Source organism: Streptococcus infantis, from assembly GCF_047460685.1.
Lineage (GTDB): Bacteria > Bacillota > Bacilli > Lactobacillales > Streptococcaceae > Streptococcus > Streptococcus infantis_AD.
Map to the genome: position 1 here is coordinate 57,672 of NZ_JASHFS010000006.1, position 57,671 is coordinate 115,342.

The following is a 57,671-nucleotide window of genomic DNA, read 5'->3' on the forward strand; positions in this document are numbered from 1 at the left end:
TATACGACGGATGATGGCTATGTTTTTAATGCAAGTGATATTATAGAGGATACGGGTGATGCATACATCGTTCCCCATGGCAATCATTTCCACTATATTCCAAAGAGTGACTTATCGGCTAGTGAACTTGCTGCTGCCCAGGCCTTTTTAGCTGGAAAAGGTGGCCAAACAAGCTCAGTTGGGTATCGTCCGTCACCAAATTCTTCTAGCAGCTCATCAGAGGCATCGAATAGTAGTTCTTATGGACAAACAAATCATAGTAATGTTGAGACAAATATTAGAAGATGGGCTCCAACTGTTAGCCCACAAGTGGATAATAGCTATCAAGCAAGTCCAAATGAAGATGTATCTAGTCTTTTGAAACAACTTTATGCCTTGCCACTCAGCCAACGACATGTGGAATCAGATGGGCTTGTCTTTGATCCAGCGCAAATTACAAGAAAAACTGCGAATGGTGTTGCAGTGCCACACGGAGATCATTACCACTTTATCCCTTATTCTCAAATGTCTGATTTAGAGCAGAAGATTGCGAGAATGATTTCTGAAAATTATCAAGGAAATCATACAACTGCAGGTGGTAAAGAATTAAAACCAATTCCGACTCCAAGTCTTCCAAATCCAATCCCTGTTCCAGAGCCTACCCCAATACCAAGTCCACAACCTGTACCAAATCCACAACCAGCTCCAAGCAATCCAATTGATGGAAAATTGGTAAAACAGGCGATTCGAAAGGTGGTTGATGGTTATGTCTTCGAAGAGAATGGAATTTCGCGTTATATTTCTGCCAAGGAACTTTCAGCAGAAACTGTTGCAGCCATTGATAATAAACTTGCCAAACAAGAAAGTTTGTCTCATGAGTTAGGAGCTAAGAAAACCAATCTTGCATCTGGTTATCAAAAATTTTACAACAAAGTTTATGATTTACTAGCAACAGTTCATCAAGATTTGATTTCCAATAAAGGGCGCCAAGCTGATTTTGACGCTTTGGATAGACTATTGGAACGTCTCAACGATGAGTCAAGTGATAAAGTCAAGTTAGTTGATGATATCCTTGCTTTTCTAGCGCCGATTCGTCATCCAGAACGTTTAGGAAAACCAAATGCACAAATAACTTACACAGATGATGAGATTCAAGTAGCCAAGTTGGCAGGCAAGTATACAACAGAAGATGGCTATATCTTTGATCCCCGTGATATCACCAGTGATGAGGGGGATGCCTATGTAACTCCGCATATGAGCCACAGTCATTGGATTAAGAAAGATAGTTTGTCTGAAGCTGAAAGAGCAGCAGGTCAAGCTTATGCTAAAGAGAAAGGTTTGACACCTCCTTCAACAAATCATCAAAGTTCAGGAAATACTGAGGCTAAGGGAGCAGAAGCGATTTACAATCGAGTAAAAGCAGCTAAGAAGGTACCACTTGACCGTATGCCTTACAATCTCCAACATACTGTGGAAGTTAAAAATGGAAGTTTGATTATACCTCATTATGACCATTACCATAACATCAAATTTGAGTGGTTTGACGAAGGACTTTATGAGGCACCTAAGGGGTATACTTTAGAAGAGCTATTTGAAACTGTGAAGTATTATGTCGAACATCCAAACGAACGTCCGCATTCAGATAGTGGTTGGGGTAATGCGAGCGACCATGTTCAAAGAAACCACAATAGTCAAGCTGCTAACAATCAAACAGAGAAACCAACAGAGGAGAAACCTCAGACAGAAAAAATTGAGGAGGAAAAACCTCGCGAAGAAAAACCGAAAAATGAGAAAGCAGAATCTCCAAAACTAAAAGAACCAGAGGAATCAGAAGAAGAATCACCATCGGAACCAGAGGAACCTCAGGTTGAAACTGAAAAGGTTGAAGAAAAACTGAGAGAGGCGGAAGAGTTACTTAAAAAGATTCAGGATCCAATTCTTAAGTCCAATGCTAACGAAACTCTCACAGGATTAAAAAATAACCTGTCATTTGGTTCTCAGGACAACAATACTATTATGGCAGAAGCTGAAAAGCTATTAGTCTTGCTAAAGGAGAGTAAGTAACTATACAACTATTATAGAAGATAAAAAGGGAGCAGAATATGGATTCTGTTCTCTTTTTTATGAAATTGTGTAAAAATTCTTGACATATTTTCTAAATAAAGATAAACTATTTACTAGTTAATTAAATGGTTAAATACTAGTTAAGGAGTTGTTATGAAAAAAAGAAGTATCCTATGGCTCATGATTGCCTTCTTTGCTCTTGTTTTAGGAGCTTGTGGACAAAAAGCCAGTCAAGATAATAGCCATGAAACTAAAGGAATGAAGATTGTGACCAGTTTTTATCCTATCTATGCCATGGTCAAGGAAGTATCTGGTGACTTGAATGATGTTCGGATGATTCAGTCTAGTTCTGGTATCCATTCCTTCGAACCTTCTGCAAATGACATTGCGGCCATTTATGATGCTGATGTCTTCGTCTATCATTCTCATACTTTAGAGTCATGGGCGGGAAGTTTGGATCCAAGCCTACAAAAGTCCAAGGTAAAGGTGTTGGAAGCATCTGAAGGTATGACCTTGGAGCGCGTGCCTGGGTTAGAAGATATGCAGGCTGGAGATGGGATTGATGAGAAGACCTTGTACGATCCTCACACATGGTTAGATCCTGAAAAGGTTGCAGAAGAAGCACAGATTATTGCTGATAAGTTATCCGAACTGGACAGTGCCAACAAGGATACCTATCAGAAAAATGCACAGAACCTTAGTGCCAAGGCTCATGACTTAACTAAGAAATACCAACCCATCTTTGAAAAAGCAAATCAAAAGACATTTGTGACCCAACACACAGCTTTTTCATATTTGGCAAAACGATTTGGACTCAATCAGCTTGGGATTGCAGGAATCTCTCCTGACCAAGAACCAAGCCCAAGACAATTGACTGAAATCCAGGAATTTGTAAAGACTTATAAGGTCAAAACCATCTTTACAGAGAGTAACGCTTCATCAAAGGTAGCTGATACACTTGTCAAATCAACAGGAGTGAGTCTGAAAACCCTCAATCCTTTAGAGGCAGACCCACAAAATGACAAGTCCTACTTAGAAAACCTAGAAGAAAATATGGCTATCTTAGCTGAAGAATTGAAATGAGGAGATTATGAAGATTAATAAAAAATATCTAGCAGGATCTGCAGTGGTCCTTGCCTTAAGTGTCTGTGCTTATGCTTTAAATCAACATCAGGCACCTGAGAAAAAAAATGACAAACGTGTATCCTACGTTGACGGGGAAAAATCTGAAGCCAAAAAGAATGAAACTCTGACACCTGACCAAGTTAACAAGAAGGAAGGAATAGAGGCTGAACAGATTGTTACCAAGATCACAGATCAAGGATATGTGACTTCCCACGGTGACCATTTCCATTACTATAATGGTAAAGTACCTTATGATGCTATCTTTAGTGAAGAACTGGTCATGAAAGATCCGAGCTATCAGTTGCGTGATCAGGATATTGTTAATGAGATTAAAGGTGGCTATATCATCAAAGTGGACGGCAAATACTATGTCTATCTAAAGGATGCTAGCCATGCAGATAATATTCGTACCAAAGACCAAATTGAGCGTCAGAAACAGGAAGGCACATCAGATAGAGGAAATGAAACTAAGGAAGTCCTCGCTGCACGAGCACAAGGCCGATATACAACGGATGATGGTTATGTCTTTAATGCTGCAGATATCATAGAAGATACTGGTGATGCCTATATCGTTCCTCACGGTGGGCATTATCACTACGTTCCAAAGAGCGCTCTATCCTCAAGTGAATTAGCAGCAGCTCAAGCCTATCTAGCTGGAAGAGGAAGTCAGCCAAGTTTGACGAACTATAAACCAAATCCAAGTGTTATACCAAGTTCTCAAGCAGAGAAACCAGCTACAAACAAACCAGTAGCTCAAGCGGACGACCTCCAAAGTCTTCTTGCTCAGTTATATGCTTTACCAGTTAGTCAACGCTATCAAGAATCTGATGGTTTGGTATTTGACCCAGCTAAAATCACCAGTCGTACGGAAACTGGGGTAGCCATTCCACACGGCAATCACTACCATTTCATTCCTTATAGTAGTCTATCTGCTTTGGAGCAAAAGATTGCTCGTTTGATGCCACTTTCAGGTCTTGTAAGTCCGTCAAATCCTGTAGAACATCCAAACAAACCAAGTGAAGACCATGAACACCACCATGACCATGAAGATGCTAATCATGACCATCATAATGATGGAGAAGAACATGATCATGGATTTGCAGCTGAGCGAGTGATTAGTGAGGATGAGCAAGGTTTTGTGGTTTCACATGGAGATCATGCCCACTATTTCTTTAAAAAAGATTTGTCAGCAGAGCAGATAAAGGCAGCGCAAGAACATTTACATGGTCACCATCAGGCAGAGCCTGTAAAACCTCTTGCCAAGACTGTAGAAAGTTTCTCTCGAGATGCCAGCGATGAAGAAAAGATAGCTTATATCTCTAAAACCTATGGTGTTCCGCTTGAAGCTATCCGAATTTCAAATGGATTCTTTGTATTTGGAAATCCAGACCAGGCTTATGACCCAACTCACATTCACCCTTATGCAGTTCGAAAAGAACACGTTCGTATTCCGCTTCAAACAGGCGATGCAGAGCTTGATTTCCTAAACGAACTCTATACAACTGCACTTCGGGATGGTGTCTCTCCATATAGTTTGCAGGTGGAAAATGGCAGCTTCGTCATTCCTCACGGAGACCATAATCACTACATTAAAGTACAGACTAAAGGTTATGAAGTGGCTTTAAAACATAAGATTCCTGCCTTGCAATCCAACTACCAACCAGGTGCCTTTGATGAAGCTACTGTTCAGAATAAAATTGATCAACTTTTAGCAGAAAGTCGCGAAGTTTACAAGGATAAACCAATTTTACAAAGACAAATTGAGCTTGCCTTGGGACAATTCTCTGAAAATATGAAGAAGCTCTCAACAAACTCTACAGCTGGTTATCTGGCTGCTTTAGATCTCTTTGACAAGCAGTATATCCATGTTGATGCTAGCGTAAAACCAACAGAAATCAGTCCTTTAGATAAGAAATATCAAGCTTTAGTAGATAAGATTAATATCTTGGATACGGATGCTTATGGACTTCCTAAGAAGGATCTCTTGGCTCAGCTCCAAGAAAATAAATTGGCTCAAGATGAGGCTGGATTAGATGCAGTAGAAGCAAAACTAGAAGCCTTACAGGACTTTAATGATCGAACTGGAGTTACAACAGTCGAGTACATTAAGTATTTCTATCAACATCTGTCAGATGGTCGTTTAAATGATACTCTTAGAAATAAGGTTGCCAACTTAACTTGGACCCTTTATCAGTCACAATCCTTCCTTAAGGCGACTGACTTAAACAAACTCTTCCCTGAAATCTATCAAACAAAATTAGAGGTAGAAGAAGCAGTGAAGAATGAATCTGTTGCTCATAAACCTTCTGAAACAATTTTAGATACTGAAAAAGTGGATGGTCACAGTGCTAAAACGGCAGTCTATGAATTTTTGAAAGGTTTGTATGATGATATTAAACCTGAGGAACAAAGTAATCATGTTCGAAAAGGTCAAGTAGTAGAACTCTTAACGAAAGCTGAAGAGTTAGTGGCTCAAGTCAAAGAAGAGGGAGTCAAAGCTTCCCTTGCTGACGAAGTGAAAAATCTGAAAGCTGCTCTAGAAAAAGACGATGCAGACCTTGATGAACTAAACACACAAGTTCAAGATCTTCTAAAACGAATTTCACAAACCATTCAGACTGAACGTGAGAATGCCAACCAAGACCCAGAGGTTTTAGTTCTTTATCAAAAACTATACAACGGAGTTATTGCCCTTCATACTTATTTAGAAATGAATAATGGTTCTGATGCTGACTTTGAAAAAGTAGATGCCTTGTTTGATAAATTGTCAGCTGCAAGCAAAGACAAGCAAGCTCTTCTAGCTCTTGCTCAAGAAATTGTCTCATTAAACCAGGAATTTCAATCTAAAGTCAAGCCAGCTGAAGTTAACACCGAAACAGCCAATAAAGAAACAAACGATAAACAAGCTGAGTCAACCTTAACTCCTGCAACTACATCTTCAGAAACAAGAGAAAAAGTAGCAGAATAACAAAAAGTTCAGTCAACTACCGTGTCAAAAGTAGATGCTGATAAAAAAAGAGGTCGGGAATTTTTTCCCGATCTCTTTAGTCTTTATAAGCTACAATTCCAATGATAGTATCAACTGCACGCTCCATGGTTTGAAGACTAACATATTCAAAACGACCGTGCATATTTTCACCACCGGCGAAGATATTTGGCGTAGGAATTCCCATAAAGGAAATCTTAGACCCATCTGTTCCACCACGGATAGGCTCAATAATTGGAGTAATATCAAGACTTTCCATTACTGATTTAGCGATGGTGATTGGAGTCATATCCTTTTCAATGACTTCCTTCATGTTGTAATATTGGTCTGTCAAAGTCAAGGTTACACGATCGCTACCAAGTTCTTGGTTCATCTTATCAGCAATAGCTTGCATGGCAGCTTTACGCGCTTCGAAGCTTTCTTTTTCAAAGTCGCGAATGATGTAGCTAGCACGCGCTTCCTCAACAGTACCAGTTATATCCATGAGATGGAAGAAACCTTGGTAACCCTCAGTCAACTCAGGTCGGTCACCAGCTGGAAGTTGATTGTGGAAGTTGATGGCTAACTGGAGAGCATTGACCATTTGTCCTTTAGCTGTTCCTGGGTGAACATTACGGCCTTGGAAGTGAAGTTCAGCTCCTGCAGCAGAGAAGGTTTCATACTGCAATTCTCCAAGAGGTCCGCCGTCAACTGTATAAGCAAAGTCAACATTGAAGTCCTCTGCATCAAATTTGTTGGCACCAACGCCGATTTCTTCATCGGGACCAAAGCCGACACGGATTTCACAGTGCTTTATTTCAGGATGAGCGTTCAAGTATTCGATAGCTGTCATGATTTCAGCGATACCAGATTTGTCATCAGCGCCGAGAAGAGTAGTTCCATCTGTAGTAATTAAAGTTTGGCCATGGTATTTCTCTAAGCTCTTAAAATCTGCTGGATCAAGTTTGAAACCAGAATTCCCAAGCTCTATAACACCACCGTCGTAGTTTTCAATAACTTGCGGGTTAACACCTTCAGCATTAAAATCAGCTGTATCCATGTGGGAGATAAAACCAATCTTACGAGTCAAACTTGGGTCGTTGGCTGGTAAGGTTCCGATAGCAAAACCGTTTGGTAGATAGTAGACATTTTGCAAACCGACACGTTTCATCTCAGGGATGAGGACATTGGTTGCGAAGTCTACTTGACTTTGGGTACTTGGTGTAGTGGTTGAATGTTCGTCAGAACGAGTATTGACTTTGACATAAGTCAAAAAACGCTCCAACAATGTTGGATATTTCATCGTAACTCCTTTTTCCTTCTTTTAAAACCATTGTATCATAGAAAGAAGAGAAAAACAAAAGTCAGAAGGGAGGTAACATTCTTATGTTAGCGTTTACTTATGGCTGTTTTAGTGATACAATAAAAAAGATAAAAATATCACAAGGATGCAAATATGAAAAAAGCGATTTTAATGATGACATTTGGTTCCCCAGAAGAGATTACCTTTGAAGGAGTAGCCGATTTTTTTACCAACATTCGTCGTGGAGTTCGACCTCAAGATCACGAGATTCAAACACTTTATGATAATTATGTTCGAATTGGAGGAACTCCACTACAAAAAATTACCCGTGAAGAAGTTGCCTTAGTAGATGCTAGATTGGGAAATGAATATAGTGTCTATTTTGCCAATAAATTTTCAACCCCTTTTATTCCAGATGTGATTCGGCAAATGGAAGCAGATGGAATTGAAAAGTGTATTTGCTTGATTTTGGAACCACACTATTCCTTTTACTCTGTCATGGGGTACGAAAAGTTTCTGGAAAGCAAACAAATTCAGTTTTTAGTTATTAAGGACTGGTATCAAGAAGAAGCCCTCTTAAACTATTGGACAGATGAAATTGCTAGGATTTTAAAAGAAAAGGTGAAACAGGATAGCTTTAAAGTCATCTTTTCTGCCCACAGTGTGCCCATTTTTGCCTTAGATTTTGGTGATCCCTATATCGACCAGATTTTCGAAAATAGCAAGTTAATTGCTGAAAAATTAGGCTTGAAACCAGAGCAATATACCAACACTTGGCAGAGCGAAAGTGATATTGGTATTCCTTGGATTAAACCAGATGTCCTGGAATATCTTAGAGAGCAGAAAGAACATCCAGAGCATTATATTTTTGTACCCATTAGTTTTATTAGTGAGCACATTGAAGTCTTGTTTGACAACGATGTGGAATGTTATGACTTGTGTCAGGAATTGGAGGTGAACTACCATCGGCCACCAATGCCAAATACAGATTCTCGTTTGATTGATGCCTTGGTCAATATTGTCCGAGCTAACGAACATAAAGAATTTAGAGAATTCCTCCCAGAAGAAGAGACCTTTGATGAATTAGTCCCTTCGGATGAAACTAAGAATATTTTAGATGAATCACAAGACTTACAAATGCCAGAATTTGTTAAAAAATTAATAGAGAAAAAAGGTCGTGAAAATGTCAAGATGCCTTATTTAATCAAAAAAATGCTTGAAAAAGCTGGCAAATTACCTAAAGACTAAGTGAAAATAGAAAAGAACTGGTAATACTCTTCGAAAATCAAATTCAAACTGCGTCAACGTCGCCTTGCCGTACTCAAGTACAGCCTGCGGCTAGTTTCCTAGTTTGTTCTTTGATTTTCATTGAGTATAAGGTTTGTTTCAGATTTCTGCTAAGGCAGGATATAACTTAGAAGGTGAAAGAAAAGGCGGTGGGACAGACAGCCATGACGACATAGCCGTCACCCACAGAAACACGAAAATAAAGACAAGAGCCCTCATTTAGAAGTATAATCTAAGTGAGGGCTTTGTGGTTGATAATTTCTTGAATATCACTTTCGCGGGACAAACTAATCCACTCTACCGACGAGTACCCCAAAATATCGCCTTGAGCATGAGTATAAAAATACGACAACGTTATCGGTAGACAAGCTCTCTGACTTTATAAATGGAGGGAATCACAATGGATGTTCTCTATCAATCTTGTGCAGGTATTGATGTCCATCAAGCTACTGTTGTGGTTTGTATTCTACATGGGCCGCTCACTTCTACTCGTCCAAAGCGTGAAATGGCTCAGTTTGATACAACGACAAAAGGATTAAAAGCCTATCATGATTTTCTCACTCAATTTCATGTAGAAGCCGTCGGCATGGAAAGCACAGGAGTTTACTGGAGACCTGTCTGGCATGAACTCTGTGATGACTTTGAACTCATCCTAGCACAGCCTGCTCATATGAAAGCTATTCCAGGTCAAAAAACAGATAAGAAAGATGCTCACTGGATTGCCCAATTAACACGAATCGGCCTGCTCCCTCGCAGTTTCGTTCCTGATGAAACCATTCAAGAATTGAGAGAGCTAACACGACAACGGAAACACTATGTAGAGAGCCGTAATCGTGAGACCAATCGGATCCATAAAATCCTCCAATCAGGAGGTATTAAGCTGACAACCTACATAGAAGATATCATGGGTGCTTCTGGTCGAAACTTACTGCAGCTGCTTATTGATGAGACGCCCCTTACCCCAAGAATGATCCATCAATCTGTTTATACCAGTTTGAAAAGAAAAGTTCCCCAACTCCTTGAGGCACTTGATGGGTACTTTTCGGCTCATCATCGTTTTATGTTAGGTCAGTCCTTAGAGATTTACGATTTTTATCAAAAACAAATCGATTGTTTGGAAGAGCGTATAAACGGCTATCTAAATCTCTATGAGAGACCAGTGGAAATCCTAGATTCTATTCCTGGTATGGATCTTATTACAGCCTCTGTGATCATAGCGGAAATTGGGGTAGACATGAGCCAGTTTCCAACAGCTGGACATCTCGCTTCCTGGGCTGGTTTGTGTCCTGGAAATAATGAAAGTGCCGGTAAAAAGAGGAGCACAAAAATCAGACATGGCAATTCCTATTTAAAAAGGTGTCTCTGTCAAGCAGTTTTTGCGGCAAAAAGACAAAAAGGAAGTCCACTAGCAGAGCGTTATTACCAAATTCAAAGTAGGAGAGGACCGCAAAAAGCAACTATTGCACTCGCACATCAACTTCTTAAAATAGCTTATATCCTTTTGAAAGAAAATCTCACTTATCAGGAGTTTGTGCTACAAAAAAGGCTACTAGAGACGAGCCAGTAGCCTAATACAATTTTTTCACCTTCATTATATCACAAGGGGAGTCTTTTTGCGCTCTTTTGAGTTTTCGTATAAGAAATCGGTAATTCGTTAGAATTCGATTTCGTCGTCCCAGCCCCGCGAGGATGATTAGGAGCTTTTTGGAGTCTAAAAGACGAACAAAAAGTTCAATCAGCTACCGCGTCAAAGTTTGATTGCTAATAAAAAGTGAGGTCGGGATCTTTTGTCCCAACCTCTTTTTAGGTGACTAGCATTTTTTTGACCTAGTTTTTTCTTATTTACCCAAACAAAACTGGCTAAATAACTGTGTAATGAGTTCATCTGGAGCAGCATCACCAGTGATTTCTCCGAGGATTTCCCAAGTACGGGTCAAGTCAACTTGAAGCAAGTCAACTGGCATACCTAGTTCCAGCCCTTCATTAACAGCTTGTAGGCTTTCAACAGCCTTTTCAATCAAGGAAATGTGACGGGCGTTTGACAAGTAAGTAGCATCTTGTTCGACCAAGCTAGCATTTTCAAAGAAGAGGCTGTTAATCCGTTCTTCAATCTTATCAATGTTTTGATTTTTGAGGACTGAAATACGGATGACATCTTCAGGAAGTTCCTGAGTTTCAATAGCCTCAGGTAGGTCAGTTTTGTTCAGTAGGATGATACGGTTGGTATCTTGACTGATTTCAAGAAGTTGTCGGTCTTGGGCAGTTAGAGGTTCGCTGGCGTTTAAGACAAGTAAAACCAAATCAGCTTCCTTGAGAGCTTTTTTGGAGCGCTCGACACCGATTTGCTCGACGATATCATCTGTTTCACGTATACCAGCAGTATCAATCAATTTCAGTGGCACACCGTTGATATTGACGTATTCTTCGATGACGTCTCGGGTAGTACCTGCAATATCCGTTACAATGGCTTTATCTTCGCGCAGGAGGTTATTAAGTAGACTTGACTTCCCAACGTTGGGACGACCAATGATGGCCGTTGAAATTCCTTCGCGGAGGATTTTCCCACGACGTGCAGTTTTTAGGAGATTGGTCAAGAGTTGTTCAAATTCCAAAGTTTTTTCACGGACAACAGCAGTAGTGGCTTCTTCAACATCGTCGTACTCAGGATAGTCGATATTCACCTCGACTTGTGCTAGTGTATTGAGAATTTCCTGACGAGTATTGTTAATGAGGTCAGATAAAGAACCGTCTAGTTGTTTGACTGCAATATTCATGGCCTTGTCTGTCTTGGCACGGATGATATCCATAACAGCCTCGGCCTGAGTCAAGTCCACACGACCGTTAAGGAAGGCACGCTTAGTAAACTCACCAGGCTCTGCCATACGAGCACCTTCACGGATAACTAACTGGAGAATTTCATTGGTTACGGCGATTCCACCGTGGGTATTGATCTCGATAATGTCTTCACGAGTGAAGGTCTTTGGAGACTTCATAGCTCCCACCATAACCTCATCCATGACCTTACCAGTTTGAGGGTCAACGATATGACCGTAGTTAAGAGTGTGGCTAGCAACCTTGCTCAAGTCCTTGCCTTTAAAGATTTTCTGGGCGATAGCAAAGCTATCTGTTCCGCTTAAACGAACAATCCCAATAGCCCCTTCACCTAGTGGAGTGGAGATTGCTGCAATGGTATCAAATTCCCGTGTAATCATTTCAATTCCTTTATAGTTTATTTGTTTGTATTGACTAATATCTCTTAAAATTGTAACAAAATATAGTGTTTTATTCAACGAATGGCACTTATAAAGAAAAGCCTAAGCAGATTGCTTAAGCTTTACTTAGTGCGCATTTCACCTTGTGGGAAATAGGTTCCTTCAGGCATATCGTTGATAATGACATGAACAGCAGACTGAGGTGCACCAGTGTTGCGAACCACAGCCTCCGTTACTTCCTTGGCTAGGGCTTTCTTTTGCTCTAACGTGCGTCCTTCAAATAAATCGATGCGTACAAATGGCATAATTGCGTCCTCCACTAGTTATTTGATTTCTTCTATTTTACCACATTTTGCCATTTAAAGCTTTGAGAAAATATGGTATACTAGAATGTAGCAAAAATTTAGAAATGGACGTGAAATAGAAGCATGGCACAGTTGTATTATCGTTATGGGACCATGAACTCAGGCAAGACGATCGAGATTCTCAAGGTAGCCTATAACTATGAAGAGCAAGGAAAGGGAGTTGTGATTATGACTTCGGCTCTGGATACGCGTGACGGTGTTGGCTATGTTTCAAGTCGAATTGGGATGAAAAGACCAGCAGTTGCTATTGAGGAAACAACGGATATCTTTGGTTTTATCCGAGATTTACCTGAAAAGCCATACTGTGTACTTGTCGATGAAGCCCAGTTTTTAAAGCGTCACCATGTTTACGACCTAGCTCGTGTTGTGGATGAGTTAGATATACCTGTTATGGCATTTGGTTTAAAAAATGACTTTCGTAATGAACTATTCGAAGGTTCAAAATATCTTCTGCTCTTAGCAGATAAGATTGACGAAATCAAGACCATTTGCCAGTATTGCAAGAAAAAAGCGACCATGGTCTTGCGTACGCAGGACGGATTGCCAGTCTATGATGGTGAGCAGATCCAGATAGGTGGCAATGAAACCTATATCTCGGTTTGCCGTAAACATTATTTTGCACCACTGATAACATCTAAAAAGGAACAAGACTATGACCATTGAACTTAGAGATGTTACAATTGAAAATTATTTTGATGTTCTGCATTTGGATGTTAAGGAATATCAAAAACAATTTATTGCTACTAACGCAATTAGTTTAGCTGAAGCATATGTCTACACAAAAAATGGAGATTTTGTAGCTCCATTGGCAGTTTACGATAATGATGCAATCATAGGTTTTGTGATGTTAGCTTATGATAAAAAAATCGGAATTAGTAATGGAAATTATTTACTTTTTCGTTTCATGATTGATAAGCATTTTCAAGATCAAGGATATTTTAAACCAATTATGGATAAGGTGCTAGACTATGTTCGGACAGCGCCAGCAGGTTTATCCAATAAACTTTGGTTGTCTTATGAACCAGAAAATGAACATGCAAGATCTTGTTACCTCAGTTATGGATTTAAAGAAACTGGGGAAATATTTGAGAACGAAGTAGTAGCAATCTATGATTTAACAATTGAGAAATAAGGAGAAAAAATGAGCATCTATGATCAACTACAAGCTGTAGAAGACCGTTATGAAGAATTGGGAGAATTGCTCAGTGACCCGGATGTGGTCTCTGATACCAAGCGTTTTATGGAGCTTTCAAAAGAGGAAGCTTCTACTCGCGATACTGTAACTGCCTACCGCGAATACAAACAAGTCCTTCAAAATATCATTGATGCCGAAGAGATGATTAAAGAATCAGGCGGAGATGCTGACTTGGAAGAAATGGCCAAGCAAGAATTGAAAGATGCTAAGGCTGAAAAAGAAGAATACGAAGAAAAACTGAAAATCTTGCTTCTTCCAAAAGATCCAAACGATGATAAGAACATTATCCTAGAAATCCGTGGAGCTGCTGGTGGAGATGAAGCCGCCCTCTTTGCTGGTGATTTGCTAACCATGTATCAAAAGTATGCTGAAGCCCAAGGTTGGCGCTTTGAAGTCATGGAAGCATCTATGAATGGTGTTGGTGGTTTTAAAGAAGTGGTTGCCATGGTTTCTGGTCAGTCAGTTTACTCTAAACTCAAGTATGAGTCTGGAGCCCACCGTGTACAGCGTGTCCCTGTGACAGAAAGCCAAGGGCGTGTTCATACCTCTACAGCAACAGTTCTTGTTATGCCTGAAGTGGAAGAAGTAGAGTACGATATTGATCCAAAAGACCTTCGTGTGGATATCTACCACGCGTCAGGTGCTGGTGGACAGAACGTCAACAAAGTTGCGACAGCCGTCCGTATCGTTCACTTGCCAACCAATATCAAGGTTGAAATGCAGGAAGAACGTACCCAGCAAAAGAACCGTGAGAAGGCTATGAAGATTATTCGTGCGCGTGTTGCTGACCACTTTGCTCAAATTGCTCAAGACGAGCAGGACGCAGAGCGTAAGTCTACTATCGGTACTGGTGACCGTTCAGAACGTATCCGTACTTATAACTTCCCACAAAACCGTGTGACAGACCACCGTATCGGCTTGACTCTTCAAAAACTTGATACTATCTTGTCTGGTAAACTCGATGAAGTTGTGGATGCCTTGGTTCTTTACGACCAAACTCAAAAATTAGAAGAATTAAACAAATAATGAAATTAGCTCAAATTTTTAAGGATTTTGAGGAAAAGTTGATAGCACAAGGAGAGGAAGCTGAAAGCCTCTCCTTTGTATATCGTGGCCTGAAAAATCTATCTTTTACAGACTTTGTCTTTGCTCTTCAGCAAGAAATTTCAGAGAAAGAAAGACAGTTTGTAGAGGACATTTATAGGAAATTGGCAAATCATATACCTGCCCAGTATATTATCGGTCATGCTGAATTCTTTGGAATGCAGTTAAAAGTAGATGAGCGGGTCTTGATTCCCCGTCCAGAGACAGAAGAACTAGTGGAGCTCACCCTGGCTGAGAATCCAAAGGAAAATCTTAAAGTTCTGGATATTGGAACAGGGAGTGGTGCTATCGCTCTTGCCTTAGCTAAAAATAGACCTGATTGGACAATCACAGCTGCCGATATTTCTCAAGATGCTTTGGATTTGGCGATGGAAAACGCTAATAATCAAGGTCTAACATTATCCTTTATTAAATCTGACTGTTTTTCCGAAATTTCTTCAAAATATGATATAATTGTATCCAATCCACCTTACATATCTCGAGTAGATGAGGCAGAAGTAGGTTTGAATGTTCTCCATTCAGAGCCACATTTAGCCCTCTTTGCAGATGAGGATGGTCTAGCGATCTATCGCAGAATTGCGGAAGAATCAAAGGACTTTCTAAATGATGGTGGTAAGATTTATCTTGAAATTGGCTACAAACAAGGAAAAAGTGTGCCCGCTCTCTTTATGGAAAATCTTCCAGAGAAACGAGTTCGTACTCTGAAAGACCAATTTGGCCAAGATAGGATGGTTGTTGTTGATGATGGAGAAAATTAAGAAAGAGCTTGAAAATGGTGGAGCTGTAGTTTTGCCGACAGAAACAGTTTATGGTCTCTTTGCAAAAGCTTTGGATAAAAAGGCAGTTGACCATGTTTACCAGCTCAAACGTCGTCCTAGAGACAAGGCGCTCAATCTCAATGTCGCAAGTTTAGACGATATCTTGAACTTTTCTAAGAATCAGCCACCTTATCTCAATAAACTGGTTGAAAGTTTTTTGCCAGGCCCTTTGACCATTATCTTAGAAGCTAATGACAAGGTTCCTTACTGGGTCAATTCAGACTTGACGACAGTTGGATTTCGCATGCCGAGTCATCCTGTAACTCTGGACTTGATTCGTGAATTTGGCCCCTTAATCGGACCTTCTGCCAATATCTCAGGTCAATCAAGTGGAGTTACTTTTCGAAAGATCCTTCATGATTTTGACCAAGAGGTCTTGGGACTTGAAGACGATGCATTTTTAACAGGTCAGGATTCGACTATTTTAGACCTATCTGGTGACAAGGTAAAGATTCTACGTCAAGGAGCGATTACTCGAGAAGATATCCTTGCCAAGATACCAACAATTCCTTTTGAGGAGGTATGATATGCTACGTGATTTGAAAACAAGAGATGTTGCAGCTATTTGTGAGATTAACAAAGAAGCTTTAGACTATTCGTTTAGTTTAGAGGAAACGTCTAGTCAACTAGATAAGTTATCTCAAGACTCTCATCACTACCTACTGGGGTTTGAGGAACCAACCAGCCATGACTTAGTTGGTTATGTTCATGCTGAGGTTTATGAATCCCTTTATTCAAAACCAGGTTTTAATATCCTAGCTTTAGCTGTTTTGCCTCAAACACAGGGTCAGGGTATCGGAAAAACTTTGCTCCAAGGATTGGAACAAGAAGCAAAAAAACGAGGCTATAACTTTATTCGCTTAAATTCTGCAGACCATCGTTTAGGTGCGCATGCTTTCTATGAAAAAGTTGGTTATACCTGTGATAAAGTGCAGAAACGGTTTATTCGCATTTTTTAGTTTGGATTTTATATTCTTGTTGTAGAAACAAACTAAAGACCTGTCACACTATAAAGGAGAAGACCTATGATTTTTGACAAAGATGATTTTAAAGCTTATGATGCAGATCTTTGGAATGCTATTGCCAAAGAAGAAGAACGCCAACAAAACAACATCGAGTTAATTGCCTCTGAAAATGTTGTTTCTAAGGCTGTTATGGCAGCTCAAGGGTCTATCTTGACCAATAAATACGCCGAAGGTTACCCAGGACGTCGTTATTACGGTGGTACTGATGTAGTAGATATCGTTGAAAGTCTAGCTATTGAACGTGCAAAAGAAATCTTTGGTGCCAAGTTTGCCAATGTCCAACCTCACTCAGGAAGTCAAGCCAACTGTGCAGCTTACATGGCTTTGATTGAGCCAGGTGATACGGTCATGGGGATGGATTTAGCAGCAGGTGGTCACTTGACCCACGGAGCTCCTGTAAGCTTCTCTGGTCAAACCTACAATTTTGTTTCTTATAATGTTGATCCTGAGACTGAACTCTTGGACTTTGATGCTATCTTGAAACAAGCACAAGAAGTGAAACCCAAATTAATCGTAGCAGGAGCTTCAGCTTATTCTCAAATTATTGATTTTTCAAAATTCCGTGAAATTGCAGATGCTGTTGGTGCTAAACTTATGGTCGATATGGCGCACATTGCTGGCTTGGTTGCTGCAGGTCTTCATCCAAGTCCAGTCCCTTATGCACATATTACAACAACAACGACCCACAAAACCCTTCGTGGACCACGTGGTGGTTTGATTTTAACTAATGACGAAGATCTTGCCAAGAAGATTAATTCTGCTATTTTCCCAGGTATCCAAGGTGGGCCATTAGAGCATGTTGTTGCTGCTAAGGCTGTTGCCTTCAAAGAGGTATTGGACCCAGCATTCAAGGAATATGCAGCAAATGTTATTAAGAACAGCAAGGCTATGGCAGAAGTCTTCTTGCAAGACCCTGATTTCCGTATTATCTCTGGTGGTACTGAAAATCACCTCTTTCTAGTTGATGTAACTAAGGTTGTAGAAAACGGAAAAGTTGCTCAAAACTTGCTAGATGAGGTCAATATTACCCTAAATAAAAACTCAATTCCATACGAAACTTTGTCACCATTTAAGACAAGTGGTATTCGTATCGGTGCAGCAGCAACAACTGCACGTGGTTTTGGTGAAGAAGAAAGTCGTAAAGTGGCTGAACTTATCATTAAAACTCTTAAGAATGCAGAAAATGAAACTATTTTAGATGAAGTAAGAAGCGAAGTCAAAACCTTGACAGATGCCTTCCCATTATACGAGGACTAAAATTTTTATGGACATTTATATTAAGAAAGCTATTATCCATCAGTTCAGCCCGGATGACACAGAGTTGTTTCTAGTGGATAAATTTCTCAATATCACTCCAAAAATCGAAGAATACTTACGTAAGAAAATCGAACGTGTGTATTCAGATGAAGCCAAGACTGGGATTTTCGAAGAAGAAAATCCCTTCTTCAATCATATTACAGATGATTTGTTGGAGACATCGGTGACACTGGCAAATCTCTGGAAAGAGGAGTTCAGTATTTCTGAAAATCTCAAGACCAATGACTTGATTTTTGTTCAGTTTTCTAAAGAAGGAGTAGAGCATTTTGCATTTCTACGTATTGCCTTGCGTGAGACCTTGACCCACCTTGGTGGAGAGGTTGATAATCCAATCAAGCTGACTCAAAACAATCTTCCAGGATTTGGTACAGGCGCAGATGAGGCCTTGGTGGTCAATCTTCAAAGCCGAAAATATCACCTGATTGAAAAACGAATCAAGTATAACGGGACTTTTTTGAACTATTTTTCTGAGAATTTGATTCAGGCTCAGCCAAAGATTTCACCTAAAAAGTCAATCAAGGAATTGGAAAAAACGGCTCAGAGAATTGCTGAAACATTTAATACAGATGATTTTCAATTTCAATCTAAGGTCAAGTCTGCTATTTTTAACAATCTTGAAGAAAGCAATGAATTGTCTCCTGAAAAATTGGCTAATGACCTTTTTGACAACAATCTCACTGCACGTCTTAGCTTTATTGACCAAGTCAAGGAAGCAGTGCCAGAGCCAGTTCAATTTGATGAAATCGATGCTAGTCGTCAATTAAAGAAATTTGAAAACCAAAAGCTTTCTCTGTCAAATGGGATTGAGTTAATCGTACCTAATAATATTTACCAAGATGCTGAGTCGGTCGAATTTATCCAAAATGACAATGGTACCTACTCTATCTTAATCAAAAACATCGAGGATATACAAAGCAAATAATGTTTAAATTTATAAGAAGGGTCTTGGTGCTTGTTCTTATCTTATTTACTGGTTATAAACTTTTTCATATGTATCGGGATGTGAAGCAGGTCATGACTTATCAATCCTTGGTACGAGAAGTTTTAAGTGAGCAAGATACGCCAGCAAATGAAGAACTAGTCTTGGCCATGATTTATACCGAAACCAAAGGTAAAGAAAGTGACGTGATGCAGTCTAGTGAGTCTGCCAGCGGTACTACAAATACGATTTCTGACAATAGGAGCAGTATTCGTCAGGGAATTCAAACCTTGACAGAGAATCTTTATTTAGCACAAGAAAAGGGTGTAGATGCTTGGACTGCTGTACAGGCCTATAACTTTGGGCCTGCATATATTGATTTTATCGCCCAAAATGGGAAAGAAAATACCCTTGCCCTAGCTAAACAATACTCAAGAGATACCGTTGCTCCGATTTTAGGAAATACAACTGGAAAAACCTATCGATATGTCAATCCAATTTCCATCTTTCAAGGTGGAGAACTTTATGTAGATGGAGGGAACTATTATTACTCTAGACAGGTTCAACTAAATCTCTATATTATTAAATTTTTTAATCTATTTTAAGCACTTAGAAAATTCTAGGTGTTTTTATAAGCTTTCTTTAAGGCTAATAGACTATCCTAGATAGGAAAAGGAGGAACGTCTCATGCGAAAGAAATTCTTTCTGACTAGTGCTGCAGTTCTTTTAGCAGTTGCAACTTTGCAAAGCGCTCAAGCAGCCACTGATGTTCAAAAAGTAATTGATGAAACTTATGTTCAACCTGAGTACGTCTTGGGTTCTTCTCTCACTGAAGATCAAAAAAATCAAACATTAAAAAAACTCGGCTATAACGCCTCTACAGATACCAAAGAACTGAAGACTATGACACCAGATGTCTACTCAAAGATTATGAACGTTGCCAATGACTCTAGTCTCCAGCTCTATTCGTCTGCCAAAATTCAAAAATTAGGTGAAAAATCTCCACTTGAAGTGAAGATTGAAACCCCTGAAAATATCACTAAAGTGACCCAAGACATGTACCGTAATGCGGCAGTTACCTTGGGTGTGGAACATGCTCGTATCACCGTTGCTGCACCAATCCCTGTAACAGGTGAAAGTGCCCTAGCAGGTATTTACTATTCACTAGAAGCTAATGGTGTTCAACTTCCTCAAGAAAACAAAGACCTAGCTCAGGAAGAACTAAAAGCCTTGTCAGACATCAACGATGAAAACAAGGACAAATCAGGCTATGATGCCAATAAACTCAATGTAGCCCTTGCCGATATCAAATCTGCTATCGCTAAAGCAAAAGAGTCTAAGGGTGAGCTTACTGAAGATGATGTTCGTAAGATTGTTGAAGATACATTGAAAAATTATAAGCTGGATCAGGTTATAACAGGGAATCAGATCAATGTCATCATCAACTTTGCCTTTAATCTTTCAAAGAGTGACATTCTCAACAACGAAGATTTCACAAAGACTTTAAAAGATTTGAAACAAAGTATCGTGGCGCAAGCAGGAGATAGTTTCAGTAATATCGACCTAAACTTTGATGCCAATAAAGCTATTCAAGACGGTGGAAATATCCTAAGCTCTATTTGGCAAGCAATTGTAAACTTTTTCAAGAGTTTTGGTGCTTAGGTTAATTCATGGTATAATAGATGGTAACAGAACAGTTGCCGTCTTTTTTTCGGCACATAGAAAGTGAAAAATATGTTAAAGAAAAATGATATTGTAGAAGTTGAGATTGTCGATTTGACCCATGAAGGAGCAGGTGTTGCCAAGGTCGATGGCTTGGTCTTTTTTGTAGAGAATGCTCTTCCGACTGAAAAAATCCTTATGCGTGTCCTTAAAGTCAACAAGAAGATTGGCTTTGGTAAGGTAGAGGAATATCTTACACAATCTCCACATCGTAATCAAGACTTAGATTTGGATTACCTACGTTCAGGCATTGCTGACTTGGGGCATCTAGCTTATCCAGAGCAACTCAAGTTTAAAACCAAGCAAGTAAAAGACAGCCTATATAAGATTGCTGGAATCATGGATATAGAGGTCGCAGATACTCTTGGCATGGAAAATCCGATAAAGTATCGTAACAAGGCTCAGGTTCCTGTTCGTCGTGTCAATGGTGTTCTGGAGACTGGTTTCTTCCGTAAGAATTCTCATGACCTGATGCCGTTGGAAGATTTTTACATCCAGGATCCAATCATTGACCAAGTTATTGTGGCTTTACGTGATTTGCTTCGTCGTTATGACTTAAACCCCTATGATGAAAAGGAACAGTCTGGTCTGATTCGAAACCTTGTTGTACGTCGTGGCCATCATTCAGGTCAAATCATGGTTATTTTGGTGACAACTCGTCCTAAAATTTTCCGAGTAGAACAGTTGATCGAACAATTGATTAAGCAGTTCCCAGAAATCGTATCAGTTATGCAAAATATCAATGACCAAAATACCAATGCCATTTTCGGGAAAGAATGGCGTACGCTTTATGGTCAAGACTACATTACCGACCAAATGTTGGGCAATGATTTCCAAATCTCTGGACCATCCTTTTACCAGGTCAATACAGAAATGGCAGAGAAGCTTTATCAAATAGCCATTGACTTTGCAGAGTTAAGAGAAGATGATGTGGTGATTGACGCCTACTCAGGAATTGGGACTATTGGCTTATCTGTCGCTAAGCATGTCAAGGAAGTTTACGGCGTAGAGGTTATCTCAGAAGCAGTAGAGAATAGCCAGAAGAATGCTGCTCTAAACAATATCATCAATGCCCACTATGTCTGCGATACAGCTGAAAATGCCATGAAGAATTGGCTTAAGGAAGGCATCCAACCAACTGCTATCTTAGTCGACCCACCACGCAAGGGGTTGACCGATAGCTTTATTAAGGCAAGCGCACAAACAGGAGCTGACCGGATCGCCTATATCTCATGCAATGTGGCTACTATGGCGCGTGATATCAAACTCTACCAAGAGTTGGGCTATGAATTGAAGAAAGTCCAGCCGGTTGATCTTTTCCCGCAAACGCACCATGTTGAGGCAGTATCACTGCTTGTACGAGCTGAGGCATCAGCGAAGTAGAAGCAGATGTTCTGCCCATGGGATAGCTGTCGTAGAGTAAGGAGTTTACGACGAAACGATACGGCAACAGCGAACCGCTGAATGTTTAAGCTTGTTTGTGAAATATGGATAATCGTTCAAAAATCAGAAGGACTAGAGTTGTATTTGTTGGAATTGTATCAAAATCCGTCTTATAAAGATCTAGTCGCATTTGGGTCCTTAAAAGAAGGAAAAGAATTTGTATCTAAAATAACTGGATATACTCTAGAAAATGAAAATGATTTTGTTCAAGGTAATAAAGTAGAAATAACCAACATTTAGATGAAAGGTTTAGAGTAAACATGAGTCTCTTATTTGAAGAATTTAAAACCATTTGTTTCCATTTAAATCGAGTCGGAATTACACCGACACTGATGGGTTCTTTGGGATTGGAGTTTAGAACGAAAGAAAATTGGGGGCCGTCTGACATTGACATTCATGTGCCTGGTGACCCTAGAGGTTGGGAAGCACCTGATCATCTCAGAATTTATGACTGGGACAAGATAATGAAAGTGATGAAAGACTTAGGCTACGTCTTAATAGATATTCATGAGCATGAATTCCAAAAGGATCGAGTGAGTGTTGAATTTGGAAGTATCGATTCCTTACTTGATTTTGCAGGAGTTTCGGAGTCGGATATAGAGCTTATTCACATTGAAGGCATCACTTTTCGTCTTCCAAGTCTGGAGCAGTATCTAAGTATTTACAAAGCTTCTTCTCAAGACTCATATCGAAATGATCACAATAACAATAAGGATTTTAAAAAGATCGAGTGGCTGGAAAGACATTTGTAAATTATCATATGAAAAGTAGTAAGTTGTAAGACTGGCTGCTATGTTATTTTTATCATCATTTTTATTGGTCATTTAATTTATACTATATTGGCTAGTAATAGAATTAGTAAAGAAAAGGATTTTAAATTTTAGATCAGCTTATCCATTATTGAAAGTAACGATTTTATAATTAGATGATTAATGTTAGAGAATTATCAATTGTAATTCTAAGTGGAGTTATGGATGTCGTTTCTTTTGGAAGTGATGATAATCTTTCCGTTCCACAGTATCATTTTAAAATGATTTTCATTGCCTTTTGTTTATTAGTATAAAAGCAGAATATTACCACATGTTGAGTGTGTGAGTTTGTTAGTGAAACGGAGTTAATCCTCAAAAGGTTCACCCAAACCTTTTGAGTCCCACAAACGCATCACGTTGAGTGTGTGGCACTTTTGTCCAAACTCGACGTCGATAAGCATATAGATGGTGAAATTAAGCTTAATAAGCTCGATTTGACAAGTGCTGAAAGTAAAACAATCAAGGAATATATATATTGAAAAAGTTTGATTTAAAGGTTTCGACACATTTTATTGCACAGATTAAAAAGAAATTTGGTATTGTACTGAGGGAGCATTATAATAAATTGGAAAAAGAGAAATAGTTTATTCCACAATGCATACCGGAAAACGAGGAAACTATCATCGATGCTTTAAGGTATTTTAAGATGATTTAATAGAAAAGGTGCTAATTCAAGTTAAAAATTATATGAAAAAGGAGAGCGAATATATGGAAAGTATTAATATTGAATGTCAAGTGTTTACTCCTCACAATATTGTCGTTGAGATATTAAATCAAGTTGGGTATATAGAAAAGCTATATGGGAAAAAGGTTCTAGAAAATTCTTGTGGTGATGGAGCTTTTCTTGTTGAAATTGTTGATAGATATATTATTGACTGCTTGAAACAAAATTTTTCTAAAGATAGGATAATCTATGGATTGGAAAATGATATATACGGAAATGAAATAGATGAGAAGCACAAAGTGAATTGTATAGATAATTTAAATAGGGTTGCGAAAAAATATAATATTGATTGTGTTAAATGGAATATTGCACAGAATGACTTTTTAAAAAGTTCTATTATCGAAAAATTCGATTTTATTATAGGAAACCCTCCGTATATAACATATTCAGATTTAAATAAAACTACAAGATCTTTCATTAAAAAGAATTTTATAGTGTGTTCAGATGGGAAACCAGATTATTATTATGCTTTTATTGAAATGTCTATAAAGCTATTAGCTGATGATGGTAAATTAGCTTATCTGATACCTAACAACATTTTTAAAAATAGATTTGCAGATAGATTACGTATCTTTATGTTACCTCATTTGTCAGTAATAATTGATTATACAACAGAAAAACTCTTTGAAAATAAATTAATTTCTTCTGCTATTATTATTTGTAATGGCACACAGAACAATAACGATATTCAATATGTAAATAAGGTAAAAAACCGAGAAATAACATTGCATAAAAATAGTTTAACAAATAAGTGGATTTTTAGAAAAAAAGAAGTAGTTAAAAAAAAGGCAAAAAGAAAATTTGGTGATGATTTTAATGCAATGTGTTCGATTGCTACGTTATTAAATGAAGTATTTATAATAAAAAAATATGAAGAATATAATGAACATATATTGGTTAATGGGTATAAAATTGAAAAATCGGTATTAAGAGAAGCCGTTAGTCCAAGATCATTGCAGTATGCCCGAAAAGAATTTTTGATTTTTCCATACTCATATGGAGAAAATAATAGTATATTGCGCTTTGAAGAATCAGAGTTTATACAACAATTTCCAGGAGTGTACAACTATTTAAAATCCTTTAGTGAAAGATTAAATAAGCGTGATAAAGATAAAAATGCACAATGGTTCGAGTTTGGAAGATCACAAGCATTAAACCATCTTAATCAAGAAAAATTATTGTTATCTACTTTGATAACAGAAAAAGTTAAAATACATCACATTACTAAAAATCAAGTACCTTATTCAGGGATATGTATATATCAAAAAGGAGATTTGTCATTAGAAATTGCAGAAAAGATTTTGAAAAGTGATGAATTTTTAAATTATGTTTATGATATAGGGATTAATGCTAGTGGAACAACAATGAGGATTACAGCAAGAGATGTTATGAATTTTGAATATACTTTGGATTAGGAAGAGAAATTACCATGGAGAAGATATCATTCAATGTAGATGCTTATACAGCTCGTTTAATAGGACGGGAAAATGTATCAAAATTAAACGGTGCTATAATTGAATTAGTTAAAAACACATATGATGCGGATGCTACGATTTGTGTCTTATATTATGAAAAAACAACTAATTCGCTATATATCGCAGACAATGGTTGTGGTATGACAAAGGATGTCATTATAAAACACTGGATGACTATTGGAAGATCGACAAAAAAGGATAGATTTATTAGCAAATCAGGTCGAATACAAACTGGAGCAAAAGGAATTGGAAGGTTTGCTTTAGATAGGATATCTGATACATGTGAAATGTTTACTGTTTCTGTGGAAGGAAAGTTAATTTGGAAGGTTGATTGGGAGGATTTTTCAAAGAGTGATAATATTACAGATGTAACAGCAGATTTGTATGAACCAACTGTATCAATAGATGGGTTTCTTGATGAAGTTATTAATTACGAAGTGAAAAATATAATATTAAATAATTTAAAAAACACGGGAACTATTTTTAAGTTAACTTCTTTAAGAGACTCATGGAATGATAATGTTATAAAAAAAATCAAGGACGATTTAATAACATTAATACCATATGAAATGAAAAGTGAATTTCAAGTATATTTCTTTGATGAACAAAACTCAAGTGAAGATGCTGATGTATTAGATGTTGAGAATGCTTTTTCTTATGATTATAAAATTAAATTTAATGTTCTGAAAGATGGAAAAACTTATATTGAGATACATAGAAATGAATTTGACTTTGGTGATAGATTTGATGAAATAATTACACAAGCTGAATTTACTTCAGAAGATGAACAGTATTTTAAAGGCAAATATATTTGTATAGAAACAAACTTTGCACATATGCTACCAAAACGTGGGGAGCAGTTTAAAAATACAATAGGTGAATTTTCCGGAGTTTTGTATTTTGAAAAAGTGACTTCTTCAAAAACAGATGCTGAAAAATATTTCTATAAATTGTCGAATAATCGTAATAATAAGAGGGATATTTTTGGGGGAATAAAAATATATAGAGATAGTTTTAGAGTGAGACCTTATGGAGAACCCAAAACATCTGATTATGACTGGCTGTTATTAGCTGGTAGAAAAAACAAATCTCCTGCTGCACCTTCACATCAAACAGGTGCGTGGAGGGTTAATACTGATCAAATAATTGGATCAATTTTTATTTCTCGCATGAATATTACATTACCAGACCAATCTAATAGAGAAGGTATTGTAGAAACAAAGGAATTTGTATTATTAAAAGAATTTTTAATTAATGTGATTCAGGAATTTGAAAAAGATAGGCAATATGTCTTTCGTAAGTTAGATGCTCGCTATGATAAAATAATGGAAGCTGCAAGGATACAAGCTGAAATTAATAAGAAAGCAGAAGAAGCAAAGGCTGCTAGAGAAGATAAGAAATTTTTAGATGATAGCAGTGAACTCAATCAAAAATCAGAATCTGCTAAAAGTTTTATAGATCCAGAAGAAGCTAAAACCGTTTTAGATCATAAAGATACAGTTATTAAAAACTTAGAAGATGAGAATAGATTGCTAAGAACATTAGCTACAACTGGTATAGTTACTAACACTTATGTCCATGAAATTAAAGATATAACTCATAAGCTAAGCAGAAAGATTGTTATGGCTAAAGAAGCTTTGGAATTAGATAGAAACTTACAAGATGGGTTAAAATATGTAAATGAAGCTAATGTAATGAGAGATTCATTAAATTCATGGTTCAAGGTAACAATAGGTTCTGTAACACGTGATAAAAGAACTATGAAAAAAACAGATTTAATCTTTCTGATATCACAAACGGTAAAGTCATGGGAAGAAACACTTAAAAACGTTTCAATAGATTTAGAATTTCAAGGTTCAGAAATACAATTAAAATGTTTTCCTTATGATATTGAAAGCATTTTTAGTAATCTGATTGCTAATAGTGTAAGTTCTTTTGAATCCTGTTTTTCAGATAATAAGAGTATAAAAATCGTAGTATCTGACTTAGAACAAGAAATTATTATCAAATACAGCGATTCTGGACGAGGGTTATCTCGTGCCTATAAAGATAATCCAAGAAAAATATTAGAACCTATGGAAAGTGATAGAAGAAATGAAATGGGAGAAACTATTGGCACTGGTATGGGTATGTGGATTATAAATAGAACGGTTGCTGACTATAATGGAAGTATAGATTTATCCGATAATATGAAATATACTTCTGGATTCTATGCCACTATAAAATTAATAAAGAAATAGAAGTGGAGGACTGACATGTATAGAATAGGATTTATTGATGATGATCGAGATTCATATGAGGATTATCAAGTACGTTTAGCAAGAAAAAATATTGAATTACTATATCCAGACGGCATTACTGAAATGCCAGAAATAATAGAATGGCTTTTATCTAACGGTATTAAATGTTTTATTATAGATTATAAACTTAATAATAAATTTAAGTTTTTGGGGACGGAATTAATTACTTATATAAATTTGAAAGTCCCTGATTTACCATGCTTAATATTAACTAATTACCCTGAAGAATCAATAAATGAAAATTTAGTAATTATAAATTTGATTGAAGATAGAAATGTTTTAGCTGCAAATGATATAGAAGAGTTTGTAAGAAAGATCAAACAGGCTGTTGATGTTTTTGAAACTAGGTTACATAAATATCATATCGACTATGAGAATCTTCTCAAAGCAAAGAAAAATGGTTCTATATCAGCAATAGAAGAAGAACAGTTTATAGATTTATATAAATTATTACGTGCATATGGTGAAGTAGATGACTTGCCAATTCAGCTTTTAAGTAGCGAGGTTAATCAGAAAATTGATGAAATACTTGGAAGAGTAAATGTTTTGGTAGAGGAAATCGAAAACAGGTAAAAGTTATGCGAATACATGGAGAAAATGAAATTAGTAGAAGTATTGATGTGAATCAAGAAAATGACTATAAAAAATATGTTCCTCATTTGAGAGAAGACTTTAAACATATATGCGGTTATTGTGGAAAACCTGAAGAGGTTACAACAAAAGGTTTTGAACCAGATCATTTCGTTCCTGACAGAATAGATTCAAGTAGAAAACTTGATTATTCCAATTTAGTATATTCTTGTTTCACATGCAATAGAAAAAAACTCGGCAAATGGCCAACGGAAAATAAAGATAAACCCAATGATGGAGAGGTTGGATTTGTAGATCCTGTATTAAAAGAATATGATACTCATTTAGGCAGAGATAAAGAAGGTAGTATTGAATTCTATACAAATATTGGTGAATACATGTATAAAAATGCATTTAGGTTTGATATACGGCCGATGAAGGAAATATGGAAAATTAGTCAATTTATTAATGCAAAGAAAAATTTACTTGAAATTAAGGATAAGCTCACATCAGAGGAATTGATGAAATATTTAGAATTAGATAAGGCTATAGAGGAGTTGAAGAAAATATTATTCGAAAAAAAAGAGTAATCAGATATTATTGCGGTTTTGACTAGATATTAAATCTATAAAATGATGTATCATGATATAAATTTATATAAAAACAAATGCTGATATATATAGTTCATATACGATATTCTGAAGCGGTAAGTTTATTAGAGAAGTGTAACTAATCCTCAAAAGTTCACTGAACCTTTTGAGTAAGTCCATGCGACAAATTGAGACAGAAGGTCGAGAAGGTTCCCTGGGGAATAGCTGTCGTAGAGTAAGGAGTTTACGACGAAATCATACGAAAACAGCAAACCTCTGAGTGCGTATGCTTGCTGGTAAAAAAGTATAGTTAATTGAAATAAGATATGAACAAAGAGGTTAGGAAAGTCAAAACAATGTCTAATAAATGTTTTAGAATCCAAGGCGTACTACTCTAAGTTCACTCCACTATAAAAACTTTCATCTGAAGTGATTTAATAAACAGTTGGAATTTAAGGAGAAAAAATGATTTTAGAAACGGAAAGAATGATTCTTCGCCCATGGGAAGAAAGAGATGCCACTGATTTATTTCAATATGCCAGTGATCCCGAGGTGGGTCCGATTGCAGGTTGGCCTGTACATATTAGCGTTGAAAATAGCAGGGAGATTATAAAAAGTTATTTTTCCGCGCCTGAGACATACGCTATTGTTTTAAAAGAAAGTGGGGAGCATAGGATTGATGATTGGCTCTGCAAATGATAAAGGCATTCCTGATACTGAGGCTGAGATTGGCTACTGGATTGGAGTTCCGTATTGGGGTAAGGGTCTGATACCAGAAGCAGTTCGTGAGATAATGAGACATGGATTTGATGACTTGAATCTGGAGAAATTGTGGTGCGGTTATTTTGACGGCAATACAAAGTCAAAGAGAGTTCAGGAAAAATGTGGGTTCCGTTATCATCATACAAAAGAGAACGTTCCATGTGCTTTGGAAAGTGTTCTTCGCACAGAACATATAACCTGTCTATCAAAGTCAGAGTGGATTTCATTTAAGTAAGGCATAGCTGTCGTAGAGCGATGCATAAACGACGAAACGATACGGTAAGTTCGAACCGCTAAGTGAGTTTCTCTGCTCTTAAAAGTGAACGAAAGGAATAATGAAGAGCGTGAAGGTAGCTTCTCTAATCGAATAGAGGATAAGAATCAGAGTAATAGTTCAAGTTGGGCTTCTGGATACTATAGTCTGACATGATATCAATCTATTTCAGAAGCTGGACAAATTGTAATAACTTTCCTTGAAGGAATTGAGATAGATTTATAAGAGACTGCGACTGTGAAGTTTCAGTCTTTTTCGGGTTTTAATGATATAATGAGATTATAAATGTGGATATTATTTTAATTCTCTGGAGGATGCGTAATGTTGAATTTAGTAAAAGGTCACCGAGTTATCTTGGTAGAAAACCTGTTTGAATCATTTACAAAGTTAACTGAACATTATTTGATGGCGAATGTACACGCAGAAAAAATATTAGAGGTTTTTCAACACTTTATTGCGATTCATGACGAGCCCTTGTTTTTCATTTTGGAATTGCCTGTCAGTATTGATAGAGAAAAAGTGATAGCAAAGAATATTATCAAGGAATCCCATAAGGATGTTTATTATATTGATGCTTGTTCAAGAGAGGAATGCCTAGCACTGTTGATTAGATACGGTGATTTACTTGTTAATGATGGATTAAGTAAGTTTGGATTTGGTGGGCATAAAAGTCATGATGAGATCATGCTTGATAGCTATAATGTTGTGACAATTTATAGTAAAGAACTATCGAAATTTAATGACTTTTTTGAACCTCATAATATTCAATTTGTAGAAGAACTAGTGACTGCTTGGAAAACTTTTTCTAAGACCTCACCAGGAATCTCTGAAATCTATGAAAGTAATGGAAAAACTGTTTATGACTTGCCTGAAGAATTAGCTGAATGGGGAATATATTTAGCTGAAACTCGAACAGAATAGGTATATCTATAGGATTAGAAAGAGAATATTTCAATTCCTCTAATACCCCAAATTTAACTTTAATGAATTTATAGGAGTAAAAGCTAGATGCAAACACACGTTGAGGCGGTATCATTCTTTGTACGATCTAAAAAAAGTAGAGTAGATTTTTAGTATATTTATAGATGTGACATTGGACATTAGGAGGAATCTTATGCTTGGAGCAATTGTTGGAGACATTGTAGGTTCTGTTTATGAATGGGACAATATTAAAACGAAAGATTTTCCATTATTTCGTGATGATTGTTTTTTCACAGACGATACGGTTATGACCTGTGCTGTTGCAGAAGCCATTATGAATGGCGGTCAGAAGGATAACTTTATTGACGCCATGAAGAAATATGGTAGGATGTATCTAGACGCAGGTTACGGTGCAAGATTTAGTAATTGGGTTGATGGCGACGATCGAGAACCATATAATAGTTTTGGAAATGGTTCTGCCATGCGTGTTTCTCCTTGTGCTTGGGTCATGGATTGTAGTTTCTGTGCCAGAACAGGAGCCTGGCCGTCTAGGAGAGCTCTTGCACGACTTTCTGCCGAGGTGACTCATAACCATCCAGAGGGTGTCAAGGGAGCTATGGCGACATCTGATGCTATCTTTATGTGTCGTTATTACTTTGGAGGCTATAGTGGCGACTATGAGCAACCAATCAACGATAATCCTACAGAATGTAAGAGACTCATCAAGGAGCACATAGAGGAAGAGTATGGCTATGACCTATCGAAAACTCTGGATGAAATTCGTCCTCATTATCGATTTAATGAAACTTGCCAGAATACGGTCCCTCAGGCCATCATTGCCTTTCTAGAAAGTACAGACTTCGAAGATGCTATCAGAAATGCGATTTCACTCGGTGGAGATAGTGATACTCTTGCTGCCATCACAGGAAGTATGGCAGAGGCAGCTTATGGAATTCCTGATTGGATTAAGGAAAAGGCCTATACATATCTAGATGAGCCTTTAAAAGATGTACTCAGACGATGGGAGAAAGAAGTTTCAATATCATAATGGAGACTAGCCAGTCAGTATCCTGTGGTGAAAAAATAATGTACGGACAGTTTAGAAAGGATTATCAATGGTTATATTGGAATTGTACCAAAATGATTTTTCTAAAGATTTAGTCGTGTTTGACTCTTTAGAAGATGGAAAAGCCTTTGTAGCTCAAATTCCTGGATATACTTTAGAAACAGAAGATGGGTTTCAAGTGGAGTATGTGAACCCCAAACACTTGCCGGATTATATGGAAATTGTCTTTAACGGAAATATTGTCCCTTTATCTAGATTTTCGTTTAATTTTGAGGAAAATGTGGACATTATTTGGAAAGAAATTTCGAATCTATCCGAACCAAACGATAAAGTGATTGAAGGAGCTACAAAAGTCGATGCTTATGTCATTAACAACGATGAAGTGAAAGCCTATGTAGAAGTCAGAGAAGCAAATTATCACAAGGTAAAAGATTTCTTAGAGCGCAATGGGTATGAAGTTGACAGAAGCTTTTTCGGAAGTGAAGACGGCGAAGCGATTGTCTATAGAAAAAAAGGCGCCGAAGATTGGCACTTCTTGTGTCACTTAGACCCATCGTTTGTAGAGATTGAAGATGTAGAAGGATATGTGAAAGAAGCCATGGAAGATATGCAATAGTTACTCAAAGTTCGTTTTAAGTTTGTAGGATTGCTAGTTAAAGCAATTTGATATAGTGTTCAAAATAATCAATAAAAAAATGTAGTATTTTAGCAAATATAATATGGAGGTTTAAGATGCCAACTACAATAGAAGTTAATAAACAGAGTGTTGAGGCACTACTTGGTAGTGGAAGAACAAAACCATTTGTTATTCCAGAATATCAGCGTCCTTATGCTTGGACGGATGAACAGGTTGAAACACTGTTTGAAGATTTATGGGAATTTACCGTCAGTAATGGTGGTACTGAACGCGAAGGTTCGTATTTTCTTGGAAGTATCGTTTCGTATGAAAATGATAATGGTGAACAGGAAATTATTGATGGTCAGCAACGTATTACCTCTCTGTTTTTATTGTTAAGAGCGATTTACACAAAGCTATTTAATTCTCCATTATCAGAACGAACTCCAGAAGCAAACAATTTTATTGGTAAGATTGAACCTTCAATCTGGCGAACTAATAAACTGACTGGAACAGTTGATTATAAGACTACTCTTCTAACATCACGTGTTGTTAATAATGAAGGTAATGAAATTCTTCGTAAAATTCTCGAAACTGGAAGAGCAAATAAAGATTCTAAAGATAATTATTCTAGAAATTATATTCATTTTCAGGAGTTACTTGATAAACATTCAAGTGAGAATCCCTTAATGATTTATCAGTTCATTTATTCCCTATTAAATCAAGCTATTCTTTTACCAATAACTGCCGATACCCAAGATACAGCATTGACTATTTTCTCTACTTTAAATGACAGAGGTTTACCGCTATCTGATGCTGATATATTTAAAGCTAAGATTTATAACCATCTTGAGGGAAAAGATAAGGAAACATTTATTGAACGCTGGAAAGAGCTTGATGAACAAGCTACAGCAGCTAACGAAAGTATCCAACAATTATTTTATTACTATATGTTCTATCTTAGGGCTTTGGAAAAAGATACTAAAAGTACTACACCTGGTGTCAGAAAATACTATTCGAGTAACAAATTTGAACGCCTTTATCAATCTGAATTATTAGATAATTTATTCGTAATGATCGAATTATGGAAAGTAATTAATAAAGGTGAAGTGCTGGAAGATGAGAGTTGGTCATCAAATATAAAGATAAAACAAACATTAGATACACTTACTTCATATCCTAATGAGTTCTGGAAATATCCGGTGATTATATATTATATTTGTTATCGTAAGGATAAAAACTTTGAGGATAAATTTGCAAGATTCTTAAATAAATTACTCGCTGAACTAATGACAAAATACATTCTTATTCCAACTATCAATGCTGTTAAGGGTGATATTTTGAAATTAAATTCAGCAATTGTTGTATCAGATATTCCTAAATTTGATTTCAAAGAACTAGACCAAGCTCAACTTGAAGCAGGAATCCAAAATCCTCACCGTAATGTGGTGAGAATGTTGCTTAAAACACTTGCTTATAAACATCAGGATTCATTATTACCAAGTAAATGGGAAATCGAGCATATCTTCCCTCAAAAATGGCAAACTAACTATTTTATCGATGAATCAGATCATAAAATCCGAGAGAAAATCGAGCATATAGGCAATAAATTACCATTTGAAAAGAAGTTAAATATTATAGCAGGAAATGGTTACTTTGCTAAAAAGAAAAAAGAATATGCAGCTTCAAAAATCGAAATCACAAAAGTTATGGGACTTTCTGAAATTCAAGAGTGGAATTTAGAGTCAATTTCGAAAAGAGATATCAGGATTTCAGATTCTATTATTGCAATTCTTAAAAAATGGAACAAAGAGTATTCGGTTATTACAAAAGAAATTGTTTCCAATAAACCTTCAGATGAGGATTTAGCTCGTATTGCTGAATTTAAGGAAAAAGGATGGATTTAACGGTAAATCAATAACAAGTAGCTGTGCGTTTTTTAAACTACTTTAGATTTTTATAGAGAGAAAGCGTATGAGATGATTGAAAATAGTGGAGGGAAAGATTTTATGCTAGACTGGAAATCTGTACCAGAGGATGAATATGAAGCTAGTGCAGCTTTTAGCGAAAATAGTCATTACGAGATTTCTACGATGACTTTGAAGGGAAAGAAACATCTGATTCGATTGAAATTTCCCTTCTGTCATTTTTACCAAATTACAGATAGAAACTTATATGATGTTCTTCATCAGATTCCTAGTTCGTCAGAGCTTGAATACTCTATTTATAAGCTAGAAACTAGTAGCTTAATTACAGAAGTGATTCATAGGGCGGGTGGAGTTTTGGCTGAAGAAGACTTGGTTCATTTTCGTATTTGTGCAAAGAATCTAGTTTTTGACTTAGTTCTCTATAAAAATCAAGAGAGTGATATAAGGATAGAAGAGGTTGGTTAAAAATGAAGTGGGTTCATATTGGTGAGGAAATAGAGTATGATTGGTATGAATTACGGTATCAACTTTCTCAAGAAAATCATCTGCAAATTTTTCTTGAGAGCTTAAAGAATCAAAAGTTAAAATACTGTATTGATTTTGGTAAGATTCTTTTCTGCAGATCTATTGATGAGGGGTGGAACCTGAATTTACTAGAAGAAGATTTACTTAGTGGACCAGAAATTCCCTATTTATCAGATGGGATTTTACTTGAAATGAAAGACACTCACCTTAAAAACAGAGTTCAAAAGTTTTATCCTGACCCCATCTATCACTACCAAGTACAGGGAATTAATTTTGGGATAGACGTTCTTACAGAGGCTTTTCCGATTATCAAAAAGATCTAGACTGAAACCAAGGTAAAAGCAAACCTTTTTCAACAATAAAATTGGCTCCATAATATCTTTAGGGAATTTATCCACTAGAAATATTATGGAGCCTGAATCCTTACAGCTTTATCTACAGATTTTGGTAAGTTCTTTATAAAATATCCACCCTGAGGGAATCGAACCCCCATCTCAAGAACCGGAATCTTACGTGATATCCATTACACTAAGGGTGGAAACTTTAATTATTATATCAAAAAAGAGCGCTGAACTCAAGTTTTTTCTAAGCTCAGTAAAAGGAGAATAAAAAAGGATTCAGTATTGAACCGAATCCTCTATATGATTATTTTTTTTCAAGAAGAGCTTTAATTTCTTGAAGAACTTCCAATTCAGTTGGTCCAGCTGGAGCTTCCTCAGCAGGTTCTTCTTTTTTAGTAAGGCTTTGAGCTTTTTCCATAGCTTTAATAACGAAGAAGAGAACAGTACCTACAACAAGGAAGTTGATAATAGCACTCAAGAATTTACCATATGTAACACCATTCCATGCAAGTTCAGCGATGTTTTGTACTTTCGCAGCTTCCAAGGCTGGGTTCAATAGGAGTGGAGTGATGATATCATTAACAAATGAAGTAACGATAGCACCAAAAGCAGAAGCGATGATCACACCGACAGCAAGGTCTACAACATTACCGCGGAGCAAAAATTCTTTAAGATCTTTTAACATTTTCTTTTTCCTTTCGAAATGTTTACAACCTAAATTATAACTTAATCATCTGTTGAATGCAAGAAATATGCTTAGTGTTTTTTAAAAACAAAAACTTTACTGAAGATGTAATTGAGGACTATGATAGTAACTTGTGCAAAAATAGTCTCAATTGTATTGATGGTATTGAGATTATCACCTACAAACTGACCGATAATATGGGGGAAGCTCGTCACAAAAATAAAGGTCAGCAGCAGGTCTAAGAGAAAGGTTATGAATCTAGCGGTCGTAAATTTTATCAGACGCTTGAACCAATTTTTTCGTTTCTGTTTAAAAACAATGGTATCGTTGGTGAAAAAAGCAAACAAAATTCCAGTTATATTTCCCAGAGCAGTCGCCCATAATTCTTGTTGGCAAAGGTAAAAAATCGTGATACGAACAATGATCGAAACAAGAGTAGTTGTAACCCCGAAAAATAAGTAGGAGAGGATTTCATTATCGAAGAATTTTTTTATGTATGTTTTCATAAAAATAGTATAGCATAAAGGAGATAAATGTGCTATACTTGAAAGGTTGACTTGTTCAACCCTTGGTGCTTAGCTTCTTTCACCAAGCATATTTTACGCGGGTTAATCGCTAAAGGAGAAAACATGAAAAAACTAACTATCCGTGATATGGCAGATATTGCCATTGTCGCAGCAATTTATGTGGTTTTGACAATCACACCACCCCTTAATGCTATCAGTTACGGTGCTTATCAGTTTCGTATCTCTGAAATGATGAATTTTCTTGCCTTTTACAATCCTAAGTACATTATCGGTGTTACTCTTGGCTGTATGATTGCTAATTTCTTCAGTTTTGGAATCATCGATGTCGCAGTTGGTGGAGGCTCTACGCTTGTCTTCCTAAGTTTAGGCGTATGGTTGTTTAGCAAATATAAAAAAGACTATCTTTTTAATGGATTGATTCGTAAAGATCATTTCTTCTTTTCAATTCTTTTTTCGATTTCAATGATCACCATTGCTGCTGAATTGAACATTGTAGCAGAAGCGCCATTCTTCTTTACATGGTTCACTACTGGTATTGGAGAATTCGCTTCCTTGATTGTTGGTGCTATTCTTATCGGAAAAATCGGTAAACGTCTTGATTTGACTAGATAATGAAATCATATCAAGTATTCATGAAAAGGTCTGAACTCTGTTCAGTCTTTTTCTATAGCCCCAGACTCTCAACAAAAGTGGTATAATAAAGAAAAAAGGAATTATTTTAATATGTATAGTTATCGTATTTCAGTTTTTGAAGTTCTTTGGAAAAATCAGGTCATTAGATTTTTGTTAATTTTTTTAGCACTATTTTATTTCTATCTTTTTTTCCAAAGAGTTAAGACATCCTTAAAAAGTGGTGGGAGTATGTTGGATCCTTTTCATATTGCAAAGGGAAGATTATACATTCACACGATTATTCTTTTTAGAAAAAGGATTGTGCCTCTAGCTGAAATTAGACAGATTGATATTGATTACATTCGAGGGAGAAGAATGAATGGGGACAGGTATCATCTGTATTTTACAAGGAAAGATGGAAAATCTTTTACTTTTCATTTTGGGAAAAGCAAAAGAAACGAGGAGTTAGTGAAAAATCTTGCCAATGTGGCCAAGAAGTGCCATATTAAAATCTATTATTATTATTATTAAGAGTCGATTGCTAAAATTGAATTGTTGTCACTTGTGACAATTGTCAAAGCCAGGAGAGTAGCTAATATGAATCAACTACAAGTAATAAGACAAGATAAACAACTAAGAATTTTATTGATGCAAGAATGCGATATTCTCTTTTATGACCAGTTGAAAGAGGTTGAATTTTCTCAGAACAATGAAGTTTATTCTCTTTCGCCCATAGCCTTTGCTAAAGACGGCAGCGGGGGAGAATATGTAATTCTTGAGGATGAGAGTATTGGCTTTATAGGGAGTGAAGGCCAAGTTGGTCGGGTAGCAGAAAGCCTTGATGACTTGCTTACTTTCTTAATTCATGCTGGTTCTATCTCAGACTTTTCCTGTCGGTTACTCTACCAAAACAAGGATTTGTTGGCAAAATTCTGTCAGAGATTTATCAATAAAGCACGACAAAACTACCAGTCAAAAGGCGAAAAGTGGGACAAAGTGAGAACTCTACTTGCGCAAGAGTTGGGACTTAAATTTCAGCCAGAAAAACTGCAAGAGTTAGCCTTCAATTTTTATCAATCAGCGATAAGAACTCCACTATTTACTTGTAAATATGGTCATGGTGAGAATGAATATGTCTGCGATTCTGTTTTGTCAGATATTGTTGGCTTGTGGGTTTCATAGCTGGTAAGGTTGACTGCAGAAGAAATTGAAGCTTTTACAAACACTAAAAACAATCAAATGTAAAGGACAAAAATTTATTTCCACTTAAAATATTTTATGTTATAATATTAACAATGATGTTTTAAGGAGTTTATATGAGTTCTTCAGAATTTATTTCAAAGATTGATTATTATTGCCATAAGAAAGAGAGTCTATTTGACCAAAGTAAGTTTAAATATGCCATTCGCTCGATGTTTGCAGGTGCTTTCTTAACCTTTAGTACAGCCGCTGGGACCATAGGTGCTGATCTACTCAATAGCATCGTTCCAAGTGCTGGTTATTTCCTATTTCCCTTTGTATTTGCATGGGGACTTGCCTATATCGTTTTCTTGAATGCCGAGTTGGTTACCTCAAATATGATGTACTTGACAGCTGGAACATTTTTAAAGAAGATTGATTGGAAAAAAGCCTTTACCATTTTACTTTATTGTGCCTTTTTCAACTTAGTTGGTGCTCTGTTAGCAGGTTGGTGCTTTGCTAATTCATCGGCTTTTTCACACCTGACACACGACAGTTATCTTCCAAAGATTGTAGCCAAGAAGTTGGCACGTCCTAGTGAGTTGGTCTTGTTGGAAGGGATTTTGGCAAATATGTTCGTAAATATTGCCATTCTATCTTCAATTTTGGTTAAGGATAGCAATGCCAAACTCTGGATTATCTTGTCAGCTATTTCTATGTTTGTTTTCTTATCTAACGAGCATATTGCAGCCAACTTTTCATCTTTTAGCATTATTAAATTCAGCATTGTTTCTGATCAAATTGCTAACTTTGATATTCCAAATATTCTACGTCATTGGAGTGTTACCTTCATTGCTAACTTGATTGGTGGAGGATTCTTGATAGGTTTACCATACGCTTATCTTAATAAAAATGAAGAGACTTATGTTGATTAGCACTTAGCTCTTACTAAATAAAATGAAAATCAATAATAGAGGAGGTCGGGACTAAAAATCCAGACCTCGATTTTTTTCCAAAGAACTTTTTGATAAAAACGTTGTTTTCTCTGTCTATAAATTCAAACAAATTATTAGTACATGGACTTTAGCTGAAAACTAAAGAGACTCTTTTGTAAATTCAATATAGAACAAAATAAAAAATATATTAAATATATAGAGTAGAGGATTTGAAAATAAAGGGGTGAAAACATTAAAGATGCTGATACAAAGCAAATGGAAACGATTGCTAAAAATGATAAAAATATTGTAAATAGAATTAAGAAAGCCTTCCCATAATTTCGATTTTATGTTATAATATTCACAAATAAAAGTTTTAGGAGTTTATATGGTTTCTTCAGAATTTATCTCAAAAATTGAATTTGCTTGTAAGAAAAAGGAAAGTCTTTACAGTCAAAGTAAATTCAAGTATGCTATCCGTTCAATGTTTGCTGGTGCATTCTTAACATTTAGTACAGCAGCTGGTGCAGTTGGTGCTGACTTGATTAATAAGATTGCTCCTGGCAGTGGACGTTTCCTCTTCCCATTTGTTTTCGCTTGGGGATTGGCTTACATTGTCTTCTTGAATGCTGAGTTAGTAACATCTAACATGATGTTCTTGACAGCTGGTAGCTTTTTGAAAAAAATTAGCTGGAGAAAAACAGCTGAAATTCTTCTATACTGTACACTCTTTAATTTGATCGGTGCTCTTATAGCAGGTTGGGGCTTCGCCCATTCAGCAGCTTATGCAAACCTTACCCATGATAGCTTTATTTCTGGAGTTGTGGAAATGAAGTTGGGCCGTTCAAATGAACTTATCTTGCTTGAAGCTATCTTGGCTAATGTCTTTGTAAATATCGCGATTCTTTCATTCGTTTTAGTTAAGGATGGTGGAGCAAAACTTTGGTTAGTTCTTTCAGCCATTTACATGTTTGTATTCTTAACAAACGAGCACATCGCTGCAAACTTTGCATCATTTGCTATTGTGAAATTCAGTGTTGCTGCTGATTCAATCGCAAACTTCGGTATTGGAAATATTCTTCGTCACTGGGGTGTAACCTTCATCGGTAACTTTATCGGTGGTGGTCTACTCATGGGATTACCTTACGCCTTCTTAAATAAAAACGAAGATACATATGTAGATTAAAAGTTGGATTCATTCCAACTTTTTCTTTTTGTTTATCCATGCTATAATGAAAGTAGAATAGATAAATTTAAAGGAATAACATGAACGAGATTAAATGTCCCAATTGTGGCGAAGTATTTACAGTCAATGAAAGCCAATATGCAGAACTGCTTTCTCAAGTTCGCACTGCAGAGTTTGATAAGGAATTGCATGAACGAATCAAACAAGAGTTGACATTGGTGGAACAAAAAGCCTTAAATGAACAACAGACAAAACTGGCTCAAAAAGATCAAGAAATAGCCCAGCTTCAAAGTCAAATTAACAACTTTAATACAGAAAAAGAATTGGCTAAGAAAGAAGTGGAGCAAAGTGCAAGTCAAAGCTTGCTAGAGAAGGAAAAAGAAGTCCAAGCTCTCGAAAATCAATTGGCTACCTTGCGCTTAGAGCATGAAAATCAACTACAAAAAACACTATCTGACTTAGAGAAAGAAAGAGATCAGGTCAAAAACCAGCTCCTTTTACAAGAAAAAGAAAATGAGTTGTCTCTAGCCTCTGTAAAACAAAATTATGAAGCCCAGCTAAAGGCAGCCAGTGAGCAGGTTGAATTCTACAAGAATTTCAAGGCGCAACAATCAACTAAGGCAATCGGTGAAAGTTTGGAACACTATGCAGAAAGTGAGTTCAACAAGGTTCGTAGCTTTGCCTTTCCAAATGCCTACTTTGAAAAGGACAACAAGGTTTCAGCACGTGGTTCTAAGGGCGATTTTATCTTCCGTGATTTTGATGAAAATGGACTAGAATTCATTTCCATCATGTTTGAGATGAAAAATGAAGCAGACGGGACAGAGAAGAAACATAAGAATGCAGACTTTTACAAGGAATTAGACAAAGACCGCCGTGAGAAAGACTGTGAGTATGCTGTTTTGGTAAGTATGCTAGAAGCAGATAACGACTACTTTAATACAGGAATTGTTGACGTTAGCCACGAATATGAGAAGATGTATGTCATTCGTCCCCAGTTCTTTATTCAACTAATTGGACTCTTACGCAATGCTGCCCTTAATTCCCTAAAATACAAGCAGGAACTCGCTTTTATCAGGGAACAAAATATAGATATCACTCGTTTTGAGGAAGACTTGGACGCTTTCAAGGTAGCTTTTGCAAAGAATTATAACTCGGCTTCTGTCAATTTTGGCAAGGCCATTGACGAAATCGACAAGGCAATTAAGCGTATGGAAGAGGTCAAGAAATTCCTGACAACATCAGAAAACCAACTCCGACTAGCTAACAATAAGCTGGATGATGTTTCTGTCAAAAAATTAACCCGCAAAAATCCAACCATGAAAGCCAAGTTTGAAGCGCTTGAGAGGGAGTGAGGAAATAAGTTATGGAAGATGATCTTAATTATGAAAATTTGATAGATGATGTAACCGAGGCTATAAAAAAGTTTAATTTAGTAATTTTTATTGGCGCAGGAGTTTCAATTGCTCAAGGTTATCCTAATTGGAACAATTATATTGAACATCTTATTAAGTATTGGCAAGGACAAGTTTTATCGGTAAGTGATGAAAAAAGGCTTGGAAGAGAACATCACGTAGTTTTTGATTTAATTAGCAAATCTAGTATTAGTAATAAACGTAAAGTGGATCTAGTAAACTATGAATTAAAAAAAGTTTTTGGTGAAGATTTTGAAAAGCGACGACTAGATTTTGAAAAAGGATATTTTAAAAATTTATTACCATATTCAATAGTTAATCAAACAGTAGAAGCTTTAGCAAGTTTGAATGCAATATTTATTACTTCTAACTACGACTATGAAATTGAAAATCATATTAAACGTTTAAAGAATTCTGTAGTTACTATTAATGATCTCAATGAATTTACTAAGAACAAGAATGGGAAGCTACAATTTGGTGATGTTCTACATATCCATGGAACACCAGATTGTGATGTAAAGTATTTTGTAAGTTCATCCGCAGATTATTCAAAAACCTATTTAAAAAATAGGAAAAATTTTGAAAATTTAGTAACATGGTTTAAAGAGACAAAACCTACTGTTTTATTTATTGGAGCAGGTCTTGAAGAAGATGAAATTTTATCTTTACTTTGTAAAGATAGTAAGAACTATGCCTTGATGAAGTCAGAGAACACAGGTAATCAGAGAGTTGATGAACATTATAGAGGTGTTGTTGAAGGATTTTTTAGCTCAGAAAATCATACTCAGATTATTTGGTACGGAGATGAATTTGAGAAATTACCTCTTTTTGTAAAAAAATTAGTTGCTGATATTAATGAAAAATTGGGTACACATGATTTTTATAATCAGTGGAACAATCTTTTGAATCCTTCTATAAATCAAGAAGAGTATAATAAAAATCTAGATAGTATTTCTAATGATTTTAAGTATCTAAGCTCTGTTTTAGATAAGGTTATTGAAAATGATAATAATCAACTAGATCAGCTAATGTTAAATGCTCTGCTTCGGGGTGAAACTCTAACAGTAATTAAAAAGAGTTTTGTCCTTGCATTTTGGAAGTTTATTGTTAAGAATATTGAAAAGTTAAGTGATAATGAGTGGGATGTGATTTATAAAATAATTTATGAAGGCTCTCAAAATTACTTTATAGATGATGTATTCTTTGTCTATAATTATGCGATAGATAATAAAATTTCTAGTTTTACAAATAATAATAAGCTTAATGAACTGAGAGAAATTATATCCAAAGATGGATATATCGTTAATTCTAACTTTAATAAAGATAAAACTCTTTTGGGTTACTGGCTAGTAAGTGCTTTTGAACAGCAAAATCGTGATTTATATATAGAGGAAGATAGTGAAGTAGAAGTTAACTTAAATTACGAATGTGTTAACAAATTAATGTCCATACTAAATAATCCAGAATTTTTAAGTTATAATTACTACTCTATAGAGTATCAATTAAAAGAGTATGATGTTGTTAAATTTCTTTATGAGCTTGTAAAGTCCAAAAAATTATTTATTGAAGAGGAAGAGTTTTTAGAAAGTGATTCTGAAGACTTAATAAGTACTATATTAATTCAAAAATTGCTTGTTCAATTGGATAATGAAATTAATTTGGATTTAGAATTTATTAAGAGGTTAATTGATAAAATTGATTTTTCAAATATTCAATTTGGAGAGGAATTAAACACTTTTATCAAAAACCACAGAAGTATTATTAGAGAAAAAAATATTGAAATACCAAAAAAACCTTATAGAAATTGGATATCTTCACTAGAAGGAGGTTTTGTTTCACAATTTTCATATATAACTCAAGAAAATCTTGTAGAGTACGATGAATCTAGAGTATTAGAGATATTAGTCAACGCCGAAAAGGAACAAAGGGGTTCTTCATTTTTGGAAGAAAAGACGATAAATGAAACGGAAAATTTCTTGATTACTGTTTTAAAAGAATCAAATGAAATATCTAAAAAAGTTTCTGATTTATTGAAAAATCATATAGATGACTTATATCCAAAATATAAGAGATTATATGTAAAAATTATCAGTTTTCCTGAAATAGAAGAAAATTTGAGAAAGATTGTTAGAGAAAAATATTTAAAAAGATTTAACAAAGAAAGTTTTGATTCTAACGATCGGAAATTCTTTGAATATCATATAAAACAACAAAATACGGATATAGATATTTTTGAAAAATTACTTAGTATCAATGTGAATGAACTCTCAACACCAAAAGGTGATAATAAACAATTAGATATACTTCATTTTATAAATAGTGAAATGGGATCATATTTTCAATGTTTAATATCATTATTTATAAATCATTCAAGTTATAGAGATGTAATTATTCAAATAATAAATTCAGTAACAGATACCGATTATAGGGAGTTTGCTCAAGGTATTTTATTAAATGAATACAATCCAAACAGAATCAATGTAACTTACAACACCTTTTTAGGATTTGCGTATTATCATTCTACAATTACTATCGAAGCTGCGGATGTTTTTACAGATGTAGTAAGGGATATTCTAAACAAAAAAATTGAGGACAATCAAATTCTTGATAAAGTTTATCTAGTTGCTTTAGAGAGGGTAGATCCAACTATTGAATCATTTTCTTTATCAAAGAATAACTATAGTCAAATGATAAACATCATTTTTACAGAAGACTATGAATTTAGATATTTTAAAGAATGGTTGGGCGCATTATTCAAATTTGACTCAAGTGCAAATTATTTAGTGACAATTTTTTATTTATTATATAATGAAAATCTTAAAAAAAATAGATTTGCTTTATTTATAGAGGGATTAAGTGATTACATAACAACTTATAACCAGAAATTATCTTTACGAGGGATGAATTATAAATTGAATCATGAAGAACTTAACAATTTTGATTTGTTGAAAAAAATGTTTCTGAAATTAATGGAGACCGATAAAATAGAGAATGATATTTTTTATTTAGACGGCATCAAAAGTATACTCCCATTATTATCTTTAGATGAAAGACGAAATGTATTACAACATATTCAAAAACAGAACAATTGTCCTCCTCCAGAGATTGAGGAATTACAAAGAATTATAGTTAATTAAAATTTGTAAAAAAGAGAATAAAAGGTAGACGATGCCTCAGTAAAAATTGACTCGGAAGAATCCGACTATAAAGGCTAAGTTTGATGCTTTAAAGGGGGAGTGAGAAAGCAAGACATGAACGGTATTATTAACTTAAAAAAAGAAGCGGGGATGACCTCGCATGATGTGGTTTTTAAACTGCGTAGGATTTTAGGAACTAAGAAGATTGGTCATGGAGGGACTTTAGACCCTGATGTTGTCGGTGTTTTGCCGATTGCTGTCGGTAAGGCAACCCGCATGGTCGAGTTTATGCAGGACGAGGGTAAAGTCTATGAAGGAGAAATAACTCTTGGATATTCTACAACAACTGAAGACGCTAGTGGTGAAGTTGTTGCAGAGACACCAGTATTGTCTCCCTTAGATGAAAAGATTGTTGATCAAGCGATTGCCAGTCTGACAGGTCCGATCACTCAGATTCCACCTATGTACTCGGCTGTCAAGGTCAATGGTCGCAAACTCTATGAATATGCGCGTGCTGGTCAAGAAGTAGAGCGTCCAGAACGTCAGGTGACGATTTATAGTTTCGAAAGAACCAGCCCCATTTCCTATGTGGAGAATCTTGCTCGATTTAGTTTCCGTGTAAAATGTAGCAAGGGGACTTATATTCGTACCTTATCAGTTGATTTGGGAGAAAAACTTGGCTATGCAGCTCATATGTCTCATTTAACACGAACAAGTGCAGCTGGATTACAGTTGGACGATGCTTTGACCTTGGAAGAAATTTCCGAAAAAGTAGAGGCTGGACAACTAGACTTTCTTCATCCCTTGGAGATTGGAACAGGTGACTTAGTTAAGGTTTATTTGACTCCAGAACAAGCAGAAGAAGTGCGTTTTGGTCGCTTTATTGAATTGGAACAAACTGAGAAGGAATTGGCTGGTTTTGAAGGTGATAAATTACTAGCCATTTTAGAGAAAAGGGATCAACTCTATAAGCCTAGAAAGGTTTTCAATTGATTAGAGCTGGTGGTAAAATTGTAAACTGATTTTGAGTTTTTAAAAAATCTAAAAAGTAGTGCAGTTTAGACCAGAAAAAGTTATGAAAAAGGGTTGAAAACACGGTGATATTTGACAGTTTTGCTTGCTTATGATAATATTTAAATAAAGAAAAGCTAGAAAACTTTCAGAGGATATTATGAGTATTGAGATGACTGTTAGTGAGATTGCTGAGGTCTTGGGCTTGTCCCGCCAAGCAATCAATAACCGTGTCAAGGAATTACCTGAAGAAGATACGACTAAAAATGATAAAGGAGTTACTGTGGTAACTCGCAGTGGCTTGATTAAGCTTGAAGAAATCTACAAAAAGACCATTTTTGAAGATGAACCTGTTAGTGATGATGTAAAGCAACGTGAATTGATGGAGATTCTTGTTGATGAAAAGAACGCTGAAATCATCCGTCTTTATGAGCAATTAAAGGCCAAAGACAAACAGTTAGCTGAAAAAGATGAACAGATGCGTGTCAAAGACCGTCAAATCGCAGAAAAAGATAAGCAATTGGATCAACAACAACAGTTAACGCTACAAGCTATGAAGGACCAAGAAACCCTTCAGTTGGAGTTGGATCAGGCTAAGCAAGAAGTACAAGCAACGAAGAAAGGCTTCTTTGCTCGCTTATTTGGAGGATAAGAAAAAACTGCTTGGTTTCTAGATATAACCAAGTAGTTTCTTTTTACACATACAGTAAGGAATGGATAAGATGGAAAAATTAAGAGATTATATTTCATTTGATTTGGAATTTAATAAACACCAAGATAAAACTCACTTGATTCAGGTATCTGCGGTCCGTTTTAAAGATGGTGAAGAAGTAGGAGCATTTGACTCATATGTTCATACGGATGTACCATTGAAAAGTTTTATAAACGGTTTAACGGGTATCACATCTGAAACCTTGAAGGATGCTCCGAAGGTGGAAGATGTTCTTAAGAATTTTCAAGATTTTGTAGGTGAGTTACCCCTTGTTGGTTATAATGCAGCCAAGAGTGATTTACTGATTTTGTTGGAGCATGGTTTGGATTATAGTAGCCAATATCTAGTTGATCTCTATGATGAGGCTTTTGAGCGACGGAGTTCGGATCTTCACGGCATTGCAAATCTAAAATTACAGACTGTTGCTGAATTTTTAGGATTCAAGGGGCAGTCTCATAATAGTTTAGAGGATGCACGTATGACTGCGCGTGTTTATGAAGCTTTTCTAGAATCTGATGAAAGCAGAATTTTACTGGACTCCAAGAGTAGCTTGAACTCTAATCCTTTCGGTGGACTAGATTTATCACAGCTTTTTGATTAGGAGATTTTATGAAACCTGAAAAACCTAAAAAATTGGGTTTTAAAAAGATTTACCTCAATCTGGATAAAATCCTCTTTCTATTTTTTTTAATCTTCATGCTAGTAGATTATATTTGGTTGCCACTGAACTCATTGATAGCAGGTTTTTTACTCAGTCAGACGGGCTATTTGTTTATTTCATATAACAATGTTTTTGAAATTTTAAAACATGCGCCTTTAGTTAGCTTTGGGTTTTTAATCTTAATAGCCATTAACCTTTTAGTAGCCTATTTTCAACTAAGTCTTCTCTTCATTGGGGCTCGACACCTTCTCTATCATGAGAAAAGAACCTTGATTGAGTATAGTCGCAAGGTATTTCGTGAAAGTATAGCCTTCATGAAACGTCTGACTGTTTCCAAGGCCTTGTTTATCTTCGTTTATATCGCTATGATTTTTCCGTTTATCAGGAAGATTTTTAAAATTTATTATTTTAATAAAATAGTGATACCTGAATTTATTCAGACCTATATGGAAGACAAGTATTGGATATGGTGGATTGGTATTATCATCTTGTCTATCCTCTTCTTATGCGTTTCTGTTAAGTTGGTTTTTGTTCTTCCGAAAATCTTTTATGATAAGATGACAGTCAAGGATGCTGTAGTCTACAGTCTTGAAAAAACCAGAAATCATTTTTGGTTTTACGCTTGGCATCTTTTTCTAATTCTTGTCAAAACGAATCTTTTCTTTTACTTACTTCTAATCCCACTATTGGTTGGCCAGTTTTTAGTAGATGGTCTCACACATCGAGAATCTTTGATTCTTGCTATTTCGAACTATATTTTGATTAAAAATATCCACTATATGGCTTTGACTTACTTCTTGGTTAAGTTTACCTCCTTTTTAACTGGTGAGGAGTTGGATATTATGCCAAGACGAAAGAAAGATCATATCATGAGATGGGGTGTAATGGGGTGCGCCAGTGTCTTCTTTGCGATTGAGGGTTATGTTTATTTAGAAGCACCCGTAGTCAATCCTCCACTTGTCATCTCTCACAGAGGTGTCTCAAATGGAAATGGTGTCCAAAATACAGTTGAATCCTTAGAAAAAACAGCTCAGTTAAAACCAGATTTAGTTGAGATGGATGTGCAGGAAACCAAGGACGGTCAGTTTGTCATGATGCATGATGCTAACCTAAAAAGTTTAGCGGGATTAAATGTAACACCACAAGACTTAACTTTAGATGAGTTGAAGCAATTAGATATTTATGAAAATGGTTATCAGGCTAAAATATCCAGCTTTGATGATTATATAAATCGTGCCAATGACCTTCATCAGAAATTGCTGATTGAAATTAAAACAAGTCGAAAAGATAGTGCTCAAATGATGGATCATTTTCTAGATCAATATGGGGCAAAGATCAAAGTCTATGGGCATCAGATGCAATCTTTGGATTATCATGTTATTGAAAAAGTAACTCAGTACGATAAGGAAATTCCAGTCTATTTCATTCTGCCCTATAATTCCGTTTTTCCAAGAACGAATGCAACAGGCTATACCATGGAATATTCTACCTTAGATGAATATTTTGTAACCAAGCTTTGGAATACAAAACAAAAACTCTATGTATGGACAATCAATAGTTCGGAATCCTTTGATAAGTCTCTACGTTTGGGAGTTGATGGTATGATAACAGATGATCTAGAAAGAATAAAAGAAGAGCTTGAGACCGCTCAGGAAGATCCTGAATATACGGACTTGCTTCTCAAGAAAGCAGCAGAAATATTTACTTTCTAGGTAAGACAAAAGAGGCTGAATTGAACATCAGCCTCTTTTTATGCTATTAGAATGGTAATTTACCAGCAAAAGCACCTAGTTTCTTTTTAGTTGCTTCATCAATTTGTTCAAGAGTAGCATTGACTGCTTGAACTGTCATATCTGATAGAGTTTCAATATCTTCTGGGTCAACAACTGCTGGATTGAAATCAATTTTTGTAACTTTCTTGTCTCCTGTTAGTGTGGCAGTTACAAGGTTTTGGGCAGAAGTTCCAACAAATTCTGTAGCAGCAAGTTCAGCCTGACTTTGCTCCATTTGTTTTTGAAGTTTTTGAGCTTGACGCATCATGTTTTGCATATTCATCATAAGATTTAAGGTTTCCTTTAACAATTTTTTCTCCTTATTTTATCAATTTTAGATAGAAATGTCTAATGTTAATTTATAGCTTGTAACATTAAATTTTCTGACAATTCATTGAATGATTAGAAAATCTATGTTATAATGAATTAAAAACAAATGGACTTCCCATGATTTAATAGGAGTATCTAATGAAAAAACTTGGTTTTATCCTTTTATCTTCGGCATTGTTGTTATCTGCTTGTGCAGTTCGTTTTGAACAATCGTCAACTACAAGTGATTCATCTCAGGTCGCAAAATTATCAGAAGATAACCAAAAATTATTGGATAAGGCAACTAGTGACTACAAAACATTTGTAGAAGAACAGATTGATAAACTTTTAACAGATACAGAAGGTTTTGTTAAACTTTTGAAGGATGGTAAGTTAGAGGAAGCTAAAAAGGCATACCCTTTAATCCGTATGTCCTATGAACGTTCAGAGCCGATTGCAGAGAGCTTCGGTGAATCTGATGTGAAGATTGACTTTCGTTTGGCAGACTATCTAGATGAAAATAAGACTGAAGAAGGTTGGTCTGGTTTCCACCGTATCGAGCGCATTCTTTGGGAGGAAAACACAACTAAAGGAACTGAGTCTTATGGTGACCAACTGGTAAATGACATCAAGGAATTGAAGGCTAAGATTGCGACTGTAGATGTTGATTACAAGATTATGCTAACTGGGGCTGTCGACCTTCTAAATGAAGTAGCGACAAGTAAGATTACTGGTGAAGAGGAGATTTATTCTCATACAGATTTGTATGATTTTCGTGCCAATATCCAAGGTGCTGAAAAGATTTTCCAACTCTTTAAACCTTTACTTGAAAAATCAGATGCAGCCTTGGTTAAGGAGTTAGAGGAAGATTTCAAATCTGTCAATAGTTTGTTAGACAAACACATGACGGACAAGGAACACTATAAACTCTATACAGACTTAACGAAAGAGGACACTAAAGAATTGTCTGAAGCAGTCACAAAACTTGGTGAACCATTATCACAAATGGGTAAATTTCTTGGTGGAGAATAAGTAATATGACAAACAAAGGCGAAAAATTTTTTGAACAAAAAATGGACCGTCGAGAATTTCTAAAAAAAGCAGGTATCGGAGGGGCTGGTCTCGCACTTGGACTCTCTGGTGCTTCTGCTTTTTTCGCACCTAAGCTTGATGGTCAGGAGAAAATCTCGTACGGGGATGAAAAAATAGCCTTCTGTGGCAAACACCAAGCTGGCATTACAACTGTCATGCAGAAAAACATTTATTTTGTGGTTTTAGATTTGCATACAACTGACAAAGAGAAAATCATCCAGTTATTTAAAGATTGGACGGATTATAGTGCCAAACTTGTAGTAGGAGAATTGGTTAAAAAAGATGGTAACAATAGCCTTCTGCCTCCAAGTGATACTGGAGAAACAGTTGGCCTTAATCCTCATCGATTAACCCTGACCTTTGGAGTTTCGGCTAGTTTCCTTGAAAAGATGAAACTAGAGAACAAACGTCCAACACTCTTTAGAGATTTGCCTCCTTTTCCAAAGGAACAGTTACGAGAAAAGTACACGGGAGGAGATATAGTTATCCAAGCTTGTGCTGATGATGAGCAAGTTGCTTTTCATGCTGTTCGCAACCTTATTCGCAAGGGTAGAAATGCCGTTACTCTTCGTTGGAGTCAATCTGGTTTTGCAGCTATCGGTAATCGAATGGAAACTCCTCGGAATCTCTTTGGTTTTAAAGACGGAACTGCTAATGTTACCACTGAGAAAGAATTTGATCAGGTTGTTTGGGCTGACAGTAAGGATTGGATGGGAAATGGTTCCTACATGGCAGTTCGACGCATTCAGATGTTTCTAGATACTTGGGATCGAACTAATCTCGAGGAACAAGAAAATACCTTTGGGCGCTATAAGGAAAGTGGAGCTCCTTTTGGCAAGAAAAACGAATTTGATGAGGTGGACTTGAGTCTTCTTCCTGACGATTCTCATGTTCGCTTAGCTAAAGAAGTGGATAAGCCTCTCCTGCGTCGCTCTTATTCTTATTCTGATGGCATAGATGAAAAGACTGGTCAGTTTGACACTGGTTTGCTCTTTATCTCCTTCCAAAAGGATCCAGATAGCTTTGTTAAAGTTCAGACCAATCTAGGTGCTACGGATAAAATGAATGAATACGTTACCCATATAGGTAGTGGTCTTTTTGCCTGCTTTGGTGGAGTAGAGAAGGGAGGTTACATTGGGCAGAAATTATTGGAATCCTAAAAGTATTATCCTCCTATTTGCTTGTTTCTTCCTATTGATTTTTCCGGTAGGAGCTAAGGAAAATTTGAGTCCCTACTTTGTGAAAATAACTGATACAACTGAAGCTGTTAAAGAAGGTAAACAAGATCAGGCTAGAAAACTAATCGATGAAATGACCAAAGATTTCGAGAAAGTCGAGAATTCTGACTCTGAAGCAGGGCGACAAGTTCAAGAAAAGTTGGCCTTAACTGGTGATATTACTGAAGACCAGTTAACTCAGATTTCTTTAGCCCTTTTGACATTTGAGAAAGAGCAAAATCCAGTCGACCTTGATGCAGAAAAAGAGAAACTAGTTTCACGATTAGAATCTCGTTTTGAAGCCTTAGACAAGGCAATCGCTTCTCAAGATCTGGAAGCAGTAAGAGAAGCCTATAAAAAAATGAATTCAACCTGGACCATCAATGAAGCAGTGGTTCGCGACCATAGTACAGCTCATTATGGGCAAGTGGAAACAGCTATTTCCTTCCTGCGTAGTAGCATTGAGACTGAACCAACGAACTTTGATTCTATTCAGGCATCCTTTGATGATTTGAAGACAGCCATTTCTAACTTTATTGAAGGTACAGAAGTTGCGACGACATCTTCGAATCTGACCCTAAAGGATGGAATTGATCTTTTAAAAAAGGCCTTGGCTCAATATCAAGCTGGTCAAGATAGCGAAGCAGCTGCGACGATGAAGGAGTTTATTACTATTTGGCCCACCATCGAGGGTTCTGTAAGTACAACCAATCCTTCGCTTTATACCAAGGTTGAAAGTGAAAGTCCTGTCATCATGGTTAAGGGGAAGGAAAGTGAATATCAAGAAAAGCTTTCTAGCTTGATTGCAGAGCTATCTCAAATTGATACTAGCACTTCCTATAATGCATTTGACGCCATGCTCATCTTGCTCCGAGAAGGTGTAGAAGCCCTCTTGATTGTTATGGCGCTTGTGACAACTTTGAAAGCTGCTAAGATGAGACAGGGCCTCAAGTGGGTCTATGGTGGTGCATTTGCGGGAATAGTGGCCAGTCTTTTAATTGCCTATATCCTACAGATTGCCTTTCCAGCAGTCACCTCAGGAACTAACCGTGAAATCATCGAAGGTGCAGTCGGGATTTTTGCGGTTATCATGATGATTTTAATCGGTATTTGGCTTCATAGCAAATCCTCTGTTAAAAAATGGAATGCTTTTATGGAATCGCAGATGCAAACTGTCACGAAAACAGGATCTTTCCTTTCTATGTTCGCTTTAAGTTTTCTAGCCGTATTCCGTGAAGGTGCTGAGACGATTTTATTCTATGTGGGTATTCTGCCAAGGATTTCTAGTTTTGATTTTGTCCTAGGAATTTCTCTGGCCCTCTTAGTTTTAGTCGTGATTGCCTTTGTGATGAACAAGGCCAGTAAATTTTTCCTACCTCATAAGGTTTTCTTTATCCTGACTTGGATGATTTATGCCTTAGCCTTTAAGATGACGGGAGTCAGCATTCATGCTCTACAGTTGACAAATATGATCCCCAATCATCTGATCGCAGGAATACCAAGTATTGATATATTGGGAATTTACCCTAGTTGGGAAAGTTTGGCAGGACAGTTTTTCTTTATTTTCGTGGTGGTTCTTGTTACCATTAGACAGGGTGAAAAGTAATGGACCAAGAGGAATTGACAATTATTGAACATTTGGTAGAATTTAGAAAGAGATTGCTAGCAGTAGTTGTTTGCTTCTTTCTGGTTTTCTGCGTTTCACTATTATTTGCCGATCAGGTTTATCAATTTATCACACAAGGCTTTAGTCAGAAGTTGATCGTCTTAGGACCTAATGATATTTTATGGATTTATCTTCGTTTGGCAAGTTTGATGGCCTTTAGCCTTACCTTACCTTTTACGGTCTATCAAGTCTGGAGTTTTGTTCGACCAGCCCTTAAAACTGAAGAAGCAGGGGCGATTTTTGCTTATATCCCTGCAACTTTCCTTTGTTTTATCTTAGGATTAGCCTTTGGATTTTATTTTGTAACACCAGCTTTACTTCAGGTCTTGCTAGGACTGGGTGAAAACTTATTTGAGACGCAGTTAACAGCACAAAATTATCTAGCTTTTGTCTTTCAAACTACTGTACCACTAGCATTTATCTTTGAATTGCCAGTTATCATTGCTTTTTTAACCTCAATTGATTTAATTGGGCCTGGACTACTCGTTGCTTATAGACGTCATGCCTACTTCATTTTATTGGTATTGGCTGTTATATTGACGCCGGCCGATTTTATTAGTGATTTAGCGATGACTGTTCCCCTAATCCTTTTATATGAGGTTAGTATCGCTATTAGTAAATGGATTTTTAAGAGAAAAAGGAAAGGAGAAAAAAATGGGAATCTTACGTGATATTGGTGCACCAGGCTTGATCGTCATTGTCCTTGGCGCACTGTTGATTTTTGGACCAAAACGCTTACCAGAGCTAGGCGAATCAGTAGGAAAAATGCTTGCTGAGTTTAAAAAAGCCGTTAAGGGCATCGGCGAGCAAGAAGAAAAATAAATGAATAACTATTGAATAGAGTTGAGAATTGTTAGCTTGGAATTATCTCTAGCTACAATCTCAACTTTTTTATTTAGTTTAAGGTTTATTTAAGTTTTCTATGATATTCTGAAGAACTCTATATTAATGGAAAGATGGAATTGAAAACCTACTTTTTATCATTCAAGCTACTTTTCCTAAAGGTATGCCTAGGCTCTTTCTGACTAGAGAATTCTAGTATTTATTTCGATAAAAGGCTAGGTTGTGATATAATGGTAAAGAATGAGTTTTTTAGAACAGACTAAAGGAGTATTAAAATGATCTACGCTGGAATTTTAGCAGGTGGAACTGGCACGCGCATGGGGATTAGTAATTTACCTAAACAATTTCTTGAGTTGGGAGATCGCCCAATCTTGATTCATACTATTGAAAAATTTGTTTTGGAACCAAGTATTGAAAAGATTGTAGTTGGAGTTCATGGTGACTGGGTTACACACGCAGAAGATTTAGTTGAAAAATTCCTACCACTCCACAAGGACCGTATAATCATCACAAAAGGTGGTGCGGATCGTAATTCTAGTATTGAAAAAATTATTGAAGCTATTGATGCTCACCGTCCACTGACCGCAGATGATATTGTGGTGACGCATGATTCAGTTCGTCCTTTCATCACTCTTCGAATGATTCAAGATAATATTGAACTCGCTAAAAACCATGATGCTGTTGATACCGTGGTTGAAGCTGTGGATACCATTGTTGAAAGTACAAATGGTCAGTTCATCACAGATATTCCAAATCGCGCTCATCTATACCAAGGACAGACTCCTCAAACCTTCCGTTGTAAAGACTTTATTGATTTGTATGGTTCTTTATCAGCAGAAGAAAAAGAAATTTTGACAGATGCATGTAAAATCTTTGTCATTAAGGGTAAAGATGTAGCCTTGGCTAAGGGTGAATACTCAAATCTAAAAATCACAACAGTTACAGACTTGAAGATTGCTAAAAGCATGATTGAGAAAGACTAGAGACATGATTAATCAAATTTATCAACTGACAAAACCCAAATTTATCAATATCAAATACCAAGAAGAAGAGATTGATCAAGAGAATCATATCCTTATTCGACCAAACTTTATGGCGGTTTGTCATGCGGATCAACGTTACTATCAAGGAAAACGTGATCCAAAAATTTTATCAAAGAAACTTCCAATGGCTATGATTCATGAGTCTTGTGGAACTGTTATTTCTGATCCCACAGGTACCTACAAAGTTGGCCAGAAGGTTGTCATGATTCCCAACCAACCACCTATGCAGAGTGATGAGGAATTCTATGAAAACTATATGGCAGGAACTTATTTCTTGTCGAGTGGTTATGATGGCTTTATGCGAGAATTCGTTTCTCTGCCTAAGGATCGTGTGGTAGCTTACGAAGATATCGAAGACACAGTTGCCGCCATTACTGAGTTTGTCAGTGTTGGCATGCATGCTATGAATCGTTTTATGACGGTATCTCACAGCAGACGTCAGCGTATTGCAGTTATTGGAGATGGTAGTCTAGCTTTTGTCATGGCTAATATTATCAACTATACCTTGCCTGAAGCTGAGATTATTGTTATTGGTCGTCATTGGGAGAAATTAGAACTCTTCTCTTTTGCTAAGGAGCTTTACATTACGGATAGCATCCCAGAAGATCTTAGTTTTGATCATGGTTTCGAATGTTGTGGTGGTGATGGATGCGGACCTGCTATCAATGATCTCATCCGTTACATCAAACCACAAGGTACTATTCTGATGATGGGAGTTAGTGAGTACAAGGTCAACATCAATACTCGAGATTCCTTGGAAAAAGGTTTGTTACTAGTAGGTTCTTCGCGTTCAGGACGTGTTGACTTCGAAAAAGCTATCCAAATGATGGAGATTAAGAGATTTGCCAATCGTTTGAAAAATATTATTTATTTAGAAGAACCAGTAAGAGAGATCAAAGATATTCACCGAGTTTTTGCAACTGACCTAAATACTGCCTTTAAGACAGTCTTTAAGTGGGAAGTCTAATGGAGGATGAGCGTGGAAAAGATTATTAAGGAAAAACTGACATCTTTACTATCAACTAATGAGGATATTATAAGTGTTGAACAACTAGGAGGAATGACTAATCAAAACTATTTGGTTAAGACAACCTCAAATCAGTATATCGTTAAGTTTTTCGGAAAAGGCACAGATAAATTGATTAACCGTCAAAATGAGAAATTTAATCTGGACTTGTTAAAAGATTTAAAACTTGATGTAGAAAATTATCTTTTCGATATTGAAGCAGGTATCAAGGTTAATCAGTACATTAAATCTGCGAATACTCTTAATTCCACTACTATCAAGACTAAGTTTGAAAAGATTGCGTCTATTTTACAAACGGTTCATGCTTCGGGTAAGGAATTAAAAGGAGAGTTTGCTCCTTTTGAGGAAATCAAAAAATATGAAACCTTGATTCAAGGGGAGATTTCCTATCCAAACTATGAAACTGTCAGAAAGTCTGTGTTTTCTCTGAAAGAAGAGCTTGAACAAATCGGTATTGATAAGAAATCATGTCACATTGATTTAGTACCAGAAAATTTCATAGAAGGACCAGATGGTCACCTTTATCTGATTGATTGGGAATATTCTTCTATGAATGATCCTATGTGGGATTTGGCAGCCCTCTTCCTAGAATCAGAGTTTACTAGTGCAGAGGAAGAAGATTTTCTCAGTTATTATGAGAGTGACAAGACTTCAGTTTCTAGAGAAAAAATTCGTATCTACAAAATCTTGCAGGACATCATTTGGAGTCTTTGGACTATTTACAAAGAAGAAAATGGTGCAGATTTCGGAGATTATGGAATCTCTCGTTACAATAGAGCTGTGAAAGAGTTGGATTCTATGGGAGGTTCTGATGAAGACTAAAAACGGAGTTTCTTTTGGTCTACTTTCAGGTGTCTTCTGGGGATTAGGCTTAACCATTAGTGCCTATATCTTCTCTATATTTACTGACCTATCACCTTTTGTAGTAGCAGCAGCACACGATTTTCTGAGTATTTTTATCTTGCTAGGATATCTTTTATTTAAAGAAGGTAAAGTACGTATTTCAATCTTCTTGAACATTCGAAATGTCAGTGTCATTATTGGAGCACTTTTAGCTGGGCCGATTGGGATGCAAGCCAATCTCTATGCGGTCAAATATATCGGTAGTTCATTAGCATCCTCAGTTTCAGCTATTTATCCTGCAGTATCTGTCATTCTCGCTTTCTTTTTCTTAAAGCATAAGATTTCTAAGAATACAGTATTTGGTATTTTGTTAATCATAGCAGGCATTATTGCTCAGACCTACAAGGTTGAACAAGTGAATTCCTTCTATATCGGAATACTCTGTGCCTTGATTTGTGCGCTTGCTTGGGGAAGTGAAAGTGTTCTGAGCTCATTCGCTATGGAAAGTGAACTCAGTGAACTCGAAGCACTCTTGATACGACAAGTCACATCTTTCTTGTCCTACCTTGTCATTGTTCTCTTCTCGCATCATTCATTTGCGGAAGTAGCAAATGGTCAATTGTTGGGTCTTTTGATTATCTTTGCAGCATCAAATATGATTTCTTATCTAGCCTATTATATGGCTATTAATCGATTGCAGCCGGCAAAAGCTACTGGTCTAAATGTGAGTTATGTAGTATGGACTGTTTTGTTTGCAGCTATTTTCTTGGGCTCGCCCCTTAATTTACTGACCATTATTACTTCCCTTATCGTAATGGCTGGTGTTTATATTATTATTAAAGAATAAAGGAGAAAACGCGTGAAAGCGATTATTTTAGCAGCCGGATTGGGAACTCGTTTGAGACCCATGACAGAAAATACACCCAAAGCTTTGGTTCAAGTTAACCAAAAACCTTTGGTTGAATATCAAATTGAATTTTTAAAAGAGCGTGGAATCGATGATATTATCATCGTTGTAGGTTATTTGAAAGAACAGTTCGACTATCTTAAAGAAA

The 57,671-nt window shown here is 36.4% G+C and carries 54 protein-coding genes, 1 tRNA gene, 3 pseudogenes and 1 riboswitch (2 of these 59 cut by a window edge); of the genes and pseudogenes, 51 read left to right on the forward strand and 7 right to left on the reverse strand.

Annotated elements, in window-relative coordinates; all coding sequences use genetic code 11:
* The 3 genes from QM917_RS03980 to QM917_RS03990 form a co-directional block, all read left to right on the forward strand.
* On the forward strand, window positions 1-2,043 hold the 3' portion of the coding sequence (locus QM917_RS03980; RefSeq protein ID WP_414284936.1) for a pneumococcal-type histidine triad protein. Its footprint begins 540 nt before the window's first position; the window shows 2,043 of its 2,583 coding nt (coding positions 541-2,583); the start codon falls outside the window, past its left edge; the stop codon is at window positions 2,041-2,043.
* Window positions 2,044-2,196: 153 nt separating this feature from the next.
* Window positions 2,197-3,126 (forward strand): metal ABC transporter solute-binding protein, Zn/Mn family, encoded by a 930-nt coding sequence (locus tag QM917_RS03985; protein ID WP_414284938.1) that lies wholly within the window; start codon window positions 2,197-2,199, stop codon window positions 3,124-3,126.
* 7 nt (window positions 3,127-3,133) lie between these two features.
* Complete coding sequence (locus QM917_RS03990) at window positions 3,134-6,136, forward strand: pneumococcal-type histidine triad protein (protein WP_414284940.1); 3,003 nt, start codon at window positions 3,134-3,136, stop codon at window positions 6,134-6,136.
* Between the two features lie 76 nt (window positions 6,137-6,212).
* Here QM917_RS03990 and pepT read toward each other — a convergent pair whose 3' ends face one another.
* Window positions 6,213-7,436, reverse strand: coding sequence for a peptidase T (gene pepT / locus QM917_RS03995; RefSeq protein ID WP_248034346.1), 1,224 nt, complete (start codon window positions 7,434-7,436; stop codon window positions 6,213-6,215).
* A gap of 153 nt (window positions 7,437-7,589) precedes the next feature.
* Between pepT and hemH the strand changes: the two genes are divergently transcribed.
* Both hemH and QM917_RS04005 read left to right on the forward strand, forming a co-directional pair.
* The gene (gene hemH / locus QM917_RS04000; RefSeq protein WP_248034345.1) at window positions 7,590-8,684 is read left to right on the forward strand and encodes a ferrochelatase; all 1,095 of its coding nucleotides are present in this window, start codon (window positions 7,590-7,592) and stop codon (window positions 8,682-8,684) included.
* A 439-nt stretch (window positions 8,685-9,123) separates the two neighbouring features.
* Window positions 9,124-10,290, forward strand: a complete 1,167-nt coding sequence (locus tag QM917_RS04005) for an IS110 family transposase (protein WP_248034344.1) — start codon at window positions 9,124-9,126, stop codon at window positions 10,288-10,290.
* A gap of 271 nt (window positions 10,291-10,561) precedes the next feature.
* Here the strand turns inward: QM917_RS04005 and mnmE are convergent, their stop codons facing one another.
* Together mnmE and QM917_RS04015 are read right to left on the reverse strand one after the other, a co-directional pair.
* A complete protein-coding gene (gene mnmE / locus QM917_RS04010; protein ID WP_414284942.1) occupies window positions 10,562-11,935 on the reverse strand; it encodes a tRNA uridine-5-carboxymethylaminomethyl(34) synthesis GTPase MnmE in 1,374 nt (457 codons plus the stop codon).
* A gap of 122 nt (window positions 11,936-12,057) precedes the next feature.
* Window positions 12,058-12,240 carry a 4-oxalocrotonate tautomerase gene (locus tag QM917_RS04015; protein ID WP_001117401.1) on the reverse strand — a complete coding sequence of 61 codons (183 nt, stop codon included), beginning with the start codon at window positions 12,238-12,240 and terminating at the stop codon, window positions 12,058-12,060.
* A 123-nt stretch (window positions 12,241-12,363) separates the two neighbouring features.
* On the opposite strand from QM917_RS04015, the gene QM917_RS04020 reads away from it, so the two are divergent.
* The 25 genes and pseudogenes from QM917_RS04020 to QM917_RS04140 all read left to right on the forward strand — a co-directional run bounded on the left by QM917_RS04020 (window position 12,364) and on the right by QM917_RS04140 (window position 34,726).
* Entirely contained in the window at window positions 12,364-12,963 is a 600-nt protein-coding gene (locus QM917_RS04020) for a thymidine kinase (protein ID WP_414284943.1), read from the forward strand.
* Window positions 12,953-13,432, forward strand: coding sequence for a GNAT family N-acetyltransferase (locus tag QM917_RS04025; protein WP_414284944.1), 480 nt, complete (start codon window positions 12,953-12,955; stop codon window positions 13,430-13,432). The genes QM917_RS04020 and QM917_RS04025 overlap by 11 nt, the downstream gene beginning before the upstream one ends.
* 9 nt (window positions 13,433-13,441) lie before the next feature.
* On the forward strand, window positions 13,442-14,521 hold the full coding sequence (prfA, locus tag QM917_RS04030) for a peptide chain release factor 1 (protein ID WP_414284946.1): 1,080 nt from the start codon (window positions 13,442-13,444) through the stop codon (window positions 14,519-14,521).
* Window positions 14,521-15,357 (forward strand): peptide chain release factor N(5)-glutamine methyltransferase, encoded by an 837-nt coding sequence (gene prmC, locus QM917_RS04035; protein ID WP_414273624.1) that lies wholly within the window; start codon window positions 14,521-14,523, stop codon window positions 15,355-15,357. Before prfA ends, prmC begins: the two co-directional genes overlap by 1 nt.
* Window positions 15,341-15,943, forward strand: a complete 603-nt coding sequence (locus QM917_RS04040) for an L-threonylcarbamoyladenylate synthase (protein WP_414284947.1) — start codon at window positions 15,341-15,343, stop codon at window positions 15,941-15,943. Before prmC ends, QM917_RS04040 begins: the two co-directional genes overlap by 17 nt.
* Before the next feature lies 1 nt (window position 15,944).
* Window positions 15,945-16,376, forward strand: coding sequence for a GNAT family N-acetyltransferase (locus QM917_RS04045; protein ID WP_414284948.1), 432 nt, complete (start codon window positions 15,945-15,947; stop codon window positions 16,374-16,376).
* Window positions 16,377-16,442: 66 nt separating this feature from the next.
* The gene (gene glyA, locus QM917_RS04050; protein ID WP_414284950.1) at window positions 16,443-17,699 is read left to right on the forward strand and encodes a serine hydroxymethyltransferase; all 1,257 of its coding nucleotides are present in this window, start codon (window positions 16,443-16,445) and stop codon (window positions 17,697-17,699) included.
* 7 nt (window positions 17,700-17,706) lie between these two features.
* A complete protein-coding gene (locus tag QM917_RS04055) occupies window positions 17,707-18,681 on the forward strand; it encodes a nucleoid-associated protein (protein WP_315639065.1) in 975 nt (324 codons plus the stop codon).
* Window positions 18,681-19,283 carry a lysozyme family protein gene (locus QM917_RS04060; RefSeq protein WP_075231768.1) on the forward strand — a complete coding sequence of 201 codons (603 nt, stop codon included), beginning with the start codon at window positions 18,681-18,683 and terminating at the stop codon, window positions 19,281-19,283. The genes QM917_RS04055 and QM917_RS04060 overlap by 1 nt, the downstream gene beginning before the upstream one ends.
* Before the next feature lie 82 nt (window positions 19,284-19,365).
* Window positions 19,366-20,340: a DUF1002 domain-containing protein gene (locus tag QM917_RS04065; protein WP_414284953.1), complete on the forward strand. Its 975-nt coding sequence runs from the start codon at window positions 19,366-19,368 to the stop codon at window positions 20,338-20,340.
* Window positions 20,341-20,412: 72 nt separating this feature from the next.
* A pseudogene (gene rlmD / locus QM917_RS04070) lies at window positions 20,413-21,768 on the forward strand (23S rRNA (uracil(1939)-C(5))-methyltransferase RlmD); the annotation flags it as partial.
* Between the two features lie 96 nt (window positions 21,769-21,864).
* A complete protein-coding gene (locus QM917_RS04075; protein WP_414284955.1) occupies window positions 21,865-22,083 on the forward strand; it encodes a hypothetical protein in 219 nt (72 codons plus the stop codon).
* Window positions 22,084-22,103: 20 nt separating this feature from the next.
* Complete coding sequence (locus QM917_RS04080; protein ID WP_049494988.1) at window positions 22,104-22,595, forward strand: nucleotidyltransferase; 492 nt, start codon at window positions 22,104-22,106, stop codon at window positions 22,593-22,595.
* A gap of 398 nt (window positions 22,596-22,993) precedes the next feature.
* Window positions 22,994-23,307: pseudogene (locus QM917_RS04085) on the forward strand (23S rRNA (uracil-5-)-methyltransferase RumA); the annotation flags it as partial.
* Between the two features lie 53 nt (window positions 23,308-23,360).
* Entirely contained in the window at window positions 23,361-24,791 is a 1,431-nt protein-coding gene (locus QM917_RS04090; RefSeq protein ID WP_414284957.1) for an Eco57I restriction-modification methylase domain-containing protein, read from the forward strand.
* A gap of 14 nt (window positions 24,792-24,805) precedes the next feature.
* Complete coding sequence (locus QM917_RS04095; protein ID WP_414284959.1) at window positions 24,806-27,091, forward strand: ATP-binding protein; 2,286 nt, start codon at window positions 24,806-24,808, stop codon at window positions 27,089-27,091.
* 15 nt (window positions 27,092-27,106) lie between these two features.
* Window positions 27,107-27,724, forward strand: a complete 618-nt coding sequence (locus tag QM917_RS04100; RefSeq protein ID WP_281334860.1) for a hypothetical protein — start codon at window positions 27,107-27,109, stop codon at window positions 27,722-27,724.
* A gap of 5 nt (window positions 27,725-27,729) precedes the next feature.
* Complete coding sequence (locus QM917_RS04105) at window positions 27,730-28,311, forward strand: HNH endonuclease (protein WP_414284961.1); 582 nt, start codon at window positions 27,730-27,732, stop codon at window positions 28,309-28,311.
* Window positions 28,312-28,776: 465 nt separating this feature from the next.
* Window positions 28,777-29,308: pseudogene (locus tag QM917_RS04110) on the forward strand (GNAT family N-acetyltransferase).
* A gap of 360 nt (window positions 29,309-29,668) precedes the next feature.
* Window positions 29,669-30,268, forward strand: a complete 600-nt coding sequence (locus tag QM917_RS04115; protein WP_414284963.1) for a hypothetical protein — start codon at window positions 29,669-29,671, stop codon at window positions 30,266-30,268.
* A 193-nt stretch (window positions 30,269-30,461) separates the two neighbouring features.
* Entirely contained in the window at window positions 30,462-31,316 is an 855-nt protein-coding gene (locus tag QM917_RS04120; RefSeq protein ID WP_414284965.1) for an ADP-ribosylglycohydrolase family protein, read from the forward strand.
* A gap of 67 nt (window positions 31,317-31,383) precedes the next feature.
* Window positions 31,384-31,950: a hypothetical protein gene (locus QM917_RS04125; protein WP_414284967.1), complete on the forward strand. Its 567-nt coding sequence runs from the start codon at window positions 31,384-31,386 to the stop codon at window positions 31,948-31,950.
* A gap of 116 nt (window positions 31,951-32,066) precedes the next feature.
* Window positions 32,067-33,857, forward strand: coding sequence for a DUF262 domain-containing protein (locus QM917_RS04130; RefSeq protein WP_414273633.1), 1,791 nt, complete (start codon window positions 32,067-32,069; stop codon window positions 33,855-33,857).
* A gap of 72 nt (window positions 33,858-33,929) precedes the next feature.
* Entirely contained in the window at window positions 33,930-34,343 is a 414-nt protein-coding gene (locus QM917_RS04135) for a hypothetical protein (RefSeq protein ID WP_414284968.1), read from the forward strand.
* Between the two features lie 2 nt (window positions 34,344-34,345).
* Window positions 34,346-34,726: a hypothetical protein gene (locus tag QM917_RS04140; protein WP_153225506.1), complete on the forward strand. Its 381-nt coding sequence runs from the start codon at window positions 34,346-34,348 to the stop codon at window positions 34,724-34,726.
* A 143-nt stretch (window positions 34,727-34,869) separates the two neighbouring features.
* Here the strand turns inward: QM917_RS04140 and QM917_RS04145 are convergent.
* The 3 genes from QM917_RS04145 to QM917_RS04155 all read right to left on the reverse strand — a co-directional run bounded on the left by QM917_RS04145 (window position 34,870) and on the right by QM917_RS04155 (window position 35,935).
* Window positions 34,870-34,941 (reverse strand) — tRNA-Arg (locus tag QM917_RS04145).
* A gap of 107 nt (window positions 34,942-35,048) precedes the next feature.
* The gene (gene mscL, locus QM917_RS04150; RefSeq protein WP_414284970.1) at window positions 35,049-35,429 is read right to left on the reverse strand and encodes a large conductance mechanosensitive channel protein MscL; all 381 of its coding nucleotides are present in this window, start codon (window positions 35,427-35,429) and stop codon (window positions 35,049-35,051) included.
* 71 nt (window positions 35,430-35,500) lie between these two features.
* Window positions 35,501-35,935, reverse strand: coding sequence for a GtrA family protein (locus QM917_RS04155; RefSeq protein ID WP_414284972.1), 435 nt, complete (start codon window positions 35,933-35,935; stop codon window positions 35,501-35,503).
* A 28-nt stretch (window positions 35,936-35,963) separates the two neighbouring features.
* A riboswitch (PreQ1 riboswitch) is annotated at window positions 35,964-36,061 on the forward strand.
* Here QM917_RS04155 and QM917_RS04160 point away from each other — a divergent pair.
* From QM917_RS04160 to QM917_RS04210, 11 genes are all read left to right on the forward strand, one after another.
* Window positions 36,059-36,568 carry a QueT transporter family protein gene (locus tag QM917_RS04160; protein WP_414284974.1) on the forward strand — a complete coding sequence of 170 codons (510 nt, stop codon included), beginning with the start codon at window positions 36,059-36,061 and terminating at the stop codon, window positions 36,566-36,568. It overlaps the preceding riboswitch by 3 nt.
* Before the next feature lie 111 nt (window positions 36,569-36,679).
* The gene (locus QM917_RS04165) at window positions 36,680-37,099 is read left to right on the forward strand and encodes a hypothetical protein (RefSeq protein WP_414284975.1); all 420 of its coding nucleotides are present in this window, start codon (window positions 36,680-36,682) and stop codon (window positions 37,097-37,099) included.
* A 66-nt stretch (window positions 37,100-37,165) separates the two neighbouring features.
* On the forward strand, window positions 37,166-37,750 hold the full coding sequence (locus QM917_RS04170; protein ID WP_281334849.1) for a hypothetical protein: 585 nt from the start codon (window positions 37,166-37,168) through the stop codon (window positions 37,748-37,750).
* A 134-nt stretch (window positions 37,751-37,884) separates the two neighbouring features.
* Window positions 37,885-38,682, forward strand: coding sequence for a formate/nitrite transporter family protein (locus tag QM917_RS04175; RefSeq protein ID WP_281334848.1), 798 nt, complete (start codon window positions 37,885-37,887; stop codon window positions 38,680-38,682).
* A gap of 388 nt (window positions 38,683-39,070) precedes the next feature.
* A complete protein-coding gene (locus QM917_RS04180; RefSeq protein ID WP_060955659.1) occupies window positions 39,071-39,868 on the forward strand; it encodes a formate/nitrite transporter family protein in 798 nt (265 codons plus the stop codon).
* Between the two features lie 80 nt (window positions 39,869-39,948).
* On the forward strand, window positions 39,949-41,223 hold the full coding sequence (locus QM917_RS04185; protein WP_414284977.1) for a DUF2130 domain-containing protein: 1,275 nt from the start codon (window positions 39,949-39,951) through the stop codon (window positions 41,221-41,223).
* A gap of 11 nt (window positions 41,224-41,234) precedes the next feature.
* Window positions 41,235-44,420: a hypothetical protein gene (locus tag QM917_RS04190; RefSeq protein WP_414284979.1), complete on the forward strand. Its 3,186-nt coding sequence runs from the start codon at window positions 41,235-41,237 to the stop codon at window positions 44,418-44,420.
* 114 nt (window positions 44,421-44,534) lie between these two features.
* The gene (gene truB / locus QM917_RS04195; protein ID WP_414284981.1) at window positions 44,535-45,413 is read left to right on the forward strand and encodes a tRNA pseudouridine(55) synthase TruB; all 879 of its coding nucleotides are present in this window, start codon (window positions 44,535-44,537) and stop codon (window positions 45,411-45,413) included.
* A 178-nt stretch (window positions 45,414-45,591) separates the two neighbouring features.
* Window positions 45,592-46,083: a DUF536 domain-containing protein gene (locus tag QM917_RS04200; protein WP_049504976.1), complete on the forward strand. Its 492-nt coding sequence runs from the start codon at window positions 45,592-45,594 to the stop codon at window positions 46,081-46,083.
* A gap of 70 nt (window positions 46,084-46,153) precedes the next feature.
* On the forward strand, window positions 46,154-46,744 hold the full coding sequence (locus tag QM917_RS04205) for a 3'-5' exonuclease (RefSeq protein ID WP_414284983.1): 591 nt from the start codon (window positions 46,154-46,156) through the stop codon (window positions 46,742-46,744).
* Window positions 46,745-46,752: 8 nt separating this feature from the next.
* Window positions 46,753-48,516 carry a glycerophosphoryl diester phosphodiesterase membrane domain-containing protein gene (locus QM917_RS04210; RefSeq protein ID WP_414284985.1) on the forward strand — a complete coding sequence of 588 codons (1,764 nt, stop codon included), beginning with the start codon at window positions 46,753-46,755 and terminating at the stop codon, window positions 48,514-48,516.
* 46 nt (window positions 48,517-48,562) lie between these two features.
* Here the strand turns inward: QM917_RS04210 and QM917_RS04215 are convergent, their stop codons facing one another.
* On the reverse strand, window positions 48,563-48,862 hold the full coding sequence (locus QM917_RS04215) for a YbaB/EbfC family nucleoid-associated protein (RefSeq protein ID WP_414284999.1): 300 nt from the start codon (window positions 48,860-48,862) through the stop codon (window positions 48,563-48,565).
* A 182-nt stretch (window positions 48,863-49,044) separates the two neighbouring features.
* Here QM917_RS04215 and efeO point away from each other — a divergent pair, with 182 nt between their 5' ends.
* The 10 genes from efeO to QM917_RS04265 all read left to right on the forward strand — a co-directional run.
* The gene (efeO, locus tag QM917_RS04220) at window positions 49,045-49,917 is read left to right on the forward strand and encodes an iron uptake system protein EfeO (protein ID WP_315639087.1); all 873 of its coding nucleotides are present in this window, start codon (window positions 49,045-49,047) and stop codon (window positions 49,915-49,917) included.
* A gap of 5 nt (window positions 49,918-49,922) precedes the next feature.
* On the forward strand, window positions 49,923-51,137 hold the full coding sequence (gene efeB / locus QM917_RS04225) for an iron uptake transporter deferrochelatase/peroxidase subunit (protein ID WP_414284987.1): 1,215 nt from the start codon (window positions 49,923-49,925) through the stop codon (window positions 51,135-51,137).
* On the forward strand, window positions 51,112-52,800 hold the full coding sequence (locus QM917_RS04230) for an FTR1 family iron permease (protein ID WP_414275995.1): 1,689 nt from the start codon (window positions 51,112-51,114) through the stop codon (window positions 52,798-52,800). The genes efeB and QM917_RS04230 overlap by 26 nt, the downstream gene beginning before the upstream one ends.
* Window positions 52,800-53,531 carry a twin-arginine translocase subunit TatC gene (gene tatC / locus QM917_RS04235; RefSeq protein WP_414275996.1) on the forward strand — a complete coding sequence of 244 codons (732 nt, stop codon included), beginning with the start codon at window positions 52,800-52,802 and terminating at the stop codon, window positions 53,529-53,531. Before QM917_RS04230 ends, tatC begins: the two co-directional genes overlap by 1 nt.
* Window positions 53,515-53,682: a twin-arginine translocase TatA/TatE family subunit gene (locus QM917_RS04240; protein WP_000512114.1), complete on the forward strand. Its 168-nt coding sequence runs from the start codon at window positions 53,515-53,517 to the stop codon at window positions 53,680-53,682. The genes tatC and QM917_RS04240 overlap by 17 nt, the downstream gene beginning before the upstream one ends.
* Window positions 53,683-53,978: 296 nt before the next feature.
* Window positions 53,979-54,686, forward strand: a complete 708-nt coding sequence (locus QM917_RS04245) for a 2-C-methyl-D-erythritol 4-phosphate cytidylyltransferase (RefSeq protein WP_414284989.1) — start codon at window positions 53,979-53,981, stop codon at window positions 54,684-54,686.
* Between the two features lie 4 nt (window positions 54,687-54,690).
* A complete protein-coding gene (locus tag QM917_RS04250; protein WP_414284991.1) occupies window positions 54,691-55,713 on the forward strand; it encodes a ribitol-5-phosphate dehydrogenase in 1,023 nt (340 codons plus the stop codon).
* 12 nt (window positions 55,714-55,725) lie between these two features.
* A complete protein-coding gene (locus QM917_RS04255; RefSeq protein WP_414284992.1) occupies window positions 55,726-56,595 on the forward strand; it encodes a phosphotransferase in 870 nt (289 codons plus the stop codon).
* Entirely contained in the window at window positions 56,585-57,463 is an 879-nt protein-coding gene (locus QM917_RS04260) for a DMT family transporter (RefSeq protein ID WP_075231737.1), read from the forward strand. The genes QM917_RS04255 and QM917_RS04260 overlap by 11 nt, the downstream gene beginning before the upstream one ends.
* Window positions 57,464-57,475: 12 nt before the next feature.
* Window positions 57,476-57,671 carry the 5' portion of a sugar phosphate nucleotidyltransferase gene (locus tag QM917_RS04265; RefSeq protein WP_414284995.1) on the forward strand. 494 nt of this gene lie beyond the right edge of the window, so 196 of the gene's 690 nt are visible here — the first part of the coding sequence; it begins with the start codon at window positions 57,476-57,478; its stop codon lies off the right edge, out of view.

Excerpts from the sequence above, each read along its gene's own strand:
- QM917_RS04075 (WP_414284955.1), top strand. The coding sequence starts at position 21,865 with ATGTTTAAGCTTGTTTGTGAAATATGGATAATCGTTCAAAAATCAGAA.
- QM917_RS04260 (WP_075231737.1), top strand. The coding sequence starts at position 56,585 with ATGAAGACTAAAAACGGAGTTTCTTTTGGTCTACTTTCAGGTGTCTTC.
- QM917_RS04160 (WP_414284974.1), top strand. The coding sequence starts at position 36,059 with ATGAAAAAACTAACTATCCGTGATATGGCAGATATTGCCATTGTCGCA.
- QM917_RS04080 (WP_049494988.1), top strand. The coding sequence starts at position 22,104 with ATGAGTCTCTTATTTGAAGAATTTAAAACCATTTGTTTCCATTTAAAT.
- QM917_RS04180 (WP_060955659.1), top strand. The coding sequence starts at position 39,071 with ATGGTTTCTTCAGAATTTATCTCAAAAATTGAATTTGCTTGTAAGAAA.
- QM917_RS04175 (WP_281334848.1), top strand. The coding sequence starts at position 37,885 with ATGAGTTCTTCAGAATTTATTTCAAAGATTGATTATTATTGCCATAAG.
- QM917_RS04005 (WP_248034344.1), top strand. The coding sequence starts at position 9,124 with ATGGATGTTCTCTATCAATCTTGTGCAGGTATTGATGTCCATCAAGCT.
- QM917_RS04215 (WP_414284999.1), bottom strand. The coding sequence starts at position 48,862 with ATGATGAATATGCAAAACATGATGCGTCAAGCTCAAAAACTTCAAAAA.
- QM917_RS04100 (WP_281334860.1), top strand. The coding sequence starts at position 27,107 with ATGTATAGAATAGGATTTATTGATGATGATCGAGATTCATATGAGGAT.
- QM917_RS04105 (WP_414284961.1), top strand. The coding sequence starts at position 27,730 with ATGCGAATACATGGAGAAAATGAAATTAGTAGAAGTATTGATGTGAAT.
- QM917_RS04140 (WP_153225506.1), top strand. The coding sequence starts at position 34,346 with ATGAAGTGGGTTCATATTGGTGAGGAAATAGAGTATGATTGGTATGAA.
- glyA (WP_414284950.1), top strand. The coding sequence starts at position 16,443 with ATGATTTTTGACAAAGATGATTTTAAAGCTTATGATGCAGATCTTTGG.
- QM917_RS04120 (WP_414284965.1), top strand. The coding sequence starts at position 30,462 with ATGCTTGGAGCAATTGTTGGAGACATTGTAGGTTCTGTTTATGAATGG.
- efeO (WP_315639087.1), top strand. The coding sequence starts at position 49,045 with ATGAAAAAACTTGGTTTTATCCTTTTATCTTCGGCATTGTTGTTATCT.
- QM917_RS04165 (WP_414284975.1), top strand. The coding sequence starts at position 36,680 with ATGTATAGTTATCGTATTTCAGTTTTTGAAGTTCTTTGGAAAAATCAG.
- truB (WP_414284981.1), top strand. The coding sequence starts at position 44,535 with ATGAACGGTATTATTAACTTAAAAAAAGAAGCGGGGATGACCTCGCAT.
- mnmE (WP_414284942.1), bottom strand. The coding sequence starts at position 11,935 with ATGATTACACGGGAATTTGATACCATTGCAGCAATCTCCACTCCACTA.
- QM917_RS04045 (WP_414284948.1), top strand. The coding sequence starts at position 15,945 with ATGCTACGTGATTTGAAAACAAGAGATGTTGCAGCTATTTGTGAGATT.
- QM917_RS04245 (WP_414284989.1), top strand. The coding sequence starts at position 53,979 with ATGATCTACGCTGGAATTTTAGCAGGTGGAACTGGCACGCGCATGGGG.
- QM917_RS04135 (WP_414284968.1), top strand. The coding sequence starts at position 33,930 with ATGATTGAAAATAGTGGAGGGAAAGATTTTATGCTAGACTGGAAATCT.
- QM917_RS04200 (WP_049504976.1), top strand. The coding sequence starts at position 45,592 with ATGAGTATTGAGATGACTGTTAGTGAGATTGCTGAGGTCTTGGGCTTG.
- QM917_RS04025 (WP_414284944.1), top strand. The coding sequence starts at position 12,953 with ATGACCATTGAACTTAGAGATGTTACAATTGAAAATTATTTTGATGTT.
- QM917_RS04155 (WP_414284972.1), bottom strand. The coding sequence starts at position 35,935 with ATGAAAACATACATAAAAAAATTCTTCGATAATGAAATCCTCTCCTAC.
- QM917_RS04170 (WP_281334849.1), top strand. The coding sequence starts at position 37,166 with ATGAATCAACTACAAGTAATAAGACAAGATAAACAACTAAGAATTTTA.
- hemH (WP_248034345.1), top strand. The coding sequence starts at position 7,590 with ATGAAAAAAGCGATTTTAATGATGACATTTGGTTCCCCAGAAGAGATT.
- QM917_RS04040 (WP_414284947.1), top strand. The coding sequence starts at position 15,341 with ATGATGGAGAAAATTAAGAAAGAGCTTGAAAATGGTGGAGCTGTAGTT.
- QM917_RS04125 (WP_414284967.1), top strand. The coding sequence starts at position 31,384 with ATGGTTATATTGGAATTGTACCAAAATGATTTTTCTAAAGATTTAGTC.
- QM917_RS04095 (WP_414284959.1), top strand. The coding sequence starts at position 24,806 with ATGGAGAAGATATCATTCAATGTAGATGCTTATACAGCTCGTTTAATA.
- QM917_RS04015 (WP_001117401.1), bottom strand. The coding sequence starts at position 12,240 with ATGCCATTTGTACGCATCGATTTATTTGAAGGACGCACGTTAGAGCAA.
- QM917_RS04210 (WP_414284985.1), top strand. The coding sequence starts at position 46,753 with ATGAAACCTGAAAAACCTAAAAAATTGGGTTTTAAAAAGATTTACCTC.
- tatC (WP_414275996.1), top strand. The coding sequence starts at position 52,800 with ATGGACCAAGAGGAATTGACAATTATTGAACATTTGGTAGAATTTAGA.
- QM917_RS04020 (WP_414284943.1), top strand. The coding sequence starts at position 12,364 with ATGGCACAGTTGTATTATCGTTATGGGACCATGAACTCAGGCAAGACG.
- prmC (WP_414273624.1), top strand. The coding sequence starts at position 14,521 with ATGAAATTAGCTCAAATTTTTAAGGATTTTGAGGAAAAGTTGATAGCA.
- efeB (WP_414284987.1), top strand. The coding sequence starts at position 49,923 with ATGACAAACAAAGGCGAAAAATTTTTTGAACAAAAAATGGACCGTCGA.
- mscL (WP_414284970.1), bottom strand. The coding sequence starts at position 35,429 with ATGTTAAAAGATCTTAAAGAATTTTTGCTCCGCGGTAATGTTGTAGAC.
- QM917_RS04115 (WP_414284963.1), top strand. The coding sequence starts at position 29,669 with ATGTTGAATTTAGTAAAAGGTCACCGAGTTATCTTGGTAGAAAACCTG.
- QM917_RS04055 (WP_315639065.1), top strand. The coding sequence starts at position 17,707 with ATGGACATTTATATTAAGAAAGCTATTATCCATCAGTTCAGCCCGGAT.
- QM917_RS04250 (WP_414284991.1), top strand. The coding sequence starts at position 54,691 with ATGATTAATCAAATTTATCAACTGACAAAACCCAAATTTATCAATATC.
- QM917_RS04130 (WP_414273633.1), top strand. The coding sequence starts at position 32,067 with ATGCCAACTACAATAGAAGTTAATAAACAGAGTGTTGAGGCACTACTT.
- QM917_RS04185 (WP_414284977.1), top strand. The coding sequence starts at position 39,949 with ATGAACGAGATTAAATGTCCCAATTGTGGCGAAGTATTTACAGTCAAT.
- pepT (WP_248034346.1), bottom strand. The coding sequence starts at position 7,436 with ATGAAATATCCAACATTGTTGGAGCGTTTTTTGACTTATGTCAAAGTC.
- QM917_RS04090 (WP_414284957.1), top strand. The coding sequence starts at position 23,361 with ATGGAAAGTATTAATATTGAATGTCAAGTGTTTACTCCTCACAATATT.
- QM917_RS04205 (WP_414284983.1), top strand. The coding sequence starts at position 46,154 with ATGGAAAAATTAAGAGATTATATTTCATTTGATTTGGAATTTAATAAA.
- QM917_RS04240 (WP_000512114.1), top strand. The coding sequence starts at position 53,515 with ATGGGAATCTTACGTGATATTGGTGCACCAGGCTTGATCGTCATTGTC.
- prfA (WP_414284946.1), top strand. The coding sequence starts at position 13,442 with ATGAGCATCTATGATCAACTACAAGCTGTAGAAGACCGTTATGAAGAA.
- QM917_RS04060 (WP_075231768.1), top strand. The coding sequence starts at position 18,681 with ATGTTTAAATTTATAAGAAGGGTCTTGGTGCTTGTTCTTATCTTATTT.
- QM917_RS03990 (WP_414284940.1), top strand. The coding sequence starts at position 3,134 with ATGAAGATTAATAAAAAATATCTAGCAGGATCTGCAGTGGTCCTTGCC.
- QM917_RS03985 (WP_414284938.1), top strand. The coding sequence starts at position 2,197 with ATGAAAAAAAGAAGTATCCTATGGCTCATGATTGCCTTCTTTGCTCTT.
- QM917_RS04065 (WP_414284953.1), top strand. The coding sequence starts at position 19,366 with ATGCGAAAGAAATTCTTTCTGACTAGTGCTGCAGTTCTTTTAGCAGTT.
- QM917_RS04190 (WP_414284979.1), top strand. The coding sequence starts at position 41,235 with ATGGAAGATGATCTTAATTATGAAAATTTGATAGATGATGTAACCGAG.